The 40,764-nt window shown below is 55.1% G+C and carries 37 protein-coding genes, 2 tRNA genes and 1 pseudogene; 18 read left to right on the forward strand and 22 right to left on the reverse strand.

Translation table 11 applies throughout. From position 1 onward, the window contains the following. Positions 1 to 160: pseudogene (locus Q1W15_RS14575) on the reverse strand (acetaldehyde dehydrogenase); the annotation flags it as partial. A 502-nt stretch (positions 161 to 662) separates the two neighbouring features. Here Q1W15_RS14575 and Q1W15_RS14580 point away from each other — a divergent pair. The 5 genes from Q1W15_RS14580 (at position 663) to cyoD (ending at position 7,096) form a co-directional block, all read left to right on the forward strand. Further along, positions 663 to 2,936 (forward strand): FdhF/YdeP family oxidoreductase, encoded by a 2,274-nt coding sequence (locus tag Q1W15_RS14580; RefSeq protein ID WP_300729727.1) that lies wholly within the window; start codon positions 663 to 665, stop codon positions 2,934 to 2,936. A 140-nt stretch (positions 2,937 to 3,076) separates the two neighbouring features. After that, entirely contained in the window at positions 3,077 to 4,012 is a 936-nt protein-coding gene (locus Q1W15_RS14585) for a COX aromatic rich motif-containing protein (protein ID WP_300729789.1), read from the forward strand. Further along, positions 4,009 to 6,135 (forward strand): cbb3-type cytochrome c oxidase subunit I, encoded by a 2,127-nt coding sequence (locus Q1W15_RS14590; protein ID WP_300729729.1) that lies wholly within the window; start codon positions 4,009 to 4,011, stop codon positions 6,133 to 6,135. The genes Q1W15_RS14585 and Q1W15_RS14590 overlap by 4 nt, the downstream gene beginning before the upstream one ends. Further along, positions 6,132 to 6,764 carry a cytochrome c oxidase subunit 3 gene (locus Q1W15_RS14595; RefSeq protein ID WP_300729731.1) on the forward strand — a complete coding sequence of 211 codons (633 nt, stop codon included), beginning with the start codon at positions 6,132 to 6,134 and terminating at the stop codon, positions 6,762 to 6,764. Before Q1W15_RS14590 ends, Q1W15_RS14595 begins: the two co-directional genes overlap by 4 nt. Beyond that, positions 6,761 to 7,096, forward strand: a complete 336-nt coding sequence (gene cyoD, locus Q1W15_RS14600; RefSeq protein ID WP_300729733.1) for a cytochrome o ubiquinol oxidase subunit IV — start codon at positions 6,761 to 6,763, stop codon at positions 7,094 to 7,096. Before Q1W15_RS14595 ends, cyoD begins: the two co-directional genes overlap by 4 nt. A 340-nt stretch (positions 7,097 to 7,436) precedes the next feature. On the opposite strand, the gene Q1W15_RS14605 is transcribed toward cyoD, so the two are convergent. From Q1W15_RS14605 to Q1W15_RS14625, 5 genes are all read right to left on the reverse strand, one after another. Then, the gene (locus Q1W15_RS14605; RefSeq protein WP_300729736.1) at positions 7,437 to 7,952 is read right to left on the reverse strand and encodes a DUF1440 domain-containing protein; all 516 of its coding nucleotides are present in this window, start codon (positions 7,950 to 7,952) and stop codon (positions 7,437 to 7,439) included. Between the two features lie 125 nt (positions 7,953 to 8,077). Continuing rightward, complete coding sequence (gene idi, locus Q1W15_RS14610; RefSeq protein ID WP_300729738.1) at positions 8,078 to 8,620, reverse strand: isopentenyl-diphosphate Delta-isomerase; 543 nt, start codon at positions 8,618 to 8,620, stop codon at positions 8,078 to 8,080. Between the two features lie 89 nt (positions 8,621 to 8,709). Continuing rightward, complete coding sequence (locus Q1W15_RS14615) at positions 8,710 to 9,507, reverse strand: trans-aconitate 2-methyltransferase (RefSeq protein ID WP_300729740.1); 798 nt, start codon at positions 9,505 to 9,507, stop codon at positions 8,710 to 8,712. Then, entirely contained in the window at positions 9,504 to 11,720 is a 2,217-nt protein-coding gene (locus tag Q1W15_RS14620) for a cytochrome P450 (RefSeq protein WP_300729742.1), read from the reverse strand. Before Q1W15_RS14620 ends, Q1W15_RS14615 begins: the two co-directional genes overlap by 4 nt. Positions 11,721 to 12,409: 689 nt before the next feature. Then, positions 12,410 to 12,486, reverse strand: a tRNA-Met gene (locus Q1W15_RS14625). 171 nt (positions 12,487 to 12,657) lie between these two features. On the opposite strand from Q1W15_RS14625, the gene Q1W15_RS14630 reads away from it, so the two are divergent. Beyond that, complete coding sequence (locus Q1W15_RS14630; RefSeq protein ID WP_300729744.1) at positions 12,658 to 13,872, forward strand: MFS transporter; 1,215 nt, start codon at positions 12,658 to 12,660, stop codon at positions 13,870 to 13,872. Between the two features lie 72 nt (positions 13,873 to 13,944). On the opposite strand, the gene Q1W15_RS14635 is transcribed toward Q1W15_RS14630, so the two are convergent. After that, positions 13,945 to 14,496: an RNA polymerase sigma factor gene (locus tag Q1W15_RS14635; RefSeq protein WP_300729746.1), complete on the reverse strand. Its 552-nt coding sequence runs from the start codon at positions 14,494 to 14,496 to the stop codon at positions 13,945 to 13,947. Positions 14,497 to 14,868: 372 nt separating this feature from the next. Between Q1W15_RS14635 and Q1W15_RS14640 the strand changes: the two genes are divergently transcribed. The 12 genes from Q1W15_RS14640 to Q1W15_RS14695 all read left to right on the forward strand — a co-directional run bounded on the left by Q1W15_RS14640 (position 14,869) and on the right by Q1W15_RS14695 (position 29,369). Next, positions 14,869 to 15,864, forward strand: a complete 996-nt coding sequence (locus Q1W15_RS14640; protein ID WP_300729748.1) for a TyeA family type III secretion system gatekeeper subunit — start codon at positions 14,869 to 14,871, stop codon at positions 15,862 to 15,864. 23 nt (positions 15,865 to 15,887) lie between these two features. Next, the gene (sctV, locus tag Q1W15_RS14645) at positions 15,888 to 17,954 is read left to right on the forward strand and encodes a type III secretion system export apparatus subunit SctV (RefSeq protein WP_300729751.1); all 2,067 of its coding nucleotides are present in this window, start codon (positions 15,888 to 15,890) and stop codon (positions 17,952 to 17,954) included. Beyond that, positions 17,951 to 18,895, forward strand: a complete 945-nt coding sequence (locus Q1W15_RS14650; protein ID WP_300729753.1) for an FHA domain-containing protein — start codon at positions 17,951 to 17,953, stop codon at positions 18,893 to 18,895. Before sctV ends, Q1W15_RS14650 begins: the two co-directional genes overlap by 4 nt. Further along, positions 18,892 to 20,250, forward strand: coding sequence for a FliI/YscN family ATPase (locus tag Q1W15_RS14655; RefSeq protein ID WP_300729755.1), 1,359 nt, complete (start codon positions 18,892 to 18,894; stop codon positions 20,248 to 20,250). Before Q1W15_RS14650 ends, Q1W15_RS14655 begins: the two co-directional genes overlap by 4 nt. After that, on the forward strand, positions 20,237 to 20,665 hold the full coding sequence (locus Q1W15_RS14660; protein WP_300729757.1) for a type III secretion protein: 429 nt from the start codon (positions 20,237 to 20,239) through the stop codon (positions 20,663 to 20,665). Before Q1W15_RS14655 ends, Q1W15_RS14660 begins: the two co-directional genes overlap by 14 nt. Next, positions 20,662 to 21,105: a type III secretion system HrpP C-terminal domain-containing protein gene (locus tag Q1W15_RS14665; RefSeq protein ID WP_300729758.1), complete on the forward strand. Its 444-nt coding sequence runs from the start codon at positions 20,662 to 20,664 to the stop codon at positions 21,103 to 21,105. The genes Q1W15_RS14660 and Q1W15_RS14665 overlap by 4 nt, the downstream gene beginning before the upstream one ends. Continuing rightward, positions 21,102 to 22,112 carry a FliM/FliN family flagellar motor switch protein gene (locus Q1W15_RS14670; RefSeq protein ID WP_300729759.1) on the forward strand — a complete coding sequence of 337 codons (1,011 nt, stop codon included), beginning with the start codon at positions 21,102 to 21,104 and terminating at the stop codon, positions 22,110 to 22,112. Before Q1W15_RS14665 ends, Q1W15_RS14670 begins: the two co-directional genes overlap by 4 nt. Continuing rightward, positions 22,109 to 22,762: a type III secretion system export apparatus subunit SctR gene (gene sctR, locus Q1W15_RS14675; RefSeq protein ID WP_300729760.1), complete on the forward strand. Its 654-nt coding sequence runs from the start codon at positions 22,109 to 22,111 to the stop codon at positions 22,760 to 22,762. Before Q1W15_RS14670 ends, sctR begins: the two co-directional genes overlap by 4 nt. Positions 22,763 to 22,769: 7 nt before the next feature. Then, positions 22,770 to 23,030 (forward strand): type III secretion system export apparatus subunit SctS, encoded by a 261-nt coding sequence (sctS, locus tag Q1W15_RS14680; RefSeq protein WP_300729761.1) that lies wholly within the window; start codon positions 22,770 to 22,772, stop codon positions 23,028 to 23,030. 13 nt (positions 23,031 to 23,043) lie between these two features. Then, entirely contained in the window at positions 23,044 to 23,841 is a 798-nt protein-coding gene (gene sctT / locus Q1W15_RS14685) for a type III secretion system export apparatus subunit SctT (protein WP_300729762.1), read from the forward strand. Beyond that, a complete protein-coding gene (gene sctU / locus Q1W15_RS14690; RefSeq protein WP_300729764.1) occupies positions 23,838 to 24,935 on the forward strand; it encodes a type III secretion system export apparatus subunit SctU in 1,098 nt (365 codons plus the stop codon). Before sctT ends, sctU begins: the two co-directional genes overlap by 4 nt. A gap of 69 nt (positions 24,936 to 25,004) precedes the next feature. Then, entirely contained in the window at positions 25,005 to 29,369 is a 4,365-nt protein-coding gene (locus Q1W15_RS14695) for an AvrE-family type 3 secretion system effector (RefSeq protein WP_300729766.1), read from the forward strand. 36 nt (positions 29,370 to 29,405) lie between these two features. Here Q1W15_RS14695 and Q1W15_RS14700 read toward each other — a convergent pair whose 3' ends face one another. The 15 genes from Q1W15_RS14700 to Q1W15_RS14770 form a co-directional block, all read right to left on the reverse strand. Further along, positions 29,406 to 29,804 (reverse strand): type III secretion system chaperone, encoded by a 399-nt coding sequence (locus Q1W15_RS14700; protein WP_300729767.1) that lies wholly within the window; start codon positions 29,802 to 29,804, stop codon positions 29,406 to 29,408. 75 nt (positions 29,805 to 29,879) lie between these two features. Then, a complete protein-coding gene (gene hrpT / locus Q1W15_RS14705; RefSeq protein WP_367280641.1) occupies positions 29,880 to 30,083 on the reverse strand; it encodes an HrpT family type III secretion system protein in 204 nt (67 codons plus the stop codon). Beyond that, positions 30,080 to 32,212, reverse strand: coding sequence for a type III secretion system outer membrane ring subunit SctC (gene sctC, locus Q1W15_RS14710; protein ID WP_300729768.1), 2,133 nt, complete (start codon positions 32,210 to 32,212; stop codon positions 30,080 to 30,082). The genes hrpT and sctC overlap by 4 nt, the downstream gene beginning before the upstream one ends. A gap of 164 nt (positions 32,213 to 32,376) precedes the next feature. Continuing rightward, entirely contained in the window at positions 32,377 to 32,595 is a 219-nt protein-coding gene (locus tag Q1W15_RS14715) for a type III secretion protein (RefSeq protein WP_300729769.1), read from the reverse strand. Between the two features lie 45 nt (positions 32,596 to 32,640). Beyond that, positions 32,641 to 33,234, reverse strand: a complete 594-nt coding sequence (sctL, locus tag Q1W15_RS14720; protein WP_300729771.1) for a type III secretion system stator protein SctL — start codon at positions 33,232 to 33,234, stop codon at positions 32,641 to 32,643. Further along, positions 33,212 to 33,802: a type III secretion protein gene (locus tag Q1W15_RS14725; RefSeq protein WP_300729773.1), complete on the reverse strand. Its 591-nt coding sequence runs from the start codon at positions 33,800 to 33,802 to the stop codon at positions 33,212 to 33,214. The genes sctL and Q1W15_RS14725 overlap by 23 nt, the downstream gene beginning before the upstream one ends. Beyond that, a complete protein-coding gene (gene sctJ / locus Q1W15_RS14730) occupies positions 33,799 to 34,611 on the reverse strand; it encodes a type III secretion system inner membrane ring lipoprotein SctJ (RefSeq protein ID WP_300729775.1) in 813 nt (270 codons plus the stop codon). The genes Q1W15_RS14725 and sctJ overlap by 4 nt, the downstream gene beginning before the upstream one ends. A 10-nt stretch (positions 34,612 to 34,621) precedes the next feature. Further along, positions 34,622 to 34,984 carry an EscI/YscI/HrpB family type III secretion system inner rod protein gene (locus tag Q1W15_RS14735; RefSeq protein WP_300729778.1) on the reverse strand — a complete coding sequence of 121 codons (363 nt, stop codon included), beginning with the start codon at positions 34,982 to 34,984 and terminating at the stop codon, positions 34,622 to 34,624. A gap of 130 nt (positions 34,985 to 35,114) precedes the next feature. Next, positions 35,115 to 35,384, reverse strand: coding sequence for a hypothetical protein (locus Q1W15_RS14740; protein ID WP_300729780.1), 270 nt, complete (start codon positions 35,382 to 35,384; stop codon positions 35,115 to 35,117). A 394-nt stretch (positions 35,385 to 35,778) separates the two neighbouring features. Continuing rightward, the gene (locus tag Q1W15_RS14745) at positions 35,779 to 36,696 is read right to left on the reverse strand and encodes a sigma 54-interacting transcriptional regulator (RefSeq protein WP_300729782.1); all 918 of its coding nucleotides are present in this window, start codon (positions 36,694 to 36,696) and stop codon (positions 35,779 to 35,781) included. Between the two features lie 395 nt (positions 36,697 to 37,091). Continuing rightward, the gene (ychF, locus tag Q1W15_RS14750; RefSeq protein ID WP_300729783.1) at positions 37,092 to 38,192 is read right to left on the reverse strand and encodes a redox-regulated ATPase YchF; all 1,101 of its coding nucleotides are present in this window, start codon (positions 38,190 to 38,192) and stop codon (positions 37,092 to 37,094) included. 23 nt (positions 38,193 to 38,215) lie between these two features. Continuing rightward, positions 38,216 to 38,800, reverse strand: a complete 585-nt coding sequence (pth, locus tag Q1W15_RS14755) for an aminoacyl-tRNA hydrolase (protein WP_003439790.1) — start codon at positions 38,798 to 38,800, stop codon at positions 38,216 to 38,218. Between the two features lie 166 nt (positions 38,801 to 38,966). Beyond that, positions 38,967 to 39,551 carry a 50S ribosomal protein L25/general stress protein Ctc gene (locus Q1W15_RS14760; protein WP_300729785.1) on the reverse strand — a complete coding sequence of 195 codons (585 nt, stop codon included), beginning with the start codon at positions 39,549 to 39,551 and terminating at the stop codon, positions 38,967 to 38,969. 140 nt (positions 39,552 to 39,691) lie between these two features. Further along, positions 39,692 to 40,633, reverse strand: a complete 942-nt coding sequence (locus Q1W15_RS14765; RefSeq protein ID WP_300729787.1) for a ribose-phosphate pyrophosphokinase — start codon at positions 40,631 to 40,633, stop codon at positions 39,692 to 39,694. Between the two features lie 45 nt (positions 40,634 to 40,678). Then, positions 40,679 to 40,753 (reverse strand) — tRNA-Gln (locus tag Q1W15_RS14770). Positions 40,754 to 40,764 lie beyond the last annotated feature (11 nt).

A 40,764-nucleotide genomic window follows, 5' to 3' on the forward strand; every position in this document is an offset into this window, starting at 1 on the left:
CCATGCGCTGCGCGCGGGCCAAGCCGTCGGAGGCCGGGTCGATACCGACCATCACCGCCATTTCCAGGTGCTTGGCATTGCGCAGGATTTTGATCATCAGGTCGGTGCCGATGTTGCCGGAACCGATGATGGCGACTTTCAGCTTTCGCGAATTCCCCATGTTCCCCTCTCTTGTCGTTATGGCGTCGCAGATGGCGGCAGAGTGCCGACATTGACGGATAGCAGGCAGGGTAGAATTCACGCTTGATGATGTCAATATATGAATTTAAATATCACATAGTGATATTTGCGTTATGAGTTAACGAGTGAATCCTGGTTGAACGTTGTGGGCAGCCCCGCTCCTGTAGTCGTTGACGAGCTTTGCGAGGCTACGTCCGGCGGCGAAGCCGTCGTGAAATCGGGCAGCGCGGTGTACCTGTCGGATCCGGGATTGAGGATTTACGATCGCTGCGCAACCGATCGCAGCCTCGTTGCTCTCGGCAACGGCTACGGACCGCCCACAGGCGGCCTCATTCTTGACAGATCTATATCGCTTACCTAAGGTCAATCGCATCCCAATACCCCTATAAAAAGCAGACCAATAAGCCTGACTCAGTCAGCGTGATGAGGCTTTGCAGTGGGCCAAAGCCTGTGAGCGATTCTCAGGTGTTCAAGGAGTGAACATGTCTAAAGAAGGCAAGGTGGATGGCATTCGTGATTACAAGGCACCCGCCGGTGGATGGGGCGCTTTAAAGGCAACGGCCAATGCTATTCGCGAGCAAATGGAAAGTGTGCAGGCCGTTACCACTCTTCTGAGAACCAACCAGCCCGACGGCTTCGATTGCCCCGGTTGCGCCTGGCCTGACAAAAAACACCACGCCACCTTCGAGTTTTGCGAGAACGGTGCCAAGGCCGTGACTTGGGAGGCGACGAGCAAACGTGCGACCCCAGAGCTTTTTGCGGCTCACACGGTGAGCGACCTGCTTAATCGCAGCGATCATGAGTTGGAAAACTACGGTCGCCTGACCTGCCCGCTGGTCTACGACCGTGCTTCAGACACCTTTAAACCTGTGGCGTGGGAAACCGCATTTGAACGCATCGGTGAAGTGCTGCGCAGCCTTGACCCTACCCAGGTGGAGTTCTACACCTCTGGTCGGGCCTCTAACGAGGCGGCCTATCTGTTCCAGTTGTTCGCGCGGGGGCTGGGTTCCAACAACTTTGCCGACTGCTCCAACCTGTGCCACGAGCCCACCAGTGTCGGGCTGCCGCGTTCTATCGGTATTGGCAAGGGGACCGTGTCGCTGGACGACTTTGACCAGTGTGAGCTGGTCATCTCGGTGGGCCATAACCCCGGTACTAACCACCCGCGCATGATGGGTACGCTGCATGAGGTATCACGGCGCAAGGTGCCAATTCTGGTGTTTAACCCCATTCGTGAGCGCGCTCTGGAAACCTTTGCCGACCCGCAAAACATGATCGAGATGGCCACCTATGGTTCTACGCCCATTGCTTCAACCTACCTGGATGTAAAGGCCGGCGGTGACGTGGCGGCGATCAAAGGGGTGATGAAGGCGGTGCTGGCGCTTGAGGAGCGTGTGGGGGGTGTTCTCGACCATGACTTTATCGCGACGCACACCAACGGGTTCGAGGCGTTGAAAGCCGACTTGATCGCCACTGACTGGTCCGTGATCGAGCACCACAGTGGTTTGACCCAGGTTGCGCTGGAGCGTGTTGCTGCGGCGTACGCCAAATCCAACGCCACCATCATCACCTATGGCATGGGCATCACCCAGCACAATGCGGGCACTGAGAACGTGCGGTCGCTGTGTAACCTGCTGATGCTGCGTGGCAACTTGGGCAAGCCAGGCGCGGGCATCTGCCCCTTGCGTGGTCACTCCAATGTGCAGGGCAACCGCACCGTGGGCATTACCGAGAAACCCTCCGCGAGTTTCCTGGCGAAAATTGAGCAGGTCATGGGCTTCAAGCCGCCTGCCGCCGCGGGGCACAACGCTGTGCAAACCATGCAAGCGATGGTGGCGGGCACCTCAAAGGCGCTGATTTGCCTGGGCGGCAATTTTGCCGTTGCCCTGCCAGACCCCGAGCAGTGTTTCCCGGCCATGAAGCAACTGGACCTGAGCGTGCACATCGGCACCAAGCTCAACCGCTCGCACTTGCTGGTGGCGAAAGAGACGTATCTGCTCCCTTGCCTGGGGCGCACCGAACTGGACGTGCAAGACGGTATCGCGCAGGCGATTACGGTCGAAGACTCGATGTCGATGGTGCATGCCTCTTCAGGTCGTTTGCCGCCGGCCTCCGAGCACCTGCGCTCAGAACCCGCGATTGTGGCCGGCATGGCCAGTGCCGCACTGCCTCATTTGCCAATCGCGTGGCAGGACCTGGTCGCGCACTACGACCGGATCCGTGACCTGATCGAACAAACCATTCCCGGCTTTGAAGACTACAACCAGCGGATCCGCGTGCCCGGCGGTTTCAGGTTGCCCCTGCCGCCCACCGAGCGTATCTGGCCTACCCCGTCCGGAAAGGCGGAGTTCTATGTGTACCCGGGTGTTGATGAGGACTGGGTGGTGGCGGAGGAGGGTGTGCTGCGCTTGATGACATTGCGCAGCCATGACCAATACAACACCACGATCTACTCCATGGACGACCGTTACCGGGGCGTTTTTGGCCGTCGCGACGTGCTGTTTATCAGCGCGCAAGACCTTCAGGCGCGGGGCTTGGCCCATGGTGACCTGGTGGACATCGAGACCGTTCACGCCGGCAGGCAGATGCGCTACGAAAAGATCACGGCGGTGGAGCACAAAATCGCCCCCGGTTCAGTGGGGGCTTACTACCCCGAAGCCAACTGCTTGATCGCGCTGGACAACATCGATCCGCAGAGCGGCATTCCGGCTTACAAGTCGGTGCCGGTGCGCATCACGCGTTCGCGCCTGAACTGAGCCTTGGCAAGGGTCAACCCCCAGGCCACTCCTGACAGGGTATGAACCGGGCGCTGTTTCACAGCCTGCCTTGCTTAAAGGCACCTCTTATAAACGCGCGATCAAGACGTAAGACTCAAGGAGATGACTGCGTGAAAGGAATGATCACCTGGGCCCTGATTGTCACGGCCCTTTCACTGCCCGCACTGGCGCACGCCGCTGGGCCTGCCGAAGCGCAGGTGTATTCCGCCGGGTTTATCGACGCGGCAGGCCCGGTCGCAGCCGCGCAATTCGAACACTTCAAGACAATCATTTTGCTGATGCTCATCGTGGTCGTGCCCATTTTTATTCTGGTGCCGTGGGTGCTGTGGCGTTACCGGCGGGGCGGGCGCGGCGCGTATCGGCCCGATTGGGATTTCAACTGGGGTAACGAAGCCGTGCTGTGGGGCGTCCCCATTGTGTTGATCATTATCCTCAGCTCGGCCCTTTGGGCACACACGCACAAGTACGACCCTTATCGGCCGCTCGGCAACGACCCGTTGGACATTGAAGTGATCTCGCTGGACTGGAAATTCCTGTTCATTTACCCGCAACAGGGCATTGCCACCCTGGACTACCTGGCCCTTGAGCAAGGCCGCCCTGTCAGGCTGAAGCTCACCAGCGGCACGGTCATGCAGTCCTTCATGATCCCGCAATTGGCCGGGCAGATTTACACCATGGCCGGCATGACCACGCAACTGAACTTGATGGCCGACCGTGAAGGTGAGTACTTGGGGCGGAACACGCAATACAACGGCGATGGTTTTGCCACCCAATCTTTTCGGACAACGGTGATGCCTGCCTCGCAGTTCGACCGCTGGGTCCAGGACACGCGTCAAAGCGCTCAGGCATTGGACCTGGCCACGTATGGCGCACTGCTCAAGCCCAGTGTTGAGCATGCACCGCGTTATTACGGCACGGTTGAAAATGGCTTGTTTGATCGCGTTCTCGCCAGTTTTACCGGCGGCCATGCCCATGCTGGAAAAACAGCACCCCAGGCGTCACAACCGCGCGAGCACTACCACCTACAGAACCATGCAAAAGGGGCAGAACAGTGAGTTGGGAGACTATATTCGGACAACTTGGCTGGGACTCACTGGTCTTTACCGGCGCTATCAAACACCCCTCCGCCAGCGAATTCGTGGCATTCGGCGCCGGCAGTATTGTGGTGCTGGGGGCCGTCGCCGTTGTGGTTCTGCTCACCGCGATGCGCTGGTGGGGACCGCTTTGGCGGGACTGGCTGACCAGCGTCGATCATAAAAAAATCGGCATCATGTACATCGTGATCGCCCTCGTCATGTTTTTGAGGGCCCTGATCGAAGCCGGTGTGATGCGCTCTCAGCAACTGGCCGCCTACGACAGTGCGGGCTACCTCTCGGCCGACCACTTTGGCCAGTTGTTCACGACCCACGGCACCATCATGATTTTTTTCGTGGCGATGCCGTTTATCACCGGGCTCATGAACTACGTGATGCCCCTGCAGATCGGGGCGCGGGACGTCAGCTTCCCACTGCTCAATGCCATTTCCCTGATGCTGACCGCAGCGGGCGCGGGCTTGATCATGGTGTCGCTGGTGGTGGGTGAATTCTCCACTGGCGGCTGGAGCGGCTACCCGCCGTTTACCGGAATCGAATTCAGCCCCGGAGAAGGCGTGGACTACTGGATATGGTCCGTCACCTTGGCATCGATCGGCTCGACCCTGACGGGGCTCAACTTCGCCGTCACGCTGTATAAAAAGCGCTGCCCAGGCATGGACATGTTCCGCATGCCGCTGTTTTGCTGGACGACGCTGTGCACCTCGATTTTGATGATCTTTGCCATGGCACCGCTCACCGTCGCTACGATCATGCTGGCCCTGGACCGCTACCTCGGTTTCCACTTCTTCACCAATGGTGACGGTGGCAACATGATGAACTTTGCCAACCTGTTCTGGCTGTTCGGGCACCCCGAGGTCTACATCCTGTTGCTGCCGGCATTGGGGGTGTGGTCTGAAGTGGTGTCGACGTTTGTCGGCAAACGAATCTACGGCTACACCTCGCTGGTGTACGCCACCATGTGCATCGCGGTGCTTTCGTTCGGGGTGTGGCTGCATCACTTCTTCACCATGGGGCAAAGCGCCAACGTCAATGCCATCTTTGGTATTGCCACGATGATTATCGGTATCCCGACCGGGGTTAAAGTGTACGACTGGATTCTGACCATGTACCGGGGCCGGATCCGCATCACCACGCCCATGCTGTTTCATATCAACTTCCTGCTGACCTTTGTACTCGGCGGCATGACCGGCATCCTGCTGGCCAACCCGACCGTTGATTTCCAGGTGCACAACTCACTGTTTCTGATTGCGCACTTCCATAACATGATCATTCCGGGCGTGCTGTTTGGCATGTTTGCCGCCGTCCAGTACTGGTTCCCCAAAGCCTTTGGTTTCCGCCTGCACGAGGGTTGGGGCAAAGCGGCTTTCTGGTCGCTGGCACCGGGCTTTTTGTTGGCGTTTTTCCCGCTCTACTGGCTTGGCATGAATGGCGCGCCACGCCGTACGGTGATGTGGTCTGACCCCGCCTTTTACCCGTGGTTGGCCCTGGCGATGCTGGGTGCGGTGCTGCTGCTGGTGGGTACTGTGTTCTTGCTGGTACAGATCGGCGTGTCGATCCGCCAGCGCCGTCAGTTGGCCGTGCCGCTGGGCGATCCTTGGGACGGGCGCTCGCTGGAATGGTCGATTCCCTCACCACCGCCGGCCTGGAACTTCGCCGTTGTGCCTCAGGTGGACGGTCGCGATGCGTTCACCGAAGCCAAGAAAAACGGCCTGGCCTATCGCTCACCCGCGGCCTACAGCGACATCGAAATGCCCTGCAATTCCATGGTCGCGCCGCTGATTGGCATCTTCACCTTTACCCTGGCGTTTGCCCTGGTGTGGCATATCTGGTGGCTCGCGGTGCTGTCGTTCATTGTGGTCTGGGGGGTGGTGATCGCTCGATCGTTTGTCTCGCAGACCCACGAAATCATTCCGGCCAGCCGCGTAGAAGCTGAAAACGAAGCCTTTCTGGCCGCAGTACGAGCCACTCCCGGGGTGACGCGCGACTTGGAAATGAGCCCGGAAAACCGAGGCAAGGCCGCCCCCGACAGGCTTGAACAGGCTGGCCAGAAACGGCCTGATGACGTGCTGGAGTCCGCGATATGAATGCGCCTCAACCTCTGCACCCAGGCGTGAACCTGGATGTGACCGACCGCAAGAGCCATGAGAAGGCGTCTGAAGTTATCTTCGGCTTCTGGATTTTCCTGATGAGCGACCTGGTGCTGTTTGCCGCGCTCTTTGCCACGTATGCGGCCATGAGCACACAAGGCATCGCTCAAGGCCCGGCTCCTTCCGAGGTCTTTGACCTTGGCTCGGCCTTTATTGAAACGCTGTTGCTGTTGCTGTCGAGCTTCACGTTCGGTTTCGCCATATTGGCCATGAAGTACAGCACCAGCCGCCTGCGGCTGCTGGCCTGGCTTGGCGTCACGGCAGTGCTCGGGGCAGCGTTCGTGGCGTTCGAGCTTCACGATTACTACGTGATGATCGTGAACAATGACGCGTGGCCGCAAACCAGCGGTTTTCTGTCTGCTTACTACCTGCTGACCGGCACCCATGCTGTCCACGTATCGGCTGGCATTCTGTGGATGATCGTCCTGGCGGTCCAGGTGATGACGCTCGGCACCAACCCCCTCGTCAAACTGCGCCTTCTGCGCCTGGCGCTGTTCTGGCACATGCTGGATATCGTCTGGGTGGGAATCTTCACCTTCGTTTACCTGTTCGGAGTCGCCGCATGAACCTGAAAACCGCATCGAACAGCGTCCCGCCGGCGGAGCCGCGCAACGAGCAACGCAACTATTGCATCGGCCTCTGCCTGGCGCTGGTGCTGACCGTGATTGCGTTCGGCCTGGTGTGGTTGAAAATGGTGAGCGGCACTCAGGCTCTCGCTGTGCTGGGGGTGTTGGCGCTGGTGCAGGTGGTTGTGCACCTGCGCTTTTTCTTGCACATCGATTTGGGCAAGTCCCATCGCGATGACCTGATGCTTATTCTGTTTACCTCATTGATCTTGCTGTTGATCGTGCTGGGCACCATCTGGATCTTGTGGGACCAACATGCGCGCATGATGTGAGCAGGGGAGGCGGCAGAAAAAAAAGGGTGAACGCACGGCGTTCACCCTTTTGTTTTGTTTCGGTATTCAGGCGCGACAGGCCTGCCTTGGCTCAAGGCAGTCGATACATCATGCGCACGGGGCTGAGCGTGAACAGCCAGAGATCATAATGACTGATCCCAGTTAGTCATTAGAAAGCTGAATACCGCAAATACCACCAAACACACCACGATGACATGATGCTTCTTGATTTTGTCTCTCATGTTGTTCCTCTTTACACCCTGAAATGCTCAAGCCAATGCAGGCGGCCCGACGTTCGATTAAACCGTCTGACAATAGCATGGTATTTAAAACCCTGAACTTAAGGACGATTCAGTGTGGCGCGATCACGCAAATCACGCCTGACCGCCTCGATTGTCCAGATCCAGAATGCCGTGCCGACAAATTCGGAGATCAAGGCCTGAGGGCCTGCAATCCACAACCACCCGGAAAGCCCCATCAGCGGCACGACCAGCCCATGGGCCAACACGGAAACACCGACCCCAAACACAATACCGTGTAGCAAGTTGGCTTTGGGCAAGCGTTCAACCACCAGGCAATAAATGATTGCGATGGTGATGGAGAAAAGAATATGAACGCCGTTTCCACCCCAATTGATGCTGTACCCCATCCACTCATAGGTCATGGCATCGACGTTAAAGCCCAACTTCTCCAACAGGACGACGGGTGGCGGTGTTGTGCTGAGCGTTCGGGGCGGAATCAATGTTTCAAAGCCCGACTTCACCAGCGCAGAGATGATGCCGGCAACAACCCCGGCGAACAGCGCCAGCGCCATTCTTCTGTCTTTTACGGGGCGCTCGGCGAATAAGTTGCACATGTCACACTCCCTGTGTTCATCCATTAACGTGAGGGTGCCCGCCCTTATCGACAGGCACTGTGGCGGATGGTGTTTGACTCTAGTCGGTTTTGACTGTTTTGAAAGGCGCGCTTGGCGAGTTCGCACTATTCTCGGTGCGTTGGTACATCGAACAACGGGTGATGTTTCAGAAGGTGGTACCACTCCATTTTAAACCACGGTGTGAAGTGCTCTTTCGACGCTGAAAGTCGGGCTGAAATTTCGGCGCGGTCCCACCACCTGACCTCGCAGACTTCGTCAGTAGCGGGTGAGACCACCGCGTCAGATTGGGCCACCAGTACATGGCATAACTCATGCTCTGCACCGATTGATTCAAAGGTTGCCTGGTACTCAAAGCTGTATAAAAAGCGGCAGGGCGCAGAGACCCCTAATTCTTCCTGCAGGCGGCGAGACGCGGCGTGTGAAATAGTCTCGCCCGGTGCTGGATGGCTGCAGCACGCATTCGACCAGAAACCTGGCCAAAGCATTTTACCTGCGGCTCGACGTTGCAGTAGATGGCGCCCGGCGCTGTCGATGAGGTGCACTGAAAATGCGCGGTGAAGTGTTCCAGCCCCCAGGTGCGCGTCGCGTTTGTCACACACACCAATCTGTTCATCTTGTGAATTCACTAACACGACTTCATGAGTCATTCTGTATTCTCTTTTCGTGCAATTGCGCGCCCTTCAGCCGCACAGGGTGTTATCCCTGTGCGGGAGTGGAGCAACGCTTTTTAATCAAGTTAGCGGACTTGCCCCCAAGCGCTGATCAATGTCAAAGCAGCGTCGGTGAAGGCTGGAGTGGCCCGCAAGCGGGTCATGGCATCCAGTTCGTCTTGGGTGAGTAGCCCGTACTTCAACAGTGCAGGCTCAGCCTGGGCCGTGGTTGTCGCCCAAAAGGCATCAGATGGGCTGTTGTCGCCAATCCGGCCTTCGAGGGTACGGACCCCAACGGCTGAGAGGCCTCGGTCGCGTAACCGGTCGGGGAGCGTATCCGCCCACAGCATGTCGGAACCGATACTCTTTTCCAGAAGTGTAATGCCGGCCTGGGCGACTTTTCGGAACAGAGGGTTCGACGTATTTAGACTGGGCCGCAGGCTCACGTCCTCGATCACCAGCCATCCGCCTGGGCGGACCCAGGTGATAGCTCGCGTCAATATGTCTTCCCGTTGGGTGAGGTGACACAGAAGCGCCCGAACATGGACCACGTCAAACGAGGCAGGAGGAAAGTCATCGGTCGTGGCATCGTGGGTGATGACCTGAATGCCGGGTATATCCTTGAGGAAGCGGGTATCGATGTCGGTGGCGGTGACAGTCGCCTCGGGATAGCGCTTGATCAGCCACGCCGCGAGCGACCCGGCACCCGCGCCGAGATCAAGGATGGCAGGCTTTTGCGCAAGATCCAGCTGATCAAAGGCTGCTTGGCTCAACGGGTCAAAGGCATGTTCAAGCGTGCGCAGCCGGGCCAATTGCCCCGCATGCTGGTCCGCCAGGAAGCTACTGTTGTAGCCGGGCTCTTCGGTGCAGACAGTTGTGGTCACAGTACGACCTCCAGTCGATCAGGGCAGCGGTTGAGGAATCCGCGCTCGGTGGGCTCAAATCCCGGCACCCAGCGCATGTTTGGAAAGGCCTGGAGCAGCATGCGCGCGCTGAGGGTGATCTCCAGGCGTGCCAACATGGAACCCAGGCAGAAGTGACGCCCCGCACCGAAGGCGAAATGGCTTGTGGCCTGGTCGGTACGCGCCATATTGAAGGTATCCGGGTTGGCATATTTGTCCGGGTCACGGTTGGCCGAACCGATAAGACAGGCCAGGGTCGCGCCGGAAGGAATCGTCCCCGATGGCAGTTCCAACGGCTCGCGGGCTTCCCGAAGTACGAGTTGCAAAGGAGGGTTGCGCCGCAGGGTTTCAGTGAGTGCACTGTCCATCAACGCTGGATTGGCCAGCACTGCCTCCTTGACCCCGGGCTCGCTCAACAGGTTAACAATGAGATTTGCCAGTGCTCCGTGACTGGTCTCGCTACCTGCAGTCATCAGAATCGCGCAATAAGATCGGACGAACGCCTCGGATAGCGGTTGGCCGTCAATCCGGGCTGCCAAGAGCTGCGAGATCAAATCGTCTTTGGGCTCCGCGCGGCGGGCGTCGATGTAGGGCTGGATGAATGCGTAGAAGCTATCTCGGTTCGATAACCCACCGGTCAACAGTGCCGGATCTTGCCGATAGTTACCCATGTAAGCGAAGCCGATGGCACACCAGTTTTTTAGCCGCTCTACCTCTTCAGGGGTTTGTGCCGGCAGACCCAACACATGAGCCATCACCCGCACCGGCAGCGCCGCAGTGAAGTCGGCAATGAGGTCCACTTGGGAACGGCCGTGCATTTGCGCCAGCAGGTCGGTGGTGACCGAAATGATGGAGGCTTCGATCGCTGCAAGGGCATTGCTGCGAAACGCTGGGGTCAGTAGCGCTCGATGCTGAGCGTGCTCGCAGCCATCCATGGTGACAATGGTGTGCCCCAGCAGCGGCCCAATCTGCCACGTGTAATTGTTGTTACTTGCGCCGGGATGGGTCAATGCGGCTTTGACATCCACATGGCGACTGACCAACCAAACGTCTGTTGGCTCGTCATAAACGATCGGTAGAGTGGTGCGTAAGCGTTCATACAAGGGGTAGGGGTTGGTTTCGAACTGGCGAGACTTGAGGGTAGGGGGCGTGAGGTTAAAGTCTACCTCCCTGTTGATCGGGCCTGTGGCGTCGGCGGTATGGAGCTGATAGCGAGAAACGCTCCGGTGCCAGTCGCCCGCCGCTCGCACCACCTGACACAGCCGGTCCGGATCGGTCGCAGCGCGCTGTTGGGGAGCGTCGTGCTGAGCGACGGCCGTGAATGCGGCAATGGCCTTATTCACCATCTGATGGGCAGATTCGATCGCATCAGGCCAATGGCGGTCGGCAGTGTCGGCCAGTATCGACACCAGGTTGAAGCGCTCACCACACACCACATCTTTGGCAATCGAATGGATATCGTTCGTCCAGGCTATGATGTCGGCACTGTGCTCACGTAGCCTGTTCCACGATTCGATACCCGCTGAATACTCATAAGGGTCCAGATTTTCGGCCCCATCGATGAGATCAAAAAAGAACAGTGCCCCGAACGAATCCCGGCGCAACGGCAGGTATTCGGCCAAAGTGAGAGCCGCGTCGGTTTCTCGTATCCGTACCAGTTTCGCCTGTGCACGCAGATGACGGATGAGATGCTGCACGAGCCTATGCCGCCAATGTTCCCCACCCCAGCACTGGGTGCGCGGCCACAGGTCATCGACCAGAACTACGAGCATAGGGTCATCATATCGGCCGGTTTCGCCTGACGGATCAGTGCTGTCGGTCACAGCCTGCACGGCAATGATGAAGCGTTCCAGCGCACCATTTTCCGCCCAGGGTCCGTCATCAATACGGTCATCGAGGGTGAGTGCCCAGAGATACCAGCACACCAGAACCTCAGCCCGGTGCGTGGGGGCTTGCCCGCACAGTGCCATGCCTAGATCAAGCAGCGGGGTGGTGCTCAACCGATGTGCGCCACGGCGGCCGATCAAGCCGTATCGCTGTGCCCAATCGAGCGCATATGTACGCAATTGATCACTGTCGGAACGCGGTGGCGGAGCGCTGAAAGGAAGTAAAATGTCGGGTATGAACAGTGGTGTTAGCGGTAATTGATACACTTGTTTAATGCTGTAATCGCCTTCGCAGTCTGTTGACGGCATAGTACTTTCCATGTGAGTAAAACGTTCTGTATAAAAAATTAAATATCTATAAACAAAAGGGCAGAAGTTCCATTAAGTGAAATTGTTTCTGAAGTAGTGGTGGGGTAAGCCTGGCGCGGGTGTTGCCTATAGCTCGCGGTCGCACGTGATATAAAATACGGGTGTCTTCTTGGCGGGGCGCACTCAAGCGGCAGGCAATACTTGGTCGCCAAGTAACCCGTTGGGTCTTATTGCAGTGCAGATACCACTTTTAAAATCAGCGTATGCGCTCTGTTTGAGACAGTTGCTGCAGGGGTGGCATGTTTACAAGGGCGTGAACTATTCGGAATTGTGTTGAGCGTTGATTCTTTGTCAATATGACATCCCCTTGTATGTTGTACAGGGCTCACTTCGAAGCCGCCTAGAGTAAGGCTGCATCCAACGATCTTGATTATATTTGGAAGTGAATACCTAAGTATGTAGGACGCTTCCTAAGATGCTTGCGGATTTATTGAGTTGGAATCGTCCCTACGCGCCAGAGCGGTGCTGTGAGCATGGCATCAATTTGGCTACGCCCTAAAAGTCCAGCGTCAGGTTCGGCGGTAGGGGGAGGTTGACGCTCGGCATGAAACGCCAGAAAGCAAAAAGCCCGCACGAGGCGGGCTTTTTGTTTGTTTCGTTTCTTCTTGCGAAGGTCTGAAACGGGTGTTTGGTGGCTACACAGGGACTTGAACCCCGGACCCCAGCATTATGAATGCTATGCTCTAACCAACTGAGCTATGTAGCCAATGGCGCGCATTATTCCCTCGGATGGGGGATGTGTCAAGCAAATATCTAAAGAATTTTTCAGTGCTATCAACCGGTTAAGTTTTTTGTGTCGGCAAATGACACCGGCTTGGCGAAAAATGGCACATTGGCGCACCTGCAGTACGCATTCATCAGTTGTACGGAAGCCGACATGTCCCTTAGCAACGTTCAAACTCAAGCTGCCTCTCCCCCTGCGCCTCAATCCAGCCCGTTGGTCATGCGAATTATCGGCGCTGTGGCACTGGCGCATTTGATCAATGATTTGATCCAGGCAGTGCTGCCGTCTATTTACCCGATGCTCAAGGCTAAATATGACCTCACGTTTACTCAGATCGGTCTGATTACCCTGACGTTCCAGATGACCGCTTCACTGCTGCAGCCTTGGGTGGGTTACTACACGGACCGGCACCCCAAACCGCTATTGTTGCCAGCGGGCATGGTGTGCACGCTGATCGGCATTCTGATGCTGTCACAAGTCGGCAGCTTTGCGCTGATTCTGCTGGCCGCCGCCTTGATCGGGATTGGCTCTTCCACTTTTCACCCGGAAGCCTCGCGGGTCGCAAGGCTGGCTTCGGGCGGGCGTTATGGGTTGGCACAATCGACTTTTCAGGTGGGCGGCAATGCGGGTTCTGCTTTCGGCCCGTTGCTGGCCGCCGCGATCATCATCCCTTTCGGCCAGGGCAACGTGGCCTGGTTCGGTTTGTTTGCATTGTTTGCCGTCGGGCTGCTGTACCTCATCAGTCGCTGGTACCGTCACCACTTGAGCCTGTTCAAGCTCAAGGCCGGGCAAAAAGCCACTCATGGCTTGTCAAAGCGACGCGTTTTGACAGCACTTGTGGTGTTGGGGTTGCTGGTGTTCTCCAAGTATTTCTACATGGCGAGTCTGACCAGCTATTACACGTTTTTCCTGATCGAAAAGTTTGATGTCTCGGTCTCTACGTCGCAGCTCTACCTGTTCCTGTTTTTGGGGGCGGTTGCGGCAGGCACCTTTTTTGGCGGACCGATTGGTGATCGTGTCGGACGCAAGGCGGTGATCTGGTTCTCGATTCTGGGTGTTGCGCCGTTTACGCTGCTATTGCCCTATGCGGACCTTTTCTGGACAAGCGTGCTCAGTGTGGTTATCGGTTTCATTCTGGCTTCGGCATTTTCGGCGATTGTGGTGTATGCGCAGGAACTGGTACCGGGCAATGTGGGCATGATCGCCGGTATCTTTTTCGGCCTGATGTTCGGCTTTGGCGGTATTGGGGCGGCCTTGCTCGGGCATCTGGCAGACATTCATGGCATTGAATACGTGTACACCCTGTGTTCGTACCTGCCGCTGTTCGGGGTGTTGGCGATTTTTCTGCCGCGCACCAAGAAAATCTGAAGGTTTACCGCGCCGCGCCACGCAATGCCTCAACCCCGGAACTGTCTGGTAGCGCCGGGGTTGTTAGCAACGTTAGAGCATTTTTTGGTCGAGAGTCGCCATTTTGAGCTGTTCACGGGCACGAGAAATACGTGAGCGAACCGTACCAATAGGAATTTCCAGAGCCAGGGCCGTGTCGCGGTAACTGCCACCTGTTTCCAGGGAAGCGTACAACGTATTGCGCATCTCTTTAGGCAAATGGCTGATGGCGATAAGGGTGCGCTCCAGCCGTTGGTTGATTTCGAACTGGCCACACAGATCGTTATGCGTGCACTGCTCATGGCACAACTCTTCGTCGAACTCGCAGTGCACGGGCTTTGCGTAAAGGCGGCGAAAGTGATTGCGGATCAGGTTTTGAGCAATGCCACATAACCAGGTGCTGAGTGTTGCCTGGCCGCCGAAGCGGTCTTGACTGCGCCAGGCTTCCAGGCAGGTTAGTTGAAAAATATCGTCTGCATCTTCGGGGTTGAAGACGCGTTTATGGATAAACGCTCTTAATTTCTTTTGAACTTCAGTCGAAAGGTCCAGCAGGTCTCGTGGCTCGGTCAAAGGAGGTGTTAGTAAAGCATCATTATTGTGATCCATTATTTATCCTCAGATTAGGCACTATCGAATGGCTTCGATAAAGACCTTCTAAGCACCGCTTGTGCCAAGTTTAATTTTTTTTCATCTGGCTGTTTTTAAGGGGTTTTATTTTAAGTAAAAAATATTTTGCGCAATTATTTGCACGGCGAGGAGTTAAAGCCTGCAGGTTTTTTCATTAAATATTGAGGTGGGGTCAAGGAACCCTTTGAGGTTATAAAGCCACACAGGTAGTTGAGCCCTACTAATCTGGCACTTACTATGAAAGTTGATGTGCGAAAAGATACTGCACAGGTACTGAATTCTCTTTTGTCTTCGCCGGATGTTCGAAAGCCAGCCCCGCACTTGCCACAACAGAGTGCTGAAGAAGTGGGTATGTTGTTTAGCCAGAAGGTTGAAAGCAGCACTAAAGCCCTTTCTCAGCGAGCGCAACGCACGGTTGATGCTCAATGGCAGGTCCAGAAAGTCGAAGGTATTCGGCACCTCAACGACTTGTATGAGCAGTTGGGCCACCCGGGCCAGTTGGGTCTGACCCAGTTGGCCCGCAAAGTCCGGCTGGAACTGTTACTGAATCCAAGTGTGGAGCGGCTACTCGACATCACGGAGGGCGACCCGGCTCGCACTCATGTTGTATTGCAATACGTGACCGCGCAGGCCCATGCCGAAGTGCGTAAAGAGGACGCTGAGCGTTCAAGGCATTTTCAACAGCAAGTGCGCGAAATATATGGCCCGCAGATCCAGGCGGGGATGAATATTGCAGAGTCGTTAAAGAAGGCCGCCGGTGATCCAGCATTGCGTCAGGCGCTTCGCGCGCTGTATTACAAGAGCGTGGTCATGCGCCAATCGCTGACTACCCTTGTACAGGCATTACTCGGGCTGCTGGATGCAGAGGGGCTTGGGACGGGGCTTAACATGATGGCGCGGGCCTTGGCAGATGACATTGCGGCGCACCGACCCTCGGTGCCGACCCACAAACTGCGAACCTTGTTAAGCGGGCTGCAGAGTTGTCATCAGTTGGGCAGTATCCTGAAGAGTTGCCGGCTGTTTGTTCAGCAGTTGCCAGCGCGTGAAATGCAGCACGAGCTGGATGCAGTGACGTTGTTACAACGATTATTGAATTACGCGAATGCGGGCATCGAGCTTGATGAAGCCCAGTCTTTTGGGCGGGAGTTGGTGGGGGATCATATCTCGTCACAACTGGCGGTGCTTAATCGGGCCTATTCATTGATCCAGCGTCTACCGCTAGCAGTCTGGAGCGATCCAAAAGAGCGGCAGCAAGCCTTGCAGCATTTTTTGAGTGTGATGGGTGAACACACTCAAGCCGAAGGCATTGTTCATCCAGTGCTTGGGTCGTCGAGACCCATTCAGTGAAGTTGACGCCATGGCTCAATAAAATGCTTTCGAGCTTCTCCAAAGGAGGGGAAATGCTCGGAGCCATTGTTGTGTTGGGTATCGTGTTTGTTTTTATTGTGCCGTTGCCCACGTGGTTGATCGATATTCTGATCGCTATCAATATCTGTATTTCCTGCCTGCTGATAGTGCTGGCGTTTTATTTGCCGAGTCCTTTGGCGTTCTCTTCGTTTCCTTCGCTGTTGCTGCTAACCACACTGTTTCGTTTGGCTTTGTCGATTGCCACGACCCGCTTGATCCTTCTGGAACAGGATGCGGGCGATATTGTGGAAGCCTTCGGTAACTTTGTGGTGGGGGGGAACCTGGCGATAGGGCTGGTTATCTTCTTGATCATTACCATCGTCAACTTTCTGGTGATTACCAAGGGTTCTGAGCGTGTAGCGGAAGTGTCGGCGCGTTTCAGCCTGGATGCCATGCCCGGGAAACAGATGTCCATTGACAGCGATTTGCGCGCAGGGCTGATTGACGGTGCTCATGCCAGCTTCAAGCGCGAGCAACTCTCCCGGGAAAGTCAGTTGTTCGGTGCCATGGATGGCGCGATGAAGTTTGTTAAAGGGGACGCTATCGCCGGGTTGGTTATTGTAGTGATCAACATTTTGGGCGGGTTCTCCACCGGCATGTTGCAGCACGGGATGAGCGCGGCAGAGGCGATTACGTTGTATTCGGTTTTGACCATTGGCGATGGGTTGATTGCGCAGATTCCCGCGTTGCTCATCTCATTGACCGCCGGGATGATTATTACCCGGGTTGCTCCGGACGATCAGTCACAGACAACGAACATCGGGGCGCAAATCGGGCAGCAGATGACCCGTGAGCCCAAGAGCTGGATGATCGCCTCGGTAGGCATGTTGGCGTTTGCCGTGCTGCCAGGTATGCCGACTCTGGTTTTTATAGGCCTGGCGATCAGTACATTTGCGCTGGGGTTTTATCTTTGGTGGCGGCGCTCAAAGGCTCAGGAGCCGCAAGCCGTCGCCAATGAACAAGCCCACCCCGCCGAAAATGGCGAAGAAGACGTGAGGCGCTTCGATCCGTCGAGGCCTTACTTGTTGCAGTTCTCACACGTGCACCAGCATCAGGCCAGTACCCAGCAACTGATTCGTGCCATTCGGCAGGCCCGAAATAGCATTGTCACGTCTGTCGGTTTGACCCTGCCGCCTTTCGAAATTGAGTACAGCCCTCAATTGGCGGGGGATGAGTTCCGATTTTGTGTGCACGAAGCCCCCATGCTCAAAGCCACCTTCAGCGAACGGATGGCCGTATTGCGCGAACCGCTGTCAAGCGAACCCGTAGATGCCATAAGAGGCTGCGAGTCTCGTGACGAACAGGACTGGTTCTGGGTACAGCCGGACAACCCCGTGCTGCGCGAGCTTGATGCAGAGCCCTTTAGTGCTCACACGTTGATTATCGAGCGCATACGGCGGGCAATGATGATCAGTGGGCCGCAGTTCTTGGGGGTTCAGGAGAGCAAGTCGATTCTTTCCTGGCTTGAGCAAAGCCAGCCTGAACTGGTTCAGGAGTTGCTGCGCATTATGCCGCTCTCGCGTTTTTCATCGGTATTGCAGCGGCTGGCCAGCGAGGGGGTGCCGTTACGGGCTGTGCGTTTGATTGTCGAAGCGTTGACGGAGTACGGCCAGCATGAACGCGAAGTCATTGCCCTGGCGGACTATGCGCGAATTGCCCTGAAATCACAGATCTACTACCTCAACAGTGAGCCTGACGGGCTGCATGCCTGGCTGCTTTCGCCACACACCGAGAACATCTTTCGTGAAGCGTTGCGTCAGACCCAGACGGGTGTTTTCTTTGCCCTGGAAAATGAGCACGGCGCGTTGTTGGTTGAACTGCTCAAAGCGGCTTTTGCACCGCGCATGTCAGTAAAAAGTGTACTGCTGGTGGCGCACGACCTTCGCAGCCCGTTACGCACGTTACTGTTTGATGAGTTCAACCATGTGCCGGTTTTATCGTTTGCCGAGCTGATGGGCTCGGCGAAGGTAAAAGTGCTGGGCCGTTTTGATCTCGAGCATGAAGGTTTGCAGCATGAGGTCACCTCTTGAGTGTCGGGCAATTTACCGCTTTCGAGCCTCTGCAGATGTTCGAGCTGCGGGTATTAAGCGGTCTGCACCAGGGGGCCGCATTACCTCTGCTGGGTGAACAGTGGAGCATCGGTGCAGACGATGAATCCGACCTTGCGTTGTATGACCCAGGCATTGCCCCGCGGCACGCCCAATTGCAGGTCAGCCATGGCCATTGGTCTGTTCAGGCTCAAGAGGGCCTTGTGCTGGATGAAACGGGTGCGGTGTTGGCGCGCATTGCCCACCTGGCGCTCAATCGTGAGTTCTCTGTGGGAGGGGTTCGCCTGTGTGTTTCCTCGGCTGACAGAGCCTGGCCGCTGGAAGCTGCCCCTGTCTCTGAGGCATTGCCTGATCACCCTGTGAGCCAACCGGTAGTCGCGCAACAGCCAAGGAAAAAGACACGAATCATCCCGATCAGCTTGCTCGGGTTTGTGTGCTTGCTCCTGTTGCTGCTGATCGGGCTGGTCATGGGGCCTTCTGATAATGCACGGCCTCCCGAAGAGAAACTTTCCCGTTTCAGTGAGAGGAAAACGCTGACGACGGCCCATGAGGTCGGGCATCAATTGGCCGTCATGTTGAAGGAGCGAGAAATGACCGAGCAGGTTCTGCTCGCGGTTTCGGCCCGGCAAGTCACCTTGAACGGTGAGGTTTCAGCGGAGCAGGTGGCGCTGATCACGCGGATGCTCGAACGCTTTGACGCGAGCTTTGAGACCGCCGTCGTTATCGTCAACAAGGTGCGTGCCCTCAATCTGGAGCTGCCCTTCAAGATTGTTCAGATCATCGGTGGCCCCAAGGCCCATGTCGTCTTGGTGGATGGCCGTCGGTTGTTTTTTGGGGATGAAGTCGACGGTTTGCGGCTGACGGCTATCGACAATCATCGACTGGTATTCGAAGGGAAGCGGCGTTATGAGGTGAGTTGGTGAGTGAGTGTATTCAAAAGCGTCTTGATGATTGGCGGCAGCGCCAATGGGTTTCTCTGGCTGGTTTTTCACCCGTCGAGGTGTGTGGTCGGGTTCAACGGATCAATGGCATGTTGTTGCAATGCCGTTTGCCCAACGCGCGAATGGGTGATTTATGCCAAGTCGAAACCACAGGCAAAGAGACGATTCTGGCCGAGATAATTGGCTTCGATCAACACGATGCGATGCTCGGGGCACTGGGTTGCCTGGAGGGTATTTGTGTGGGGGCCACCGTGCGGTGCCTTGGCGGGGGGCACCAGGTTCGGGTTGGAGATGACCTGCTGGGGCAGGTTCTTGACGGCTTTGGTCGCCCGCTCACTGGCAGTGGCTGGGGGGCGTTCGCCTTACCGTCGAGCATCGATGCTGGCCCGGTTATGTGCGAAGCGCCGCTGCCCACCGAAAGGCCGCGTATTGGTCGTGCGTTGCCGACCGGGGTGCGGGCGATTGATGGCTTGCTGACGCTGGGGGAAGGGCAGCGTGTGGGCCTTTTCGCGGGTGCCGGGTGCGGTAAAACCACGTTGCTGGCGGAGGTGGCCCGCAATGTTGAGTGCGATGTCATTGTCTTTGGTCTGATCGGAGAACGCGGCCGGGAGTTGCGCGAATTTCTGGATCACGAACTCGATGATGCGCTGCGCAGCAAAGCCGTGCTGGTGTGTGCCACTTCGGACCGTTCGAGCATGGAGCGTGCCCGTGCCGCCTTTACTGCCACGGCGTTGGCAGAAGGTTTTCGACGCAAGGGCCAGCGGGTTTTATTGCTGATTGATTCTTTGACCCGTTTTGCCCGTGCTCAACGAGAAATTGGTCTCGCGGCGGGTGAACCGCTGGGTCGTGGCGGTTTGCCGCCCTCGGTCTACAGCCTGTTACCGCGCCTGGTGGAGCGGGCGGGCCTGACTCAACAAGGTGTGATCACTGCCATTTACACCGTGCTGATTGAGCAGGACTCCATGAGCGATCCGGTGGCGGATGAAGTTCGCTCCTTGCTTGATGGGCACATCGTGCTGTCGCGCAAACTGGCTGAACGCGGCCATTATCCGGCGATTGATGTGCTGGCCAGCCTGTCTCGAATTGTAAGCAATGTGGCAGAGCCGGGCCATGTGCACAGCATGACGGCGTTGAGACGTTTGCTGGCCGCCCATCAGCAGATTGAGTTGATGCTCAAACTGGGTGAATACCAGGCCGGCAATGATGCGCTGACGGACATGGCGGTTGAGAGCCGATCCCGGATCGATGCCTTCCTTCGTCAGGATTTGCGTGAGCCAACACCTTTCTTCGCCACCCTGGATCAATTGAGTGAGCTGACCGCCTATGTCCCAATCTGATGCAATCACTGCCGATATCGAAGCGCTGAAGCGGCTGCGCGGCCACCGTGCCGACCGGGTGACCCGCCAGTTGCACACCGCTCAGACCGCACAACGGGCGTTGACTGTGCGTATTGAGCAGGCTTGCCAGGACGTGGAACAGGCTCGTGTGGATGAGGCTCGGCAACGCAAGGCCTTGTTGAACCGTTATCAGGGCCAAGTGTTATCCCCGCGCACCTTGGCAGGCTGGAGTGAGGAGGAACGAGCAGTGTCTGCGGCCACTGCGCGCCAAGAAGGGACGTTGCAAGCGCTGTTTGAACAGCGTCAGCGCAAAGAGCAAGAGTTGCAGCAGATACGCCAGAACGCCTCGCAGTGCCTGCGTCAGGTCGAGAAACTTCGCGAGGTAGCAGTGTTGCTGGCGGGAGAAACACTATGAGTGCGCCACTCTCCATCCACTACGCGCGAACCATTCGGGCTGGTATTCAGAGCGAGTGCGTGAAAACGCTTGTCCCTTCGCCGATGGCCGCCGAGAGCAGACTGTTTGTCAGGATCATGGCTCAAGGTCCAGAGCGCGGCGCTTTAACGGCAGGCTGCGCGAAGGACACGCCCTGGGTGGATGCCATTACCGAGCAATGGGCGATCCGTTTGCTGGCCGGGACCCGCTGGCCCATGCACTTCGTGTTCTACCTGGCACGACGCGGGCGGCTGCAGGTCAGTGCTACGCATGAACAGCACGCTTGGTACGTGTCGGTACAAGCCGAGCAGCCGTGCACTCGGCAATGGCTCAGCGATGTACGCCAGCGCTGCGAGCACCGTCTGGCCCAGCAATTGGGCCAAGCGGTGTATGTGCAGGTGTCACAGGGCTATTCGGGATGACTACGACCGCTATTCATTGGCCCGTCCTTGATCGCCTGATGGTCGCGGCTTGCCGTCGGCTTGGCCGAGGCATGCGCTTGGCATTCCAGGTGGGGGGAGTACGCGGGCAATTGTTGCTGGAGCCGGGTCTTGCGCCGGGCAGCGGGGTTGAGCTCTCGGTCGAAAGTGGCTGTGGTGTGATCACGTTCTGTGATGCGAGCGTCTTGCTCAGCCTGTTAGGCGAGTGCCCGGTTGTGTTGTCTGACACTGGCAATGACCCGAACTCCTGGTTTTGGGCCTTGTTTGAGCAGCAACTGAGCCCGCAGTTGGCGGCGCTCTTTGGTTATTTGCGGCCGCTGGCCGACGTGCAGCGTGGCGCGTTCGAGTGCCGGATCAGCATCGTACTGGGTGCATCGCGCGGTATCGGACGTTTACGTCTGGCACCTGAATGCTTGCTGGCGCTGTTTGACGCGGGTGGCTGGCAGGCCGTCCAGTCGCCTTTTCCCGAGCGGCTGCCCGTGTCCGTTGCGGTTGTGCTGGGTACTTTGCACTTGTCGGTAAGGCAAGTGCGCACGGTTCAGGTCGGTGATGTGTTGGTGCCTGAGACCTTGCACTTCTGCGCGCAAGGTTTTGGCCTGCTGAGTGTGGGGCGCTTACGACTGCGCGTGCAGATTGATGATGAGCGTGGGCGTCGGTGTTTGTGTATCGATTCTATTGAGGAAGTCGCTGTGGAAGATGCTTTTAATGCGAATACAGAGGTTGGGGATGTGGATGAATTGCAGGGCCGGTTTGAAGGCGATGAACCGCTCGAGCAATTACCGCTGACCTTCAGTGTGCGGTGTGGAGCGCTCAAACTGAGCCTGGGTGAACTACGGCAATTGGTGCCGGGTGTCGTGCTGGACGTTGAGGGCTATGACGTGGGCATGGCCGGGTTGTATTACGGTGATCGGGCTGTGGGGCACGGCCAATTGGTGGAGGTCGATGGGCGTTTGGGTCTGCAACTGTCGCGGATCTGTTTTTCGCAATGACCGTTCAAGGGGTTGATCCTTTCCTGCTAGCTCTGTTTTTGGGCGGTTTGTCGTTGATGCCCATGATGCTGGTGGTGTGCACAGCGTTCTTGAAAATTTGCATCGTGTTGATGATTACTCGCAATGCCATCGGTGTGCAGCAGGTTCCGCCCAGCATGGCGCTGTATGGCATTGCCTTGGCGGGCACCCTGTTTGTGATGGCCCCTGTGGGTTATGAGATTGCGCAGATTCTCAAAGAGTCGCCGATGGACTTGAGCAGTGTGCAGGCCTTGCAGGACACCGGCCTGCAGGCCATAAAACCTTTGCAGGCCTTTATGGCCCGCAATATCGACCCTGATGTACAGACTCACTTGTTGGAAAGTACGGCGCGCATGTGGCCACCCGAAATGGCCCGGCAGGTGCAGCGTGATGACTTGATTCTGTTGGTGCCAGCCTTTGTTTTGTCGCAGTTGCAAGCGGGGTTTGAAATTGGCTTTTTGATCTACATCCCGTTCATTGTTATTGATTTGATCGTATCCAATCTATTGCTGGCGCTTGGCATGCAAATGGTTTCACCGATGACCATCTCATTGCCGCTCAAGCTTCTTCTGTTCGTACTCGTATCGGGCTGGACCCGGTTACTCGACAGCCTTTTCCTTTCGTTTCTTTGAGTGCGCCATGGACCCGACTCTACTGTTCAAACAGGGCATGTTGCTGGTGGTACTGCTGTCTGCTCCCCCTTTGATTGTGGCGGTCGTCGTGGGTGTGTTGACGTCACTCATTCAGGCCTTGATGCAGATACAGGACCAGACCTTGCCCTTCGGTATCAAGCTGGTAGCCGTGGGTATTACGCTGGCGCTGACGGGGCGGTGGATCGGAGTGGAATTGATCCAACTGATCAACCTGACCTTCAACATGGTGGCGCGCTCGGCGCTGTGAACGTAGGCCGGCCATGACCCCACATATCCCTTATCTGGAATACCTGCCCAGCCTTGCGATTGCGATGGCGCGCCTGTACCCGTGTTTCTATTTGATCCCGGCTTTCTGCTTTCAGCACGTACGGGGTATGCCTCGTCACGTCATTGTGTTTTCCCTGGCGCTGCTCCCTGCGCCAGGTATTCATCACACCCTGTTGGGCCTTGATTACAGCCTGCTGGCGCTATGCGGGCTGATGCTCAAAGAGGCGATGCTGGGTTTTTTACTGGGGATGTTGCTGTCGATGCCGTTCTGGATGTTCGAGTCGGTCGGGGCATTGTTGGATAACCAGCGCGGAGCCCTGATCGGAGGGCAACTCAACCCCTCACTCGGCCCGGATGCCACGCCTATCGGGCATTTGTTCAAGGAGTTGAGTGTTTTTTTGCTGGTGGTGACGTTGGGGCTAGGCAGCCTGACACAAGTCATTTGGGACAGTTACCTGATATGGCCGGCAACGCTGTGGTTTCCAGCCGTGGCGCAGGATGGGGTGAGCGTGTTTCTGGGGCTGTTGAACGACACCCTGACCCATATGGTGCTCTACGCCGCCCCGTTTATTGCGTTGTTGCTGATGATTGAGTTCGCGATTGCATTATTGAGCCTCTACAGCCCCCAGTTACAGGTCTTCGTGTTATCGATGCCAGCCAAAAGTCTGGCCGGGCTGGCGTTTCTGGTGGTGTACCTACCGCAACTGGAAGACTTGATTGTGGGCCGTATGAGCTTACTGGGCGACCTTAAGCATTCGTTGGCGTTGTTTTTCAAGGTGCCTGGGGTATGAGTGATTCTGGCGAAAAGAAATACGATGCCAGTCAAAAGAAGCTGCAGGACCAGCGTAAGAAGGGTCAAGTTGCCCAAAGCCAGGACATAGGAAAATTGCTGGGGTTGACGTTGATCAGCGAGATCGCCTTGAGTACGGCGCAGAGCAGCATGTTGCGTCTTGAGCAACTGTTGATGTTGCCAGTGTCACTGATTGGCCAGCCTTTTGTCCGGGCACTGCAAGAGGTTGTGGTGCAGTCTTTTCACCTCTTCCTGGGCTTCGCCCTGTTGATGACGGGGGGAGTGATTGTGATGAAGCTGATCAGCAGTTGGCTGCAGTTCGGTTTTTTGTTTGCGCCTGAAACATTGGTACCGGACCTCAATCGGCTCAACCCGATCAGCCAAGCCAAGCAGATGTTTTCAGCTCAGTCATTGATGAACCTGCTGATGGGAGTGATCAAGGCGCTGTTGATCGGTTTTGTACTGTACCGCGTGGTCAACCCTGCGCTGGGGCCGTTGATATTGCTGGTCAACAGCGATTTGCCGGGCTACATCGACGCTTTGATCGTGCTGTTCCGCCATTTGCTGCATGTCTGCCTGGGGGTATTACTGGTGCTGGCGCTGTTTGATCTGGCGTTGCAGCGGTACTTTTTTGCCAAACGCATGCGCATGAGCTACGTCGATGTGGTCAAGGAATACAAGGATATGGAGGGCGATCCTTACATCAAAATGTTACGTCGTAGTCTGGCCCACGAGCAGGCCCAGGAAGCACCGGCGGCCCGGCAGCCGCCCCTTGAAGAGGCCGATGTGTTGTTGATCAACCCAACGCACTTTGCAGTCGCTCTGTATTACCGCCCCCTGCAAACGTCTTTGCCGGTACTGATTGATAAAGGTGCCGATGCTCAGGCGCGGGAGATGATTGCCAGAGCCAGGGCGGCCGAGGTGCCGATTGTTCAGAGTGTCTGGCTGACACGCACGTTGTATCGCGCAGGTATAGGCGATTGCATTAGCCGAGAGACGCTGCAGGCGGTCGCACTGATCTACCGTACCCTGCGTGAGCTGGATGCTGATGCACGGCGTGAAACAATTGAGCTGTCGTCATTGGAGTCGCGCTGATCAGGCGATGGAACCGTGTAGAAGAGCCCAGGCACTCAAGGATTAACTTTCCATCAGCTTGAGAGTGCTATGCCATTAACTCCTACAGACTCCCTTATTGCCGGGTTGAGCCGTCGATCAGCATCTACGGTACTGAAGCATGGCAATGATGTGGTTAAGCAGAACCTTGTAACCCGCAGCTTCGGTAAAAAGTGCTTGTCTCTCTTTCAACGTGGACGCGATGGGGCACGACTGCCCGAACTGACGCAATTTCGCAGCTACCGTCCGGCCTCACTGGTGTTCGGTGCAGCCGTGCGCCACGGCAAAGTAACGACCCAAGGTTCAGCGGTCGGACAGGACATTGCCGGGCAGTTGAACCAGTTGCCCAAACGCTTTATGGAGGACCCCCAAGGATCAGGCAAGGGGCTGCGTTTGCTCGACGAAAAGCTCAATGTTTTTTATATCCAGTCTTCCCCTTCGCTGGCCGCAGTGCTTAAGAGCAGTCATACCCAAGGTGCGCAACCCTTGCGGCTGGATAACCCGGGCCTTGCTCATCTGGCTGTGTTGAGTGGCGTGCATACGACACGTAACGGGGACCAGTTTCGGCTGGCCGATCAGCGCCTGTTTCGCTTTGAGCCTCAGACACTCAGTTGGCAGCCCGACAGTGATAAAGGCACGTACAGCCGTTTGGGTCTGACGAAAGAGGGCGCGTTGATGAAGGTCCCCTCGGGCGTCAGTGATATGAGCTGTGACGGTAAAAATACGGTCGTCCTGAAGAACTCGCAGGGGGTCACATCGCTTGATATCGGGCAGGGCAAGGGTGAACTCACCCCGGTCAGCACGTCTGGTCAGGCAGTTGTTCTTGCGCATATAGGTGTGTCGGGTTCCAACCTGTATGGCAGCACTCCGGACGGCCAATTATTACGTGGGGATTTGCAGAAGGCTGACGGTGGACGCTTGCACATGGAAGAGGTGTCGAGCGACCGGCATGAGCAACTTTTTAAGGGCAGCGTCAATTACAAGGGGTTTATGCATGGCGATGACGGTCAGCTCAATGCCTTGCTGACCGACACTCACCAGCAACTTCACAGCATTGCGCTGACTGAGGCGGGTAAAGAAACGGCTGGCTGGAACCTCAGCGACGTGATGCTCAAGGTGATCGACCGGGGCATGCCGGAGCCAGGCCCGCGGGTTCTGGCCGGTGCGGTTGACCTCGGCCAAAGGGGCAAGGTGGCGTTGGAAGGTGACCGTTTGTTGTGTTGGGACCAGGGCGCGCAGCGTTGGGATAAAACCTCGCATGACAAGGTGAACCATCTGGGGCGTGGGCTGGATGGTTGCGCGTATGTGCTGCAAGAAGGGCTCATGAAGCGCCTGGATACCGAAAAAAACCGGGCACCGGTGCAGATGGGTGCCAGCTACGAATTAGCGCCGCCAAATGCGGCGCGCACCCAGGTCAAATTCAACCAGGTCATGGCCGGGGATACCGAGCGCGCTATTACGGCTTTTGCCGTGAGCAACGGCAAAAATTTTGTCAGCCTCGATGATAAAAATCAGTTGCGTGCCCACGTCGATGGAAAAGAGACAGCCCTGCACTTTACTCGAGACAGGGCTGTGCAGGCCCTGGCATTGGACCATCTCGGCAATCTCTATGCACAAACCCCCGCGGGTGAACTGTTGCGGCTGGACAAGGCCGATTGGCAGTCATCCGCCCCATCGGATGTGACCTGGGCACCTGTGATGTTACCCAAGGGTGAGCGTCTGGAGTCGCTGGCCATGGGGCCTGATCAGCATCTGGTTGGGCGTTGGGAGGGCAGAGACCAGCGGCTGAATATTTCTGCCGAGGGCGCACTGGAGTGGGAGCCCATCGGGTTGCAGCCCACGCCACGTTCGAGCTCATTGGGTGCGCTGTTAAGAGGCGGCGAAATTCGAGGCCAGTTTGATGTATTGGGTGGAACCAATGTGTCTGTCACCACGAGCGTGGCAGGTCAGCAGACCGAAGGGGTTGATCGAAAACGCGGGTATCTGGACGGACTGCAGGCCCATTTCAATCCAAAACAAGGGCTCAAGAATATCGGGCTCGACATTCAGCACCACTTCAAGGGCCGTGCCGGACTGGAAGGGCTATATGCCGATGACAAGGCTATACGCGGGCAACTCAAGGGATTGGCGAATGCCAGGCCGGCGACGCAGGATATCAGTGCGCGCCTTGAGCAACTAAGCCTGCGGGCACTGGCTCCGTCAGTGGTTCAGGATCTTAAAACGCAGCTCATGCTGGTTGAAACGAACAGCCAATCGGCCGTGAACAAACTGGGAGACCTGAAAGGGGTCAGCACGCTTGTTAAGCAACCCGGCGACAGTAAACGAGCCAAGGAGTCGCCAGGTTCGACACTTCACCAGTTACACAAAGCATTCGAAAATGTCTCGCCCTCCAGTACAGTCGCGGCCTCACTTCGCCGTTATGAAAGCCAGGGCGTTGTCCTGCCGTCCTGGAGCGCAGATAAACCGCGAGATACGAAAAACCCGACAGCTTTGGTTGAAAGCGATTTGATTCATCATGCCCTGACCCTTTCCAAACTGAGCCAACTCACCGCCGAGTTGGAAAAGGACAACCCGGACACGGCAACCCTTTCAGCGTCTCTGAAGGCCGTTATGAAGGATTATCACGACAATACGGTGCATAAAAAAGCGGCCCAAAATATCAACAGTTATGCGCAAGCAGAAGGGTTATACAAGAACTTTAAAATCCTGGCGAAAGACTTGGGTACACCCGGTTCTGCCCTCCATTTCCATATTTCCCGCACGTTGGGGCTGGGGCAGAGCGACAGTGTCAAGCAGGCCCTGATGCAAGAAATTCAGCAATCGGAAACCGGGCAGGCCATTTCATCTGCGCGCGGTAAAGGGGTGGGGGCATCCTTGGCCTCATGGGGCACACAACCTGTACCGGTGCTTGAGTTTACGGTGGGGGTATCGGCGTCCAGCACCAATGGCATCACCATCACCCGTACAGATAAGGGCGCTAATATTGATATTGCCTCTGACTTAACAAAAACTGGCACTGCCTCGGTGGGGGCTGGAATTACGCGTCTGCCTCTGGAGGGTGTAATTGACAGTGCTGTCCGCTTAGGGGCTGAAGCGGGTGTTTCTGTTGCTCATGGCAAGGGAGCAAGTATCAGTTTTGAGATAGCAGAAGCCGACTTTCCGCAAATGATGGACATCCTGACAGGTGAGCAGGGCAATGTTTACGACTTGCTGGACCTGGGGGCGCAACATACTTCCACCGAGAGTTCCAAATGGGGGGCGGACTTGAATGCATCGGCTTTTGCCCAAGGGCGTGCTTTTTTAAAAGTGTCCGACAACTCAGGTGCCTTTGAGGGGGTTGTACGCAGCGCGTTGGGTGTAACCGCCAAAGTTAATGTCGCGCACCTGGATGCGAGCCGCTCCCGGACCCAGGGAAATGACAGCGTTACTGAAGCGCTAAGCCGCAATGCGCAATTTCTAAGGCAAGGTGCTGTGGGTGCCAATGCCGGGCTCGTCAATACTGTGCTAAGCGCCCAAGTTGAACCCCAAGGAACCACCTTGGCAGGTTTTTCATCGCCGGATGTCTCATTTTCGGTGAACTTTGACCGGAGCAAGACAGGGTCTTTCAATTTTACCTTCAAGCAGACACCTGCCGTTGAACCTTCGCAGATCAATGATGTGCGAACAGCTGTATCGAGTTTCCTGGGGTCTAAAGTGCAACTGCCTTCTGTCGATGGGGTCGATACCGGCGAACAACTGCGAAGCCTGAAAACGTTGCTTGATCAGCATCCAGCCTCGGCGGTCCGGAAAGAAGCTCACTTTGCGGTCAACCAGTCTTTGCAAGATCTGCTTCGCCAACATGAACTTTCCTCGCAGGGGCAACGCAGGCTGATGGGGGTTGAGCGCACCGTGAACCACATTGGTTTAAGCGGGGATGGTAAACATTCCTGGTTGAATGCGACGTCGCCGGACAATAAAGCAGCCATTGTGGCGCAACTTTCCAGCCAACCACTGCTGGCTGATGTATTTAAGGAGTTGGAAAAATTTCAAGGCGCGTCGGTGAGTATCGGCCTTGAAGTCAAACCTGAGACTCTGCGCATGATCGAACGCAAGGTGGCAGATGGTCGGGAGGCGTTGCCAGATGTGGAAAAAGCCTTGAAAGACCCGGACAACTTACGAATCAAGAGCATGAGTGTTAGCTATAAGGCGAGTCGCTCTCATGGCATGAGCTTGCCTATTCCTGTGTTGTCCTTTAACAGCAGTGCAACGCTTGGGCATTCACAAAAAGTGCTGAACGCCGAGTTTCAATATGGCAGTAATCCTGATGCGCCGTTAACCATGAAGTTTAATACGGGAGGCATTTCGCCTGAAAAAATGAACCTTGACCCCGAGTTGCATGAACAGAGAATTCGGGGCTTGAGTCGCCCCGAGTTTTAAACGATCCCGGTTGTTGCTGAAGCCGCCCTATGAGTATCATATTGGCTGCAGCAACAACCGGCGAATATCCTCAACCTGATGCACAAACCCCGAGACCCACTGGCAAAACATATCTTCCGTTAACACCTCCATCGGGCATTGCGCACACAAACGCACTTCACCGTTGTCGTCCAGTGCTAACCAGCAGCCGTGCATCTTCTCGAGCTGGAAGTTGAGTGTGAGCAATTGGCTGTAACCTTCACGTGTGGGGTGGTGTGTCTGCATCGCGCAATGCAGCAGTGCAGCGCTGTTTTGTGGCAGGAGTTCGATCACACATGTCTCCAAACCTTGCCTGTTGAACAGGGCGCATACTCCGTTTTCCAGTTGTAAATCGACCTTGAGGTGCTTGCTGAGGGCTGCAAGCAGTTGCTCTCCTGTGAGTGTGTTTTTATTCATGCCCATTTCTTCTCGGTGAATGCTGCGGGGGGTGACATTGCGGTGCCTGTCCGGGGTCAGGCATGGTGTTCAGGCTTAGCGATCAAGCGGTACCACTTGATGATCGGGGCGTTCAGCGTCTGGCCCTGCTTCGACACGCATGTGGGGCGGCCACCAGATCACCAGCGTTTTGGCATTTGGTTCCGGACGAGTACATGAGTCGCCACGACATTGGCTTGCACAACCTTGCAGCAGGCTCAGGGCCGTGACTCCCATGGCAATTGCAATTAATCGGATCATTGAGAGGTCATCCGGGCAGGTGTGATCAACGAAGAACGTGGTATTGCCTGTTGCTGGGTGTTATCAAGCGTACGATTGGCAATAAATACTTCAGCTTTTTCGCCGGGGGCAAGCCAGACCTGCGGCCAGACACTGACGGCCAGTGTGTGCTCGCTGCTGCATTCACTTTCATCAAGGCGTATGCGATGTTCACCTTGGTTGTGTAAAACAAGCACGGCTATGTTGTAGCCGGGGCCTTCGTACCATTGACTCTTACCAGGCTCGACTTTTAGCGGATCAGGTATGCGACACAAGAGGTTTGTATTGGCAGGCATTGGTCGGGCCTTCAAGGGCTCCGGGACTCGCCCCCTGACCAGCTCGGCAAGGGTGTTCGCGATATCCGTGCGTGTGATGACTGACGGGTGAGGCGCATTACGGCGTGCCAAGGGGGTTAGGGCTGCTTCCAAGTGCGCCTGATCGGATTGTGGCAGGTAGCGTGAAGGGTTGATCTGATCGCCAATCAGCCGAGGCGTCAGAATAAACAATCGCTCGCGACGATTTTGAGCGCTCTCTGAGGAGGTAAACAGCGCCTTACCGATAAAGGGAATACGCCATAGCAGGGGGACCCTATTGAGGCTGTCGACGTCTTCGGCCACATGGAAGCCACCAATTACCAGAGACTGCTGTTCAGAAATAACCGCTTGGGTGCTTACCTTTCCTTTACGCACATCGGGCGATGAATTTTCGCCGCTGGGCTCGGAAAAATTCCCGTCCTCTATATCGATGATCAAGTGAACCTGATGGGTGCTGTTGGCGTTGATTACACGAGGTACCACTTGAAAGCTGGTGCCCACCGTCACCGGCAGAATATTGGCAACGCCATCACCCACGGCTTTGATGTATTGAGTGCGATTAAAGTCGATAACGGCAGGTTGGTTTTCCAGTGTCATGATAGAGGGGTTTGACACCACCGTTGCAAGGCCGCGCTCTTCCAATGCCTTAATATCCGCAGTAAAACGTCGCATGTTGCGAATGGAAAGGGTTGAAGCAGCGCCCGGCGAAAGGTTATTGATGCCGGCTTGAAAGCGACTGTTTTGAAAACCCCAGTTAGCTCCCAACGCATTGAGTTGAGTGCGGTTGATATCGAGAATGATGGCGTCTATTTCCACTAACTTGCGTGCGACATCCAGTTTGGTAATCAGTGACTGATATAACGCGTTGCGTTGTTCTGAGTCGTAGATCAACACGCTGTTATTACGCACGTCGGCTTCGACCCGTACGTTGTGGTTTCGGCCTGATGGTAGTGGTGAATGAGGAACAAGGGGGAGATTGGACTGGATCGGCGAGCCGGGCATACGCCAGGTAGAGTTTTCAGATTGCGCCGCCGTATTGGTGTTTGATAAACGGTTCGGTAGCAGGGACTCCAGGTTGGGGGACGTTTTGGATTGAGTATTGAATAGCTCGCGTAAAATACTTGCGACCCCCGGCACTGTTAATGTCTGGCCGCGATAGTCGATGTGTCGATCAGCAGCGTTGGCAAACTTGAGCGGGAAGCTTAAAACGTTTTGCTTTTCGTACGGCCCTGCTCGTTTTCGACTAAAAAGTTTGATGTGCTCGACATAGCGTTTAGGTCCGGAAACCAGAACCACCCCTATTTCGGGCAATTCCCCCCAACCAAACCGATTATCCAGCAAGCCAATCTGTGTGAGTGCGAGTTTCAAATCGGTGGCGGTGTTTTCTGCGACTTCAATGCGTTCAGACGTTTGCTGGTTCAGGGTACTGATGTAGAGCGTGTTGTTGTATACGAACCATTGAAAGCCGTGCTCCAGAGCCAGCCGATCCAGTAACGCCAGCAGTGTATCGGCGCGTAACTTCCCCTGCACGGTGCCTTGCACATCACCGTCTATGTGCAGTTGAAGGCCGACGGTACGGGCAAAGTCTTCCAGAAAAACGGGTAATGCCTTTAGGGCTGTCTCATGCGCATAAGGGGTTTTACTCCAATCTTGGGGCACAGCGGCGATTGCTTTGGGTGTCGGTATGATTAAACACAGTGCCAGCACGAGGTAGCTGGCGTAAGTGGTTTGCGAGTAAGAGAGATGAACACGCAGCCGCTCGCACAAGCCAGTAGGCTTGCTTTCTTTTAGAGGCATGGAAAGTACTCTGATTATCGTAAGGACGGGCGTGCGGCTGTCAGCGCGACAAGACGGAGGCGCGCGTCATGAAGGACTGCGTGTTGCGCTGATTCAGCCAAGGTATCAGCCGAGTGAGGCCTGTTCCGTCGCGCCTAGGCTTGGTGTGCAATCAGGCCCTCCATTCATTGCACACCATCAATAATTGCTTTGGTCAGGCTATGTTTAAACCGGGTCTGTTCGGTCATGGCCAGGCTCGCTGATGCCATGCTTTGCGAGGCATGAAAGAAACTGACCAGATCTTCGAAACTGCCTTGGCCATTCATGGCAATCTCGTCCATGTTGCGTTGGGCCTGGATGTAGCGGGTGTCTATGCGGCGCTGGATGCTTTCGAACGTAGCCATGTGTTTTCCTCTTTTAGATAAGGGTGCTTAGTCTGTGGCGGGCTTTTATTGATCGGTTCCTTCAGTCGCTTCTGGCAATGAAAGCGAACTGATGGTCGAACACCAATCGATGCAAAACTCCCCTTGTTCGGTGGTCAGCACCAAGGCTTGGGGGTCGAGGCGTTCGTCAGTTTGCAGCTGCCATACGGTGTCTGTTTGGGTCTTCAGCCATTGCCGAATGTGTACGATTGCATGGGGATGGCAACGCAAGATCGCGTCCAGTGGCGGGCATTGAGTTCGCAGCAGTTGCTCAAGCAAGGCGGCGATACGTGCCTGTGGCGGCACATCCGCGAGCAGATGGTGCAAGGCATGATTCACCACCGCTGTGGCGTTCGACTCTAACGCTCTAGACTGCGCCAAGTGCTGCATTTGCCAGCGTTTGAGTTGACTATTGGCTTGCGCCCAGAACGTGTGTTGAGCCTTTTTAAGCCGCGCATCTGATTCTGTTTTAGCCGCGTTGAGCAAGTCTCTTGCCATCACTTGGGCTCGCACCAGAACACCCCGGGCCTGGCCGCAGTCGATGAGCTCCTTGTGAGTAATTATTACGCTGGGCAGCCCTGAAACATCGGCTCGCAGTTCAATCTTGCGGCGTAACAACATCGTCGTGGACCTGTGTGTGAGGGGAAGGAGGGGCTGAGTTATCGCCGCAGGCCTGCCAAAGAGCGGCATGCCATAGGGTTTCAAGCTTTACCAGAGGGAGGGCGAGGGCGGGTTTCATTTCCAGGGCAATGACTTGGCCCTTGGGATAGCGCAATCGCAAGCGTTGCCATACTGCAGGTCCAACCCAAGCCCTGAGCAGTTGCAAGACATCATCGGTCTCGTCGAGCCAGTTCGACGGTCGAAGTGCCTTGGCCAAACGCAGGCACCAAAGGTTGTGTACCGGGTCCAACGAAGTGGGAAGCTGCGGTCGGCAGATGTGATCCACGAGTGCCAGCGTCAAATCGTGTTGCTCGGGCTGTGTCAGTACCCAGTGCAGTAAGGCAGCCGTCGGGTAACTGGGCAGGCATGGAGAAATACGGAAGTGCTTGCTTGCGGCCACGTGCTGGCTACGGGCTAGCGCCTGGTCATGCTCGGGGAGCAAGGTGGAAAGAGCGGTGCAACGCCAGTCCGGATGAGCGTGATGCCAGGCGAATGCCCACCATTGGCTCCACGCATGCGCTTGATTCATGTGGCGTTTTCGGTCTGAGGTGGGCTCGCGCTGTCAGCGTTTGGATTTGCCACGGTATTTGTGGTTGAAAAAAAAGGTTTTTTCAGCCAGAGCACAATCGTAATGAGTGTGAAAGGAAGCCCAAGGGCTATCGATACAAAGACATTTCTCCAAAATCCGACGTTGTGCTCGGGTACTAGAAAAGGACCGAAGAACACTAACTTTTGTTTTTCTTGATAGGCCGTAGAAGGGATAAATACCGTGGTTATTTTATGCGGGTTATCCACTGCGGAAGCCATGCCTGGAATGCTGCTGGCTACCAGTTTTCTGACACGCGATTGAATACTATCTGGGTCTAGGCTGGCGTCGTGCTTGATAAATACCGAGGCTGATGCGGGTTGAACGGGTTCACCCGGTGCAACGCGTTCAGGCAGGACAACGTGCACACGAGCGATAATGACGCCGTCAATTTTCGAAAAAGTGGCTTCAAGTTCTTGCGAGAGTGCGTAGATATAGCGTGCGCGCTCTTCCAGCGGCGTAGAAATGACCCCTTCCTTGCGAAAGATATCCCCCAAGTTTGAGCGTTTGGTTTGAGGTAACCCCGCGGCCTCCAGCACGTTGACGGCACGGTGTATATCAGCTGAATTGACACGCACAGACACAGCGTTTTTGGTCGAGATTTTTTGTGCATAAATCTGTTTGTCTGCCAACTCGGCAATAACCTGATTCGCTTCCTGTTCGGTCAGTTGACTATGGAGTTCTACACGCTCTGTGCAGCCGGCCAGGTGCAGCAAGAATAGAATGAACAGGTACTTGATAGCGTCACGCACCCTGTTTTACCTAGGATAAGTTGGTGAGTTTTTCGATGGCTTGTGAGGTTCTACTGATCATTTTTGCACTTAATACTGTTTCGAGATGAAAGGCTGACATTGCTCGAGTTGATTTGATCATGTCGACCGGGTTGGTACTGCGACTGACTTTTTGTAGAGCACGTGCTGCCGTGTTGGATAAATCTTGCAGCAGTGCCGACCGCTGGTTTAACGGTTGTGCAATTGTAGGATCCCTCGGGAGGTGATTGGTCGGGGTCGGGTTATTGAGCGAAGCCGAAAACCAGTTGATATCGGCGGTGTCTGGAGGAACCGATGGTTGATTTGAATTGAACTGCGATTGTTGCGATGAGCTGGGCATGCCATTAATGTTCATATGTCCTCACGTAGGCACAGAAGTTGGAGTTATCGCGTGGAGTGCTTTCGCATTAATGAGCAGAAAGGGTACATAAGCGTATGCCTATTTCAATGTACCCTTCCTGCATGAGAAGTGTACCTTTAGCGCATTAAAACTGAATGCCCTGAGCTGCTTTGGTGACAGCATTCATCGCTTTTGTGGCCGAGTCCATATGAAGGTTTTTTATTGAGTTATTAGTGTCCGTATTTGATTTGCTAGAAGCTGCATTAGCCGCTTTTACAGTGTTGTTAGCTGTGGTTATCTCTTGTTTCTGGAGCGCTCTTTCCGCAGCTTTCTGTGCGTCGCTTACTGGGTCAAGTCCTGGTAATTTTATAGGAAGTATAGAGCCTAAGATATTGCCTAAGATATTGCCGATCATAGTGGTCTTCTTCTGGGGTTGGTTTTTGGAAATATATAAAATGACTTAATAGGATATCCGGCTGGTGTTCGAGTTTTTTGACGTATCAAAAAGTATATGTTGAATTTGGATTTCGGCTTTTTCGGTGCCCTTTTCTGCAAGTCTACCCATTAGACCTGAGAAGGCATTAGCTATGGGGGAGGCTGCGGAGCTATTAGCTCTAGGGGATGCTATCGAATTCATAAGGCCATTAGCTATGGGGGATACTACTGAACTCAAAAGACCTTTAACAAAGGGTAAAGCAAGGGGGGCTAGAAGGGCTGGAAGCATAAACACCTCAGTGGAAGGTTAGAGTCAATTGGCTGACTCATTGTATTAGTGTTACTTTGGATGGGCTGGTTCCAATGACTAATAACTATGAAATGTCTAATTGTTTCATTCGATGGTACAGCGTCCGTTTGGCGATACCCAACTCCAATGACACCGCCTCGATACTGTACAAATGGCGATGCAAGGCATCCTGGATCAAAAGCTTCTCTATTTGCTGAAGACGGCCCTTCAAGTTTTTTTTCAAGCCTTCATCTCTGTGGAGGTCGGTCAAAACAGGCGTAAGCCCCAGTACAAGGCGTTTGGCAACTGAACGCAGCTCTCGAACATTGCCTGGCCAGTCGTGACAGATAAGATGCTCTAGCAATGGGGCGCTATGGCTGGGTAGAGGAGCGTTAAAAAACGCTGCCTCTCGTTTAATCAGGTTCATGAACAATGGAAGAATATGCTCACGCCGTTCACGTAAAGGTGGCAGATGTATACAGACTACATTCAGGCGAAAATAAAGGTCACGTCTGAATTGACCTTGTTCAACCATACTGTGGAGGGACGATTGAGCAGAGGCGATCACCCGCATGTCAACGGGAATGAATTTTGTTGATCCCAAGCGTTCGACCCCACGTGTTTCCAGTACGCGTAATAACTTGGCCTGTAAAGTCAGTGGCATGCTGTCTATCTCGTCCAGATACAGCGTACCTCTATTGGACGCTTCAATGAAGCCGGCACGGGACTGCATGGCCCCGGTAAAGGCTCCCGGGGTTACACCAAAGAGTTGGCTTTCTGCCAAGCTTTCAGGAATAGCAGCACAATTTATGGCTACATAACTCCCTTGTCGCTCTGATAGCAAATGAATTTTTTCAGCCAGTGTGTCTTTTCCAGTGCCTGTTTCTCCGTGTAGCAATATATCTATATTGAGCTTTGCCGTACTCTTGACGGTAGCATCGAGTAGGGGGTCTTCAAATTTATATGTTTTATTGTTGTCAGGGTTTTGATGTGAGGACGCCATTAGTTTGCTCCATGATGGTGTGCTCTTTGGGTAGTAGGGGGGCGAAGGATAGGGCTGCAATAATTGGAGTTGAAAAAATGCTAACTGTGAATGAAGGGATAAAAGTATTACTTAAAATTTGTTGCTTGGAAGTGTTAAGGAAGCCCCGTGCCGTGGTACTGGTGTTGTCCGCGATTTTGTGAGAAATATCAGTGAGTTACAAGATGAGAACAGGTATAAGTTATGTTGTTAGTTCCTCTGCGTTAGTAAGATAAATCTGTAGATGGTAAAGAATTATGGTTGGTAAATTTTTAATGTTTAGAAAATGTGAATTATTTGATAATTATTTTTCCGTGATTATGTAAATTTAGAGATAAAAAAACCGCGCCTGAGCGCGGTTTATTGACAGTCAGTACTTACACGTTGAAACGGAAGTGCAGTACGTCACCGTCTTTAACGATGTATTCCTTACCTTCCAGGCGCCATTTTCCTGCTTCTTTCGCGCCCGCTTCGCCGTTGAACTTGATGAAGTCGTCGTACCCGATGACTTCGGCACGGATGAAGCCTTTTTCAAAGTCGGTATGAATGACGCCTGCTGCCTGTGGAGCGGTAGCACCGACCTTCACGGTCCAGGCACGAACTTCCTGTACACCGGCGGTGAAGTAAGTTTGCAGGTTCAGCATTTCATAACCTGCGCGGATAACACGGTTTAGGCCCGGCTCTTCAAGGCCCAGAGCTTCCAGAAACATATCCTTCTCTTCACCGTCGTCGAGCTCTGCAATTTCAGCTTCGATTTTGTTGCAGACCGGCACTACGGTTGCGCCTTCCTCTTCAGCTATGGCCATGACCACGTCAAGGAACGGGTTGTTCTCGAAGCCGTCTTCAGCCACGTTGGCGATGTACATCACCGGTTTTGTGGTCAGCAGATGGAAACCTTTGATGATGTTTTTCTCATCGGCGTCCATGTTCTTGATCAGGCTACGTGCCGGCTTGCCCAGGGTGAAGTGGGCAATCAGTTGTTCTAGCAGTGCTTTTTGAGCAACAGCATCTTTGTCACCGCCTTTGGCGTTGCGGGCAACTTTCTGCAACTGCTTTTCGCAACTGTCGAGGTCGGCGAAGATCAGCTCAAGGTCGATAATTTCGATATCGCGCTTCGGGTCAACGCTGTTGGAAACGTGAATGACGTTTTCATCTTCAAAGCAGCGGACTACGTGAGCGATGGCGTCGGTCTCGCGGATGTTGGCCAGGAACTTGTTGCCAAGCCCTTCACCTTTCGACGCGCCGGCTACCAGGCCTGCAATGTCGACGAACTCCATGGTGGTCGGCAACACGCGCTGAGGCTTAACAATGGCGGCCAGCGCGTCCAGGCGTGGATCGGGCATCGGCACGATACCGGTGTTCGGTTCGATCGTGCAGAAGGGGAAGTTCTCAGCCGCAATACCGGATTTGGTCAGGGCGTTGAACAGGGTGGACTTGCCGACGTTAGGCAGGCCGACGATGCCGCAGTTGAATCCCATGGTGTTTTCCCCGAGGAGTAGAGTCAGGCCTTCTGGCTGTGCAGGTTTTTCATCGCACGGTTCCATTCCCCGGCGAGGATATCCGGCAGCACGCCGAGGGCAAAATCGATGCTGGCGTCCAGTTTTTCCTGTTCGGCGCGCGGAGCGCGGCCCAGAACAAAATTGGAGACCATGCTGGCGACGCCCGGGTGGCCAATGCCAAGCCGCAGACGGTAGAAGTTATTGTTGTTTCCCAGTTGAGCGATGATGTCGCGCAATCCGTTATGACCGCCATGGCCGCCGCCCAGCTTGAGCTTGGCAACACCGGGTGGGAGATCAAGTTCGTCGTGGGCTACTAATATGGACTCCGGCGCAATACGGTAGAAACCGGCAAGCGCCGCAACGGCTTGGCCGCTTCGGTTCATATAAGTGGTGGGAATCAACAGACGAACATCCTGACCTTGGTGGCTGAAGCGCCCGGTCAGGCCAAAATATTTGCGGTCAGCAACAAGGTTTACCCCATTTGCAGACGCGAGACGTTCAACAAAAAGGGCCCCTGCGTTATGCCGGGTCTGTTCGTATTCGGTGCCTGGATTTCCCAAGCCAACGATCAGTTTTATGGCGGTCACAACAAGGGCCCTTCTTTGGAGTTATGGATAACATCGCTGCTGGCAATGAGCGGCGAAATCGTACAAGAAAGCGGGTTTACATGAATAAACTTCGCGATCTTGTCCGCTTTACTCGCTGCGTGTTAGCTCGCGATGTCTCTCAACACTCCTACCACAGAGTAATGAATTACTCTGCTTCTGGTGCAACGCGTGGCGCGTGAACGTTGGCAACTGCCAGGTCGTTACCGTGAGCCAGGGCTACAAACTCAACGCCTTTAGGGGCGGTGATGTCAGACAGGTGAATGATCGCGCCGATCTCGGCGTTAGCCAGATCAACTTCGATGAATTCAGGCAGGTCTTTTGGCAGGCAGGACACTTCGATTTCAGCAACAACGTGCGAGATCTCGCCGCCTTTCTTGATCGGAGCCGCTTCACCCACGAAGTGAACCGGAACGACTGCAGTCAGCTTTTGACCAGCAACAACGCGAACGAAGTCAGCGTGCATCACGTGGCCTTTGGCCGGGTGACGTTGCAGCGCTTTGATGATTACGTTTTGCTTGGTGCCGCCAACGGTCAGTTCGATAACGTGGCTGTAGGCAGCTTCGTTTTCGAGCAGTTTGGCAATTTCTTTAGCCAGCAGGCTGATGGATTCAGGGGCCTTTTCGCCACCGTAAACTACAGCTGGAACCAGGCTTGCGAGACGACGCAGGCGGCGGCTCGCACCTTTCCCCAGGTCGGAACGCGCTTCAGCATTCAGAGTAAAATCGTTCATGTTGTATCTCCAAAATATCCATACCAGACCTAGCGTTTGCGACCAGCGCTATGGGTGGTATGGGCAAAAAAGCCCCGCCCCAACAGGCTGTTGGGGCGGGGCGCTTTTCGTCAACGGGATGTCCAAGAAGGGCAAAGCCCTTATCGGAACATCGCGCTGATCGATTCTTCGTTGCTGATGCGACGCATCGCTTCAGCAACAACCGGCGCGATATCCAGTTGACGGATACGCGTGCAGGCTTGAGCAGCAGCGGACAGCGGAATGGTGTTAGTCACCACCAGCTCATCCAGCAGGGAGTTTTCGATATTCTCGATTGCCCGACCCGACAGCACAGGGTGTGTGCAGTAGGCGAACACTTTGGATGCGCCATGCTCTTTCAAGGCTTTTGCCGCGTGGCACAGTGTGCCGGCGGTATCGACCATGTCATCAACCAAAATACAGGTACGCCCTTCGACATCACCAATGATATGCATCACTTCCGAGTGATTGGCTTTCTCACGGCGTTTGTCGATGATACCCAGATCGACGCCCAAGGATTTGGCAACAGCACGTGCACGCACGACGCCACCGATATCCGGGGACACAATCATAAGGTTCTCAAAGCGCTGATCTTCGATGTCATCCACCAAAACCGGGGAGCCGTAGATGTTATCTACAGGAATATCGAAGAAACCCTGAATCTGGTCAGCATGCAAGTCAACCGTGAGAACACGGTCGATGCCGACTACGGTAAGCATGTCAGCAACAACTTTTGCGCTGATAGCCACACGTGCGGAACGCGGACGGCGATCCTGACGGGCATAACCAAAGTAAGGAATAACAGCAGTAATACGAGTTGCTGAGGAGCGGCGGAAGGCATCAGCCATCACGACGAGTTCCATCAGGTTATCGTTGGTCGGAGCACACGTCGGCTGAATAATGAAAACGTCTTTACCGCGAACATTTTCATTGATCTCAGCGGTAATTTCGCCGTCGGAAAACTTGCCGACAGAAATGTCACCGAGAGGGATATGCAGCTGACGTACTACACGCCGAGCCAGATCGGGGTTAGCGTTCCCCGTAAAGACCATCATCTTGGACACGCGCAGTACCTGAAGGCTGAGGGTAACCTGGATGAGTATAAGAAATGGCAGGGGCGGCTGGATTCGAACCAACGCATGGCAGGATCAAAACCTGCTGCCTTACCGCTTGGCGACGCCCCTGTATCTGTTGC

Source organism: Pseudomonas sp. (assembly GCF_030150285.1).
Classification (GTDB): domain Bacteria; phylum Pseudomonadota; class Gammaproteobacteria; order Pseudomonadales; family Pseudomonadaceae; genus Aquipseudomonas.

Excerpts from the sequence above, each read along its gene's own strand:
- Q1W15_RS14605 (WP_300729736.1), bottom strand. The coding sequence starts at position 7,952 with ATGTGCAACTTATTCGCCGAGCGCCCCGTAAAAGACAGAAGAATGGCG.
- Q1W15_RS14640 (WP_300729748.1), top strand. The coding sequence starts at position 14,869 with ATGTTGTTTAGCCAGAAGGTTGAAAGCAGCACTAAAGCCCTTTCTCAG.
- Q1W15_RS14760 (WP_300729785.1), bottom strand. The coding sequence starts at position 39,551 with ATGAACGATTTTACTCTGAATGCTGAAGCGCGTTCCGACCTGGGGAAA.
- Q1W15_RS14745 (WP_300729782.1), bottom strand. The coding sequence starts at position 36,696 with ATGGCGTCCTCACATCAAAACCCTGACAACAATAAAACATATAAATTT.
- hrpT (WP_367280641.1), bottom strand. The coding sequence starts at position 30,083 with ATGATCCGATTAATTGCAATTGCCATGGGAGTCACGGCCCTGAGCCTG.
- sctS (WP_300729761.1), top strand. The coding sequence starts at position 22,770 with ATGGACCCGACTCTACTGTTCAAACAGGGCATGTTGCTGGTGGTACTG.
- Q1W15_RS14725 (WP_300729773.1), bottom strand. The coding sequence starts at position 33,802 with ATGAATCAAGCGCATGCGTGGAGCCAATGGTGGGCATTCGCCTGGCAT.
- Q1W15_RS14740 (WP_300729780.1), bottom strand. The coding sequence starts at position 35,384 with ATGATCGGCAATATCTTAGGCAATATCTTAGGCTCTATACTTCCTATA.
- Q1W15_RS14660 (WP_300729757.1), top strand. The coding sequence starts at position 20,237 with ATGTCCCAATCTGATGCAATCACTGCCGATATCGAAGCGCTGAAGCGG.
- sctC (WP_300729768.1), bottom strand. The coding sequence starts at position 32,212 with ATGCCTCTAAAAGAAAGCAAGCCTACTGGCTTGTGCGAGCGGCTGCGT.
- Q1W15_RS14715 (WP_300729769.1), bottom strand. The coding sequence starts at position 32,595 with ATGGCTACGTTCGAAAGCATCCAGCGCCGCATAGACACCCGCTACATC.
- Q1W15_RS14595 (WP_300729731.1), top strand. The coding sequence starts at position 6,132 with ATGAATGCGCCTCAACCTCTGCACCCAGGCGTGAACCTGGATGTGACC.
- Q1W15_RS14665 (WP_300729758.1), top strand. The coding sequence starts at position 20,662 with ATGAGTGCGCCACTCTCCATCCACTACGCGCGAACCATTCGGGCTGGT.
- Q1W15_RS14670 (WP_300729759.1), top strand. The coding sequence starts at position 21,102 with ATGACTACGACCGCTATTCATTGGCCCGTCCTTGATCGCCTGATGGTC.
- Q1W15_RS14735 (WP_300729778.1), bottom strand. The coding sequence starts at position 34,984 with ATGAACATTAATGGCATGCCCAGCTCATCGCAACAATCGCAGTTCAAT.
- sctR (WP_300729760.1), top strand. The coding sequence starts at position 22,109 with ATGACCGTTCAAGGGGTTGATCCTTTCCTGCTAGCTCTGTTTTTGGGC.
- Q1W15_RS14630 (WP_300729744.1), top strand. The coding sequence starts at position 12,658 with ATGTCCCTTAGCAACGTTCAAACTCAAGCTGCCTCTCCCCCTGCGCCT.
- Q1W15_RS14700 (WP_300729767.1), bottom strand. The coding sequence starts at position 29,804 with ATGAATAAAAACACACTCACAGGAGAGCAACTGCTTGCAGCCCTCAGC.
- Q1W15_RS14585 (WP_300729789.1), top strand. The coding sequence starts at position 3,077 with ATGATCACCTGGGCCCTGATTGTCACGGCCCTTTCACTGCCCGCACTG.
- Q1W15_RS14620 (WP_300729742.1), bottom strand. The coding sequence starts at position 11,720 with ATGCCGTCAACAGACTGCGAAGGCGATTACAGCATTAAACAAGTGTAT.
- Q1W15_RS14635 (WP_300729746.1), bottom strand. The coding sequence starts at position 14,496 with ATGGATCACAATAATGATGCTTTACTAACACCTCCTTTGACCGAGCCA.
- sctT (WP_300729762.1), top strand. The coding sequence starts at position 23,044 with ATGACCCCACATATCCCTTATCTGGAATACCTGCCCAGCCTTGCGATT.
- Q1W15_RS14695 (WP_300729766.1), top strand. The coding sequence starts at position 25,005 with ATGCCATTAACTCCTACAGACTCCCTTATTGCCGGGTTGAGCCGTCGA.
- sctU (WP_300729764.1), top strand. The coding sequence starts at position 23,838 with ATGAGTGATTCTGGCGAAAAGAAATACGATGCCAGTCAAAAGAAGCTG.
- sctL (WP_300729771.1), bottom strand. The coding sequence starts at position 33,234 with ATGTTGTTACGCCGCAAGATTGAACTGCGAGCCGATGTTTCAGGGCTG.
- cyoD (WP_300729733.1), top strand. The coding sequence starts at position 6,761 with ATGAACCTGAAAACCGCATCGAACAGCGTCCCGCCGGCGGAGCCGCGC.
- Q1W15_RS14580 (WP_300729727.1), top strand. The coding sequence starts at position 663 with ATGTCTAAAGAAGGCAAGGTGGATGGCATTCGTGATTACAAGGCACCC.
- sctV (WP_300729751.1), top strand. The coding sequence starts at position 15,888 with ATGCTTTCGAGCTTCTCCAAAGGAGGGGAAATGCTCGGAGCCATTGTT.
- ychF (WP_300729783.1), bottom strand. The coding sequence starts at position 38,192 with ATGGGATTCAACTGCGGCATCGTCGGCCTGCCTAACGTCGGCAAGTCC.
- idi (WP_300729738.1), bottom strand. The coding sequence starts at position 8,620 with ATGACTCATGAAGTCGTGTTAGTGAATTCACAAGATGAACAGATTGGT.